The following is a 55,887-nucleotide window of genomic DNA, read 5'->3' on the forward strand; positions in this document are numbered from 1 at the left end:
AACGACAGAAGACTGTAGGAGCAGGGCTTGCCCGCGAAGAGGCCCGTGAGCCTTGCATCGCCTGATCGGGCCTCATCGCTGGCAAGCCAGGCTCCTACAAGAGGCGGGCAGCCCGGCATCAATTGGGGACCAATGGGTAATAAAATAGAATATACAAATAGTTTTTTATTATTTTATAGAATATTAAGCGCTCGCTATAGTCGCGGCGCAGGCGATTTGGCGCGAGACGCCGGCGCCGCTTTAAGGCAGGATTGACGCTGCTCTTCAGAGCGTCAGTTTCGCGTTCCTTCCCATAAGAAAACACACGGGGCTCGTCATGAATATTTCCGCATTTCGCAAGCGTCTGCTGGTCGGCAGCCTGGGGTTGGTACTCGGTGCCGGACTGCTCGGCCAGGCCTTTGCCGGTGAGCAACTGGACAAAATCAAGAAAGACGGCGTTATCAACGTCGGCCTGGAAGGCACCTACCCGCCGTTCAGCTTTATCGGTGCCGACGGCAAGCTGGCCGGTTTCGAGGTCGAGTTCTCCGAAGCCCTGGCGAAAAAACTGGGTGTGAAGGTCAAGCTGCAACCGACCAAGTGGGACGGGATTCTCGCCGCCCTGGAGTCCAAGCGCCTGGACGCGGTGATCAACCAGGTGACCATCTCCGAAGAGCGCAAGAAGAAGTATGACTTCTCCGAGCCTTATACCGTTTCCGGTATCCAGGCCCTGGTGCAGAAGAAGGACGCCGACAAGTTCAAGACCGCCCAGGATCTGGCGGGCCACAAGGTCGGTGTCGGCCTGGGCACCAACTATGAACAGTGGCTCAAGGACAATGTGCCGAAAGCCGTCATCAAGACCTACGACGATGATCCGACCAAGTACCAGGACCTGCGCGTAGGCCGTATCGACGCGATTCTGGTGGACCGTCTGGCAGCCTTTGAACTGATCAATAAAACCAACGGCACCCTGGCCGTTTCCGGTGAGCCGTTCTCCCGTCAGGAAGCCGGTATCGCCCTGCGTAAAGGCGAACCCGAGTTGCTGGCCGCGGTAAACAAGGCCATCGACGAACTGCGCGCTGATGGCACCTTGAAAAAGCTGTCGGAAAAATACTTCAACGCTGACGTCACTCAATAATGGAAGCAGCTTTTCAGCTTGCGTTGGACTCCGCGCCCTTTCTGCTCCAGGGCGCGTACTACACGGTCATCCTCAGCCTGGGTGGAATGTTCTTCGGTTTGCTGCTGGGTTTCGGCCTGGCCTTGATGCGTCTGTCGCGCTTCAAGACGGTGAGCTGGATCGCCAGGGTCTATGTGTCGTTCTTTCGCGGCACCCCCCTGCTGGTCCAGCTGTTCGTGATCTATTACGGACTGCCGCAGATGGGCATCGAGCTGGATCCGCTGCCCGCCGCGTTGATCGGCTTCTCGCTGAACATGGCGGCCTACGCCTGTGAAATCCTGCGGGCCGCCATCAGCTCCATCGAGCGCGGCCAGTGGGAAGCGGCGGCGAGCATCGGCATGTCGCGGGCGCAGACCCTGCGCCGGGCGATCCTGCCGCAAGCCGCGCGCACGGCTTTGCCGCCGTTGGGCAACAGTTTCATTTCCCTGGTCAAGGACACGGCATTGGCCGCGACCATCCAGGTGCCGGAACTGTTCCGCCAGGCCCAGCTGATTACCGCCCGGACCTTTGAAATTTTCACCATGTATCTTGCCGCCGCCCTGATCTACTGGGTCCTTGCCAGCCTGCTCGCGCACTTGCAGAACCGTCTGGAAGAGCGGGTCAATCGGCATGACCAGGAGTCTTGACAGCATGATTGTGGTTGAAAAACTGACCAAGCAATTCAAAGGGCAGACCGTGCTCAACGGTATCGACCTGACGGTCGAGGCCGGCGAGGTGATCGCGATCATCGGTCCCAGCGGTTCCGGCAAGACCACCTTCCTGCGTTGCCTGAACTTTCTCGAGGAACCCACCAGCGGCCGGATCAAGGTCGGCGACATCGAAATCGATGGCAGCCGCCCGCTGAACCAGCAATTGGGCCTGGTGCGCAAGCTGCGCCAGCAGGTCGGTTTCGTGTTCCAGAACTTCAACCTGTTTCCCCACCGCACGGCACTGGAGAACGTTATCGAAGGCCCGCTGGTGGTCAAGAAGACCCCGCGTGACCAGGCCTTGGCCCTGGGCCGCAAGCTATTGGCCAAGGTTGGCCTGGCAGGCAAGGAAGACGCCTATCCGCGCAGGCTTTCCGGTGGTCAGCAACAACGGGTGGCCATTGCCCGGGCGCTGGCGATGGAGCCGCAGGTGATCCTGTTCGACGAGCCGACTTCGGCCCTTGATCCGGAACTGGTGGGTGAAGTGCTGGCAACCATTCGTGGCCTGGCCGAAGAAAAACGCACCATGGTCATCGTCACCCACGAAATGAGCTTTGCCCGGGATGTGGCCAATCGGGTGATCTTTTTCGACAAGGGCGTGATCGTCGAACAGGGTGAAGCCAAGGCGCTGTTTGCCAATCCCAAGGAAGAACGCACCCGGCAGTTTCTCAGCAAGTTTCTCGGTAATACGTAGGACACTTCTTGACTCAATAAGGCGTACTCAGGGAATGAGTACGACGGTTTCGAAAAGTTGCTTTCCCGGCTATCCGACAATAATTGTTTACTACCGCCTTTCCCCGGCTTCTTCTTTCACACGAACGACTGCGAAAGTAGGAAGTGTCCGAATTCCCGGGCGATCCCCGCCCTGACGGCTTAATGGCTTGACACCTTCCCGGCAAAACTCTTAGCTGCACTTCACAACCTGCACGACGTTATCAGGACTGTATGCACCTTTCGGCCAACTGTTCGCCGGACTGCGCGTGCGCCTTCCAGAATGTTCGACGGTAAGGACGCCTATTAAGGTTCAAGGACAACGGTTGTTTATGCGGCCCAGGCCTGCGCCTGCACGTTGGACTTTTCGTTACCCTACAAAAAGGATTTTTGCATGACTCATTTTCAGGAAACCCTGCGGCTGGCTCCGCCTGTCGTCCCCCAGGCCCATGGGCGTGGTATTGGCCTGTTGGCCGCCGCGCAGTTGTCGATTGTCATCCGGCCCTATGTCGGCATGGATGAGGGCGACCTGATCGAGTTGTTCTGGGACGATTGTTATGTGACGGCGCGGCAGGTGTCGGCCGATGATGTGGGCCAGTCGCTGAGTTTGCGGGTGCCGGAAAGCTTCGTCCTGGACGGGCTGGCGCGGGTTCACTATCGGGTGCTGCGGGTGGGCAGCGCCGGCGCCTGTTCGCGTCGGCTCGAGGTGCCGGTCAAGCTTGCCTGTCCGGGTGGCCAGCCCTTCGGTGAGGAAAACCAGGGCTTGGCGCCGCTGATCATTCCCGCGCCGATCCAGCGCTACGGGGTCAACCCCAGCCAGATGCGCCGAGGCGTGCCGCTGACCCTGGCGCCGTATCTGAACATGGCCGCCGAGGACGAAATCACCCTGCTCTGGGGCGATGTGCGCCTCGACCTGCCCAAGCTCGCCGGCGAGGACGTCGGCAAGCCGGTCAGGGTCTTCGTGCCGCCGGCGGTGATCCAGGAAGCCGGTGAAGACAGTGGCCTGGACCTCACCTACTGCGTGATCGACCGGGTCGGCAACAACTCCCGTTGGGCGCCGGCGCGGCGGCTCCGGGTGGGCAGCGCCCGGCATTACATCAGGGCCCCGCGCCCGGTTTTCCCCAAACTCGCCCAACCCTGCCGAGGCTGAGAAGCTGACCTTCTATGTATATTCCCAAAAGTTAGTTTATTTAATTTTTATACGCGCTTAGGGTATATGCACCGGACCACCGGACTTGTTTGATTTCGCTGGCGTCGCGCTTTCGCGACGCCTCCAAAGAGAGATGAGGACGGTATGGTCAGGAACACAATCACCCTTGTGCGGATCGCCAGGGCATTGCGCACGCCACGGAGTGGCGTTGATGTCTAACTTGCATGAAGCACAGGTCCGGAGCGACCTGGATATTGCCCCGTTGTTGCTCCCGGCCCGGGTGCTGCGCAACGACGCCGAAGCCCTGCAGGCCGCCCGTGAGCTGGCCGAGGCTGCCCGTTTGCAGGCCGCGCGCCGCGACCGTCAGCGCAAGCTGCCCTGGGCCGAGATCGAGCAGTTCACCCGCAGCGGCCTGGGCAGCATCACCATTCCCCGCGAGTACGGCGGCCCGCAGGTTTCATTCGTGACCGTGGCCGAGGTCTTCGCGATCATTTCCGCCGCCGACCCGGCGCTCGGGCAGATCCCGCAAAACCAGTTCGGCATTCTCCAGTTACTGCAGGGCACCGCCACCGAGCGCCAGAAAAAGCAGCTGTTCCTGAGCGTGCTGGAAGGCTGGCGCATCGGCAATGCCGGGCCTGAACGCGGCACGAAAAACACCCTGGAACTCAAGACCCGGATCACCGCCGACGGTGACGGTTTTGTCATCAGCGGCCAGAAGTTCTATTCCACCGGCGCCCTGTTTGCCCACTGGGTGGCGGTCAAGGCGATCAACGACGAAGGGCGGCAGGTCATGGCCTTCGTGCGGCGCGGCACGCCGGGCCTGCGCATCGTCGACGACTGGTCGGGCTTCGGCCAGCGCACCACCGCCAGCGGCACCGTGTTGCTGAATCAGGTGCGGGTGGAAGCGGAAGACGTCGTCGACAACTGGCGCCAGGGCGAGGTGCCGAATATCCAGGGCGCCTACTCGCAACTGATCCAGGCCGCCATCGACGCGGGCATCGCCCGTGGGGCCATCGATGACAGCATCGCCTTTGTCCGCGAGCGTTCGCGGCCGTGGGTCGATGCCAAGGTCGAGCGCGCCAGTGACGACCTCTACGTGATTGCCGATATCGGCAAATTGAAAATCGAACTGCACGCCGCCGAGGCGCTGTTGCGCAAGGCCGGGCAGGTGCTCGATCAGGTCGGCGCCAAGCCGGTGGATGCGGCCTCTGCCGCGCGTGCCTCGATTGCGGTGGCCGAGGCCAAGGTCCTCACCACCGAAATCGCCCTGCTGGCCAGCGAGAAACTGTTCGAGCTGGCCGGCAGCCGCGCCACCCTGGCCGAATTCAACCTCGACCGACACTGGCGCAACGCCCGGGTGCACACCCTGCACGACCCGGTGCGCTGGAAATACCACGCCGTGGGCGCCTATCACCTGAACGGCAGTTTGCCGGCCCGGCATTCCTGGATTTGACGACCAGACCTCTGGAGAAGCACATGACTTTTTCCCAACACGTCGCGGTCATCAGCAGCGACGAGCAAGCCCTGATCGTGGCCAGCGACCTGGCCGAAGACTTCAAGCGCGACAGCATCCTGCGCGACCGTGAACGGCGCCTGCCGCTGGCCGAGCTGGAGGTGTTTTCCCGCTCCGGCCTCTGGGGCATCAGCGTGCCGAAAGCCTACGGCGGTGCCGGCGTGTCCAACGTGACCCTGGCCAAGGTCACGCAACTGATCGCCGAGGCCGATGCCTCTCTGGGACAGATTCCACAGAACCATTTCTATGCCCTGGAAGTGCTGCGGGTCAACGGCAGCGAGGCACAGAAACAGCGCCTGTATGCCGAGGTGCTCGCGGGGCGGCGCTGTGGCAATGCCCTGGCCGAACTGGGCACCAAGACCGCCCATGACCGTGTCACCAGCCTGCGCCGGGACGGCGACGGTTACCGCATCAACGGTCGCAAGTTCTACGCCACGGGGGCCTTGTATGCCCAGCGCATTCCGACTTCGGTGGTGGATGAACAGGGTGTCCAGCAACTGGCCTTTGTGCCCCGTGACAGCGCCGGCCTGAACGTGATCGATGACTGGAGCGGCTTTGGCCAGCGCACCACGGGCAGCGGTTCAGTGGTGTTCGAGGACGTGTATGTCGCCGCCGAAGATGTGATCCCTTTTCAGACGGCATTCGAACGTCCGACCCCGGTCGGCCCGCTGGCGCAGATTCTCCATGCGGCCATCGACACCGGTATTGCCCGCGCGGCCTATGAAGACACCTTGCACTTTGTCCGCACCCGCACGCGGCCCTGGATCGATGCCGGCAGCGACAAGGCCACTGAAGATCCCTTGACCCTCAAGAGCATCGGCCACCTGAGCATTCGCCTGCACGCCGCCGAGGCCTTGCTGGAGCGGGCCGGTGAATACCTCGACCGGGCCCAGGCCGAGACCAACGCCGAAACCGTGGCGGCGGCTTCGATTGCCGTTGCCGAAGCGCGGGCCATCAGCACCGAAATCTCCCTGGCGGCCGGCAGCAGCCTGTTCGAACTGGCCGGCAGCCAGGCGACCCTGGCCGAACACGGGCTGGATCGCCACTGGCGCAATGCGCGGGTGCACACCCTGCACGACCCGGTGCGCTGGAAGTACCACGCGGTGGGCAACTACTACCTCAATGCGCAAAACCCACCGCTGCGGGGGACGATCTGATGGCGAAGAAAAAGATCCTGCTCAACGCCTTCAACATGAATTGCATCGGGCATATCAACCACGGTTTGTGGACCCATCCGCGGGACAACTCGACCCAGTACAAGACGTTGGAGTACTGGACCGAGCTGGCGCAGCTGCTGGAGCGTGGTTTGTTCGACGGTCTGTTTATCGCCGATATCGTCGGGGTCTACGACGTCTACCAGGGATCGGTGGAGGTGCCGCTGCGGGAGTCGATCCAGTTGCCGGTCAACGATCCGCTGCTGCTGGTTTCGGCCATGGCGGCGGTGACGAAAAACCTGGGTTTCGGCCTGACCGCGAACCTCACCTACGAGGCGCCGTACCTGTTCGCCCGACGTATGTCGACGCTCGATCATCTGAGCCGTGGGCGGGTCGGCTGGAATATCGTCACCGGTTATCTCGATAGCGCCGCCCGGGCCATGGGCCTCAAGGAGCAGGTCGAGCATGACCGACGCTACGACCAGGCCGACGAGTACCTGGAGGTGCTCTACAAACTCTGGGAAGGCAGCTGGGAAAACGACGCGGTGCTCAATGATCCGACCCGGCGGATCTACGCCCAGCCGGAGAAAGTGCACAAGGTGCAACACGCCGGCGAGTTCTATCAGGTGGAGGGCTATCACCTTTGTGAGCCGTCACCGCAGCGTACGCCGGTGCTGTTCCAGGCCGGCAGTTCGGAGCGTGGCCTGGAGTTCGCCGGGCGACATGCCGAGTGCGTGTTTATCAGCGGGCAGAACAAGGCCGCGACCAAGGTCCAGGTGGACAAGGTGCGGGCCAGTGCGGTGGCGGCGGGGCGTGATCCCGATGGCATCAAGGTGTTCATGGGCTTGAACGTGATCGTCGGCGAGACCGAGGAAGCGGCCTGGGCCAAGCATGCCGAGTATCTGGGGTATGCCAGCGCGGAGGCTGGGGTGGCGCATTTTTCCGCGTCCACCGCGATCGATTTTGCCGAGTACGAACTGGATGAGCCGATCCAGTATGTGAAGAGCAACGCGATCCAGTCGGCGACCAGGAACTTGCAGAACAACGACTGGACCCGGCGCAAATTGCTTGAGCAGCACGCGTTGGGTGGGCGCTATTTCACTGTGGTCGGCTCGCCCGGGCAGGTGGCTGATGAGCTGGAATCGTGGATCGCCGAAACCGGGCTGGATGGTTTCAACCTGACCCGCATTGTCACTCCGGAAAGCTATGTGGATTTTATCGAGCTGGTGATTCCGGAGTTGCAGCGGCGCGGCTCGTACAAGACCGCTTATGACAGTGGGACATTGCGCGAAAAGCTGTTTCACGGTGAGGCGCATTTGCCGCAGCAACATGCTGGGGCGGGTTATCGCCGGTCCTGAGAGCCTGAGTCACCCTTTGATGTTGCTGTGCCTGTTCCGCCGTCTTCGCGGGCAAGCCCTGCTCCTACAGTTTCGAGTCGTACCCGAATCTTGTGTACGACCACAAAACTGTAGGAGCAGGGCTTGCCCGCGAATAGGCCCGCCCAGACACCCCAAACCTATGACTGGAAACCCATCATGAAAACAACACGCCTCTCTCAACCAGTCAAAGCACTGGCCCTGGCCCTCGGCCTCTTCAGCGCTATCGCTCACGCCGCCGACGCCCCACTCAAGGTCGGCACCACCGCCGCCTTCGCCATCCCCCTGGAAGCCGCTGTCGAAGAAGCCGGCAAACAGGGCCTGAAAGTCGAGCTGGTGGAATTCACCGACTGGATCGCGCCCAATGTCAGCCTCGCGGCCGGCGATATCGACGTGAACTACTTCCAGCACATTCCCTTCCTGGAAAACGCCAAGGCCGCCGCCGGTTTCGACCTGGTGCCCTTTGCCCCGGGGATCATCAACAACGTCGGCCTCTACTCGAAGAAATACAAAAGCTTCGACGAGCTGCCGCAAGGCGCCACCGTGGCCATCGCCAACGACCCGATCAACAGCGGTCGTGGCCTGCAACTGCTGGCCAAGGCCGGCTTGATCACCCTGAAACCCGGCGTCGGCTACAAGGCCACCGAAGACGACATCATCGGCAATCCGAAAAAAATCAAGATCCTCCAGGTTGAAGCCGTGCAACTGGTGCGGGCCTACGATGACGCCGATCTGGTCCAGGGCTACCCGGCCTATATCCGCCTGGCGAAGACCTTCGATGCCGGCTCCGCGCTGCTGTTCGACGGTCTCGATCACAAGGAATACGTGATCCAGTTCGTGATCCAGCCGAAAGAAAAGACCGACCCGCGGCTGATCAAGTTCGTCGATATCTACCAGCATTCGCCGGTGGTCCGCGCCGCCCTGGATAAAGCCCACGGCAAGCTGTACCAGGCCGGTTGGGAAGGCTGACATGAGTGTCGTCAACCTCCAGCGCCCGCGTGAGGAAACGCCGCGCAGTGCCGAGCAATCCGAACTGCACCCCGAACTCAATCGTGCCCATGTGCGTTTTATTGGCCTGGGCAAGACCTACGAAGGCCGCCAGGGCCCGGTGCATGCCTTGCAAGGCATCGACCTGGCGATCCAGCGTGGCGAGGTGTTCGGCATCATCGGCCGCAGCGGCGCCGGCAAGTCGTCGTTGATCCGTACCATCAATCGCCTGGAACAACCCAGCGCGGGGCGGGTGCTGATCGACCAGGTCGATATCGGTGAGTTCGACGAAAACCGCCTGGTGGAACTGCGTCGGCGCATCGGCATGATTTTCCAGCACTTCAACCTGATGTCGGCCAAGACGGTCTGGCAGAACGTCGAACTGCCGCTGAAGGTGGCCGGGGTGCCGAAGCTGCAACGGGAGCAGAAGGTTCGCGAGCTGCTGGATCTGGTCGGCCTGCGGGACAAATACAAGGCTTACCCGGCGCAGTTGTCCGGCGGGCAGAAACAGCGGGTGGGGATTGCCCGTGCGCTGGTCCATGACCCGGCGATCCTGCTGTGTGACGAGGCCACCTCGGCGCTGGATCCGGAAACCACCCAGTCGATCCTTGGCTTGCTGCGCGAGATCAATCAGCGCCTGGGCCTGACCATTGTCCTGATCACCCACGAGATGGCGGTGATCCGCGAAATCTGTGATCGGGTGGTGGTGCTGGAGCATGGTCGGGTGGTGGAACAGGGGCCGGTCTGGCAGGTGTTCGGTGATCCGCAACATGAGGTCAGCCGGACCTTGTTGGCGCCGTTGCAACACGCCTTGCCGGCGGAGCTGCAAGAGCGTTTGCAGGCGCGGCCCGAGTCAGCGGCATCGGCGGTGGTGTTGCGTCTGCAATTGACCGGCAGCGCTGCCGACGAACCGGACCTGGCGGCGTTGTTCAGCGCCCTAGGTGGGCGGGTGCGCTTGCTACAGGGCGGTGTCGAACGAATCCAGGGGCATGCGCTGGGGCAGTTGCTGCTGTCGGTGAGCGGCTCGTCCCTGGGGGCCGAGGAACTGCGTCAACGGGCCGGGCGTTGGGCGCAACAGGTGGAGGTGCTGGGTTATGTGGCTTGATCGATTATGGCAGGGAGTGATCGACACCTTCCTGATGGTTGGCGTGTCGTCGCTGATCGCCTTGCTGCTGGGCATTCCGCTGGCGGTGATCCTGGTCACCAGCGACAAGGGCGGGATCTATGAAGCGCCGATGGTGAACCGGGTACTGGGGGCGTTCGTGAACCTGTTCCGTTCGATCCCGTTCCTGATCCTGATGGTGGCGTTGATTCCCTTTACCCGGCTGATCGTCGGCACCACCTATGGGGTGTGGGCCGCCGTGGTACCGCTGACCATCGCGGCCACGCCATTCTTTGCGCGGATTGCCGAGGTGAGCCTGCGGGAGGTCGATCATGGGTTGATCGAAGCGGCTCAAGCCATGGGCTGCCGGCGCTGGCATATCGTCTGGCATGTGCTGTTGCCTGAGTCGTTGCCGGGGATTGTCGGCGGTTTCACCATCACCTTGGTGACTATGATCAACTCCTCGGCCATGGCCGGCGCCATTGGCGCGGGCGGGTTGGGGGATATCGCCTATCGGTATGGCTACCAGCGTTTCGACAGCCAGGTGATGCTGACGGTGATCGTGTTGCTGGTGATCCTGGTGGCGGTGATCCAGTTGGGTGGGGATCGGTTGGCGAAGGTGCTCAACAAACGCTGAGCATTAAGTTATTCTCCGCGCCGATTGATCTGCGGCAGTCGGTGCGGATTCACAGGGAATCAAGGAATTAGCCAGTTGGCATGGAGCTTTATTATTCAGATTCTCTGTAATGGATGAAGAGAGAGGCCCATCGCTGGCACACGCCTTTGCCGAAGCCGTTCGTGGGCTGAGAGTACTCGGTCGCAAATCCTTGCTGGCGCTGTTTGGGATTGCCGTAGGCTGTGCCGCTATCATCGCCCTGGTCAACATCGGGCATAACGCGGAAATTGAAGCGATCAGTGCATTCCAGAACATGGGCATTGATACCTTGGTTGCTTCATTTCCGGGTTCCACTTCGCAACAAAGTATCGCTCCCGAAGCGCTTGATTTCGCCAGGCTTCGCCAGAAGCTACCGAATATATCCTACGCCGCCCCCATGGCGATTTATGCGACAGACATCCGCTACAACGGTCGCTCCACCGGTGCCACTGTCGTCGGCAGCACAAGTGATTTGTCGGTGGCGCTGAAGTTCAATGTCTTCAGTGGGAGGGTCTTGTCGGATTTCGACCGACATGCCACCTATGCCGTCGTCGGCAGCCAAGTGGCGCGCGCGCTCAGCCAGCCTTCCGACGAACTGTTGATTGGGCGTCAGTTGCAAATTGAAGGTTATATCTTTCAAGTGGTGGGTGTGCTTGAGGATCAGTTCGATAATCCGCTGATTCCGATACAAATAAATAATTCGATATTTGTTCCGATCGAAGGAATGAAAAGGCTGACCTCCAGCCCGCAGGTCAGTGCGATTGTTATCAAGGAACGGGATGCCGCGGATATGGAGCGCCATGCCAAGTCGCTGCGGGAGTACCTGGTCGGTGTCCTGGGGGAGCGTAATATCCTGATTCAAATACCTCAGCAACTGCTGGACAGTATCAAACAGCAGACGAGGACTTTTTCCAATCTGCTGGCAGGGCTGGGTGCGATTTCGCTGCTGGTGGGCGGTGCGGGCGTGATGAACGTGATGCTTTCAAATGTTACGGAACGCCGTAGAGAGATTGGCATTCGGATGGCCTTGGGCGCGCGCCGTCGAGACATTCTTAATTTATTCTTGATGGAAGCCGTTTGTCTTTCTATCAGCGGTGCGTTGATAGGCGCCGTGCTCGGTCTGGTCGGCACGCTGATTTTTGTATCTTTGTCTGGCTGGACCTTTGCCCTGTCTATTGTTTCTGTGCCGATGGGCATTGGCAGTTCAGTGTTGATCGGCCTTTTCTTTGGCATTTACCCAGCTGTTTCGGCGGCTAGATTGGAGCCGATAAAAGCCTTGCGCGATGATTGAGCGCACAGGCGAGTGGGCAACATAAGCGTGGCCGGCTTGCTTTGGCAGCGTCGGCCTCTTGCTTCCCCATGATTTGGGCTCGCTGCTTTTCGGGTGCCAAGCGTATAGTCGCTGCATCTCAGTCTTGCATGCCGCTGCCATGAAACTTGCTCCCGACGCTCTCGTTACCATCACCGCCACCACGCTCGGCCACTACAACCGCACGGCCGAAGGTTTTCGTGAAGGCACCCGCGATCACGATGTGAGCCAGAACATCGATGCGTTGTTGCGGCATATCCAGGGTGAGGAGCCGTTTACCGTGCTGGATTTCGGTTGCGGACCGGGTCGTGATCTCAAGACCTTCACCCGCATGGGCCATATCGCGGTCGGTCTCGACGGCTCCGAACGTTTTGCGCAGATGGCTCGCGAGGACAGTGGTTGCGAGGTGCTGCAGCAGAACTTCCTCGAACTCGAGTTGCCGTCTGGGCGCTTCGACGGAATCTTCGCCAATGCCGTGTTGTTCCATATTCCGCGCCAGGAATTGCCGCGAGTGCTGGGGCAATTGCACGGTGCCTTGAAACCCGATGGCGTGTTGTTCAGTTCCAATCCGCGTGGGGAAAACCAGGAGGGTTGGAATGGCGAGCGTTATGGCTCGTACCACGACCTGGAGGCCTGGCGGGAGTTGCTGACGGCGGCGGGTTTTGTCGAGCTGGAACACTATTACCGCCCCACCGGACTGCCGCGAGAGCAACAGCCATGGTTGGCGAGCGTCTGGCGCAAGGTCTGACGCCAGATACCGCCCCCTGTAGGCGCCGGCTTGCTGGCGATGGCGTCTGCATAGGCGGCGCAAGGCTCCGGGGCCTCTTCGCGGGCAAGCCCTGCTCCTACAGTTTTGTGCCCTACACAAAATCGGTGAACGACGGAAGACTGTAGGAGCAGGGCTTGCCCGCGAAGCTTTTGGCGGCCCTCAGGCCTCCAGAAAGGGACCTGTACAGCGCCTCAGTGTTGTTGTGCGAGCAAGTCATCCACCTGGCTCTGCGCCAGCTCGATCAGATGCACCGAGGCCATCGCCAGTTGGCGAGGCGTGCCGCTCAGATGATCGGCGGACTCATACGCCGTCGCGGCGGCCGAACGCAGGATCGAATCGAGATTGTTCAGGGTGTCTTCGGTGTTCGGGAGGGGCGATTTGCGCACAGGCTGATCTGGCAATCCATAGTGAGCGAAGGCACGTTCGGCGGCCTCGGCATCTACAAAAGATGCATTCTGTACGGGCGGATCAGGAACGATTGTTTTCATGGCAACTCCTTGATTGATGGAGCCGACACTGATCGCTACCAAACGATATGGGTGGCGGCTATACGCAGGTTGGTAGACCGGGAATCAAGGAACCCAGCGCACTCGAAAGTGCCCTGCGCAGAGCCGCCATAGACGAAAACCGCGGGCAATAAAAAACGCCAACAGAGAATCGACTTGGTGGCGCTATGCGCCTTGATTGACCTCGGGCTACCAAACCCGATCACTGTGTTTTTGCAGTGACAGGTCCAAGCCTAGGTCCCGAGAATCGCAGGCGCAAGCCGAAAGGATTTTCTAGGAAAGTTCACGCAAGGGAAAGGGAATAGTCCTCGGTCTGTGCCCAGAACACCTCCCTGTAGGAGCATGGCTTGCCAGCGAAGGGGCCGGTGAGACCGCCAAAAGCTTTGCGGGCAAGCCCTGCTCCTACAAGGTTACGCAGTGTTTTCAATACCCCACAAAGAGCATGACTGGCGCTTCAGTGCTGTTGCGCGAGCAAGTCATCCACCTGGCTCTGCGCCAGCTCGATCAGATGCACCGAGGCCATCGCCAGTTGGCGAGGTGTGCCGCTCAGATGATCGGCGGATTCATACGCCGTCGCGGCCGCTGAACGCAGGATCGAGTCGAGGTTGTTCAGGGTGTCTTCGGGGTTCGGAAGGGGCGATTTGCGCACTGGATGACGTGGCAATTCATAGTGAGCGAAAGCGCGTTCGGCCGCCGCCGTGAAAGCCGGATCGTTCTTTTCCAGCGATTGAACAGGCGGGTTGGGCGTGACTTTGAACATGGTGATTCTCCTGACATATTGAGAACCCATCACTTTCGTGGCCAAACGAAAGGTGGCGGGCGGTACGCAGGTTGGCCAACCGGGATGTCAGGCACCCGGCGCACCCGAAGGTGCCCCGCGCACAGCCCACCATAAAGCGACAGACACAAAAAAGCGCCTGAGACCGTAGTGGCGCTGGTGCGCCTGACATTGGGCGGGTGACCAAACCCGATCACTGTGTTTTGCAGTGACAGGTCCAAGCCTAGGTCCCGAGAATCGCAGGCGCAAGCCGAAAGGATTTTCTAGGAAAGTTCATTCAAGGGAAAGGGAATAGTCCTCGGACGGTGCGTGGAACACCCTCTTTGTGGCGAGCGGGCAAGTGTGTATTCAGCCGTCGCGGTATGTTGACATCAATCTCGTCTGTGGCACCCTTGGCGGACCACTCAACCCCGTACGCAGCGATTCAGTTCACTGGCCGTTGGGGTAAAAAAAAACCGGCCCTGCGCCGGTTTTTTCGATCAAGGGACGGCATCTGTCCCTCTCGCCAAAAAAGAAAATCCCGAAGGGCCAAGCCCTTCGGGGCTATAGGTATCCATCGCTTACAGCTTGGCGATGGACACCTCGGTGGATTTCACAAACGCGATCACTTCACTGCCGATCTGCAGTTCCAGCTCTTTCACCGAACGGGTGGTGATCACCGAGGTGACGATCCCCGAAGCGGTCTGTACGTCGATTTCCGAGAGCACGTCGCCGGTGACGATTTCCTTGATGGTGCCCTTGAACTGGTTGCGAACGTTGATGGCTTTGATGGTCATGGCATTGATTCCTGTCGTGGATTGAGTAGGCAAGGCATGGGTTACAGCGCCCAACGCAACTGCGTGGGCAAGGGCGATACAGGTTCCGGCTCGGGCGGTACGCCCGGCAGCGACAACACCCGGTTCAACACTTCGGTCTCCAGCGCCGCCAGGCGATGGGAGCCACGCGCCCGTGGACGCGGCAGTTCGACGTGCAAGTCCAGGCCGACCTGGCCGTCTTCGATCAGGATCACCCGATCGGCGATGGCCACGGCTTCACTGACGTCGTGGGTCACCAGCAACACGGTAAAACCATGCTGCTGCCAGAGACGTTCGATCAACTGCTGCATTTCGATCCGGGTCAGGGCATCCAGGGCCCCCAGCGGCTCGTCCAGCAACAGCAGGCGCGGTTTGTGGATCAGGGCGCGGGCCAGGGCCACGCGTTGCTTCTGGCCACCGGACAGGGCCGCCGGCCATTCATGGGCGCGGTCCGCCAGGCCGACCGCTTCCAGCGCTTCCAGCGCCTGCGGTCGCCAGTTGCCCTTGAGACCCAGGCCGACGTTGTCGATCACCTTTTTCCAGGGCAGCAAACGCGCTTCCTGGAACATCAGCCGGGTGTCTTCGCGGGCCTCGCTCAGCGCGGCGGAACCGGCCAGCAATTCACCACCGCTAGGTTGGTCGAGACCGGCCAGCAGGCGCAGCAGGGTGCTTTTACCGCACCCGCTACGGCCGACCACCGCGACGAATTGCCCGGCCGGGATATGCAGGTCGATCTCCCGCAGCACCTGGCGTTGGCCGAAAGTCTTTTGCAGGTTGCGCACCGCCAGCGGAATACCCCGCAGCAGGCGTGGAGGTTGTTGAGCCGTCATTGCACACCGCCCTTGCTCACTTGATAGGCCGGATGCCAGCGCAGCCAGACCCGCTCCAGGCCGCGGGCCGCGAGGTCCGCCAGTTTGCCGAGGACGGCGTAGAGAACGATGGCCAGCACCACCACGTCGGTCTGCAGGAACTCCCGGGCATTCATCGCCAGGTAGCCGATGCCGGAACTGGCGGAAATGGTTTCCGCGACGATCAGCGTCAGCCACATGAATCCGAGGGCAAAGCGCACCCCCACCAGGATCGAGGGCAGGGCGCCTGGCAGGATCACCTGGCGAAACAGGCTGAAACCGGACAGGCCGTAGCTGCGAGCCATTTCCACCAGCGCCGGGTCGACGTTGCGGATGCCGTGATAAGTGTTGAGGTAGATCGGGAACAGGGTGCCCAGGGCCACCAGGAAAATCTTCGCCGACTCGTCGATGCCGAACCACAGGATCACCAGCGGGATCAGCGCCAGGTGTGGCACGTTGCGGATCATCTGCACCGAGCTGTCGAGCAGGCGTTCACCCCATTTCGACAGGCCGGTGATAAAGCCTAGGGCCAGGCCGATGCCGCCGCCGATGGCAAAGCCGATACCGGCGCGCCAGCCACTGATGGCCAGGTGTTTCCAGAGATCGCCGCTCTTCACCAGGGCGATGCCGGCTTCGACCACGGCGCTCGGCGCGGGCAGGATCCGGGTCGACAGCCAACCGGCCGACACCGACAGTTGCCACACCGCCAGCAACAGCACCGGCAGGGCCCAGGGCGCGAGTTTGTGGGTAAGTCTGCTCAAGGTCGTCATGGCCGGCCTCAGCTCTGGGACAAGGCTTTGGGCAGGATGTCGTTGGCGACCATCTCACCAAAGGGGCTGACGTAACCGGCGCTTTTCGGCAGTTCCGGACGTTCGATATCCAGGTGCGGGAACAGCAGTTCGGCGACTCGGTATGACTCTTCCAGGTGGGGGTAACCGGAGAAGATAAAGGTGTCGATACCCAGATCGGCGTATTCCTTGACCCGCGCGGCCACGGTCGGGCCGTCGCCCACTAGCGCCGTGCCGGCACCGCCGCGGACCAGGCCGACGCCGGCCCAGAGGTTGGGGCTGACTTCCAGGTTGTCGCGGCTGCCGCCGTGCAGGGCGGCCATGCGTTGCTGGCCGACGGAGTCGAAACGCGCCAGGGATTTCTGCGCGCGGGCGATGGTCTCGTCGTCCAGATGGGAGATGAGTTTGTCCGCCGCTTGCCAGGCTTCGGCATTGGTTTCACGGACAATCACATGCAGGCGAATGCCGAAGCGCACGGTGCGCCCGAGCTTGGCGGCCTTGGCCCGCACCTGCTCGATTTTCTCGGCAACGGCGGCAGGCGGTTCGCCCCAGGTCAGGACCATTTCCACCTGTTCGGCGGCGAGGTCCTGGGCGGCTTCCGACGAGCCGCCGAAGTACAGCGGCGGACGCGGTTGCTGGATCGGCGGATAGAGCAGCTTGGCGCCTTTGACGCTGATGTGCTGGCCGTCATAGTCGACGGTTTCGCCTTCCAGCACACGACGCCAGATACGGGTGAATTCCACCGAGGCCTGGTAGCGCTCTTCGTGGCTGAGGAACAGGCCGTCGCCGGCCAGTTCGTCCGGGTCGCCGCCGGTCACCAGGTTGAACAGCGCCCGCCCGCCGGACAGCCGGTCGAGGGTTGCGGCCTGGCGCGCCGCCACTGTCGGGGAGATGATTCCGGGGCGCAGGGCGACCAGGAATTTCAGGCGCTGGGTCACCGGGATCAACGAAGCGGCCACCAGCCAGGAGTCCTCGCAGGAACGTCCGGTGGGGATCAGCACGCCACCGAAACCGAGACGGTCGGCAGCCTGGGCCACCTGCTGCAGGTAACCGTGGTCAACGGCGCGAGCGCCTTCGGCGGTGCCAAGGTAATGGCCGTCGCCGTGGGTAGGCAGGAACCAGAAAATATTGAGGCTCATGGAGTGGTCTCCTAAGGAATACGGTTCAAAGTGCTTTGGCAACGGCCGCCGGCGGGGTCCAGATCACGTCCTTGATGCTCAGCGGTTTGGGAATCAATTTGAGCTGGTAGAAGCTGTCGGCGATTTTCTGTTGCGCCGCGATCACTTCCGGGGTGAGGAACTGCGCGCCATAGCCCTGGCGGTTCACCGAGATCCGGGTGATGTCGGCGGGCAAGCCGAGCAGCGGTGCCACCTGGGTGGTGACTTCCTCGGGATTGGCCTTGGACCAGTCGCCTACTGCGCGGACTTCTTCCACCAGGGCCTTGATCACCTCGGGATGTTTTTCGGCATAGGGGCGGGTTGCGAGGTAGAACTGGTTGTTGTCCACCAGGCCGGTACCGTCACGCAGGGTGCGGGCCTTGAGCTGTTGCTCGGCGGCGGCCTGGTAGGGGTCCCAGATGACCCAGGCGTCGACGCTGCCACGCTCGAAGGCGGCGCGGGCATCGGCCGGCGCGAGGAATACGGTCTGGATATCGCTGTATTTCAGGCCGGCGTCTTCGAGGGCGCGGACCAGCAGGTAATGGACGTTGGAGCCTTTGTTGAGGACGACCTTCTTGCCCTTGAGCTCTTGCACCGATTTGATCGGCGAGTCCTTGGGCACCAGGATTGCTTCACTGGTGGGCGCCGGTGGTTCGGAAGCGACGTAGAGCAGGTCGGCACCGGCGGCCTGGGCGAAGACCGGCGGTGTTTCGCCGGTCACGCCGAAGTCGATGGAACCGACGTTCAGTCCTTCGAGCAGTTGCGGGCCGCCGGGGAACTCGGTCCATTGCACTTGCACGCCCTGGGCCGCGAGGCGTTTTTCCAGGGTGCCCTTGGCCTTGAGCAGCACCAGGGTGCCGTATTTCTGATAACCGATCCGAAGTGTCTCGGCTTGAGCTTGAGTAATGGCGCCGAAGGTGACAGCCGCAGCAAACAGAGCGACCAGACCGCGACGCAAAATGACAGTGCGCATGGCGCTCTCCTTTTTGCGGTGAGGGTTTTGGCTGCACCTGCTGGCCCGTTGGCGGGCGAGTAAGGCCAGTACATCGATGTCGGGTAAAGCGGCTCAGATGCTCCAGCGAGCCGTGAGCAGGCGGTCGTTGAGCAGTGTCGGGTCCAGGGGCTTGGGACGTCGTGCCAGGGCGCAGTGGAACTGTTCCAGGGCCTCATTCAGGCGTTGTTCCAGGGCCGGGGCCAGCTGCGCCTGGGCGCTGCCTTCGCCATAGGCGATCTGGTTGTCTTCGGCGAAGATGCCGTGGAGCATTTCCTGGGCCTTGAGCGCCGACAGCACCGGCTTGAGGGCGTAATCCACCGCGAGCATATGGGCGATGCTGCCGCCGGTGGCCATGGGCAGCACCACCTTGTGGCTCAGGGCACGTTCGGGCAGCAGGTCGAGCACGGTTTTCAGGGCGCCGGAGAATGAGGCCTTGTACACCGGCGTGGCGATGACCAGGCCGTCGGCCTGGTCGATCTGTTGCAGCAGGTCGATGATCTGCGGGCTGCCGAAGCGTGCGTGCAGCAGGTCTTCGGCCGGGAAGTCGCGGACCTGGTAACTCACCACTTCCACGCCTTGTTCGATCAACCAGCGCCTGGCCTGGTCCAGCAGTACCCCGGAGCGTGATCGCTGGCTGGGGCTTCCTCCAAGTGTGACGACCAGCATGTGGCTAATTCCTTAAGCGTTTGTCGGCGATTCGCGGGCTGCGATCTCACCGTGATGGACAGACCATATCAGCTGATTTATATATCTATAAATCTTATTTTTTCATTTGTTTATTCTTTAAATGAATATGCGGATGGCTTTCTTCCAGGCAAAAAAACAGGCCGTCGAAACGGCCTGAAACCCCTGCATCGTGAGTCGGTAAAAATCGGTTTCAGCGGTTGGGCTGTGGTGTCAGGCGCAGGTACGGCTTCACCGCGCGGTAGCCTTTGGGGAAGCGTTTCTTGATTTCGTCTTCGTCCTTGAGCGATGGCACGATCACCACCTCGTCACCGTCCTGCCAGTTGGCCGGGGTGGCCACCTTGTAGTTATCGGTGAGCTGCAAGGAGTCGATCACCCGCAGGATCTCGTGGAAATTGCGCCCGGTGCTGGCCGGGTAGGTGATGGTCAGCCGCACCTTCTTGTTCGGATCGATCACGAACAGCGAGCGTACGGTGAGGGTGTCGTTGGCATTCGGGTGGATCAGGTCGTAGAGATCGGACACCTTGCGGTCGGCATCGGCCAGGATCGGGAAGTTGACCACGGTGTGCTGGGTCTCGTTGATGTCCTCGATCCACTTGTGATGCGAGTCCACCGGGTCCACCGACAGGGCGATGGCCTTGACGCCGCGCCGGGCGAATTCGTCCTTGAGCTTGGCGGTAAAGCCAAGTTCGGTGGTGCACACCGGGGTGAAGTCCGCCGGGTGGGAGAACAGCACGCCCCAGCTGTCGCCGAGCCACTCGTGGAAACGAATCGTGCCGGCGCTGGAATCCTGTTCGAAGTCGGGGGCGATATCGCCGAGTCTTAGGCTCATGGTGCTGCTCCTGGTGAGTGCGTGATGAGCCTACTGTGCCTGCTGCAGGGTTTATTTAAAAAGAATAAATATCGATTTATCTAGATCGAAATTGAATATTAAAAACTTCTTCATTGGACGCCGGACGGGCGCAGGAGCAACCTTGTCCACAGCTTGTGAGAGGGCTAAGGGGATGTAACTCAGTGGGGTGCCGGGCGCCGTGATGTCGAAGGTTGGCGTTCGAGTCGAAGCTGAGAGGTAGTGTTAAGCGGTACGTGAAGCACTCAGCCCGGCATTGCGCCGGGCTGAGTGTGGATCTCGACTTTAAACGATCACGCTTCTTACAGCAGCGGGATTGTGTAGCTGACGATCAGACGGTTTTCGTCTTGTTCGCGCTGGCCGACGATATCGTTACGCCACATAGCATTTTTCCAGGCCACACCGACGTTTTTGAAGGTGCCTTCCGGTACCACGTAAGCGACGGTGATGTCGCGTTCCCACTCGGAACGGCCAGTGCCCAGGGCGGGTGCTGCTTGGGCGGTATATTCTTTGGCCGCGGTGTCTACGTTATTGCCGCGCAGGTAGATAACACCTGCGGTCAGGCCGGGCACGCCGACCTGAGCGAAGTCATAGGCGTAGCGAGCTTGCCAGGTACGCTCGCCGGCGTGGGCGAACTTCTGGATCTGCATATCGGTGATGGTGCTGTTGGACGAGCCGTCACCCTGGTTCAACCATGGGAAGTCGCTTTCGCCGTTGCTGTACTGATAGCCAGCACCGAAGGTGTGACCGGCAACCGAGTACAGGGCCAAGTAGCTGTACAGGTTGTTGTCGACCTTGCCCTTGCCCTGAGTGGCCAGGGTGGAGTTGTCAGGGTAGTAGCCGGTGGTGAAGTAACCGCTGGTATTGCCGTTGGCACCATTGTCGCGGCTACGGTAGTAACGCAGGTCGCTTTTCAGCACGCCTGGACCGATCGCCCAGTTGTGCACCAGACCCAGGAAGTTCTGCGAGTAGAAATCTTTCAGCTCGCCGAAGTAGTACGAAGCGACCAAGTCCTTGGTGACCTTGTAGTCGGCGCCAGCGTACTGGAACTTGTTGCTGAACCGGCCTGTAGTACCCTGAGAGTAGTTCGAGCTGCCGTTTGCGCCATTGATCGACAAATCTTCGTCGTTGCTCGAGTTACGGCCCTTGGCCTTCTCGACCTGGCCGAGGGTCAGGGTCAGGTCCTTGATCTCGTTCGAAGTGATCTGGCCGCCGGTGAAGGTTTGTGGCAGCAGGCGACCGTCGTTGTACTTGATCACCGGGTTGTTCGGCATCAAGGTACCGATCTTCAGTTCTGTCTGCGAAACACGGACTTTGCCGGTCAGGCCCAGGCTGCTGAAATCATTGACCGCCTTGGCGTTCTTGCCACCAGTGGCTTCAGTCGGGAATACCGTACCACCAGCGCTGGTTGGGGTTGCGCCGTTGGAGCCACCACCGCTGTCCAGTTTGATAGCGGTCAGGGCGATTACATCCAGGCCGAAACCTACGGTGCCTTGGGTGTAGCCGGAGTTGAAGCGCAGATCGAAGCCTTGGCCCCATTCCGAGTTCAGGCTCTGGCCCGCTTTGGCGGCGTCACGGTCACGGTTATCGGTGTTGATGTAGTAGTTACGCAGACCCAGGGTCGACGTAGCGCCTTCGATAAAACCTTTGGCATCCGCTTGCCCATCGGCATATGCGTGTTGCGCCAAAACGCCTACGGCCACTGCTAGGGCCAAGGTGGACTTCTTCATGGTACAGCTCCTCTCATTTCTAATTTTTGTGTGTCCTGGCCGGGGATCTAGCGTCCCTTTGTAGCCACAGATGCGCGATTAGCACCAGATCGTGACTGGTAAGTCAATCGTAACAAACCATGTCTAGACTTTGGTCTAACTCGCTGTGAATTTGGTCCCTGCAGGGTAATGAAACTTTTCATAAACCCAAAAAGAACTATTTCGTCCTTTTTAATACGATTCAGGAATAAATCGCCTGGGAATTCACCCTGGTCTGAAGCTTTTGTCGGCCTCCAGACTTATTTCTGAAAAGTATTTGTAGCAGCTTTTTTCGAGCAATCCGTATTTGAGAGCCGTTCTCATAGACAGGAAAGTTCACAAAAGCGACGCAATCATGGCTAAACGCTGCCACTCCCGTCAATTTATTACAGCATTTGGCTGATTAAGCCGGACCGCTGACATGTTGCTGTGCCAAGAACCATAGAAGAAAAAACGCGGAACGTGCCTTCATTCGTCGGGTTTAGTTATTTTGCGGATTTTCCGCTGAGCGTCTGATGGTACGGCGTCCCGCAGACACGAGCTGGCGCTGCAAGCGCTGGCCGCCGGCTGTCGCATGTCATATTTTGACTCATAAGCTAATGCAAATAAGTTATTTATTTTAAGATTCTTAGATCATTTAGTCTCTCTACATGCCGATTCCCGGTCGCCTGTCGAGGAACTTGTCCCATGAAACTCCCTGCTCCGCTCCGCCTTCTGGCGGCCTTGTCCCTGGCCGGGGCCAGTTGGTTTGCCCAGGCTGCCGATGTGACCGTGGCCTACCAGACCACCGTCGATCCGGCGAAAGTCGCCCAGGCCGACGGCGCTTATGAAAAAGCCACACAGGCGAAGATCGACTGGCGCAAGTTCGATAACGGCGCCGATATCATTGCCGCCATCGCTTCGGGTGATGTGCAGATCGGTTACCTCGGTTCCAGCCCGCTGACGGCGGCCATCACCCGCAAGGTGCCGGTGGAAACCTTCCTGATCGCCACCCAGATCGGCGGTGCCGAAGCCCTGGTGGCCCGTGACGGCTCCGGGATCAAATCGCCCCAGGACCTGATCGGCAAGAAAGTCGCCGTGCCTTTTGTCTCCACCGGGCACTACAGCCTGCTGGCCGCCCTGAAGCACTGGAATATCGATCCTTCGAAAGTACAGATTCTCAACCTCGCGCCGCCGGCCATTATTGCCGCCTGGAAACGCGGTGATATCGACGCCACCTACGTCTGGGACCCGGCCCTGGGCGTGGCCAAGGAAAACGGCAAGGTGCTGATCACGTCCGGCGAGCTGGCCAAGTTCGGTGCGCCGACCTTCGATGCCTGGATCGTGCGCAAGGACTTCGCCGAGAAGCACCCGGAAATCGTCAAGGCCTTCGCCAAGGTCACCCTGGATGCCTACGCCCAGTACCGCAAGGACCCGCAAGCCTGGCTGGCGACCCAGGGCAATGTCGACAAGCTGGTGAAGCTCTCTGGCGCCAAGGCGTCTGATATTCCCCTGCTGCTGCAAGGCAACGTCTATCCGCTGGCGGCTGACCAGGTCACCGTTCTCGGCAAGCCGACCGCCCAGGCCATCACCGACACCGCCGCGTTCCTGAAAGAGCAGGGCAAGGTCGATGCCGTGCTGCCGGACTACGCCCCTTATGTCAGCGCCAAGTTCATCACCAACTGATTCAGCCGAGGAGCCGCCGTCATGGCCTTGTTACAGCTGGAGCGCATCAGCGCACAGTACCCCGGCGCGGCCGAGCCGGTGCTGGCGGACATCTCCCTCAGCCTCGGCCCCCGGCAACTGCTGGTGGCCCTCGGGCCTTCGGGGAGTGGCAAGACCTCGCTGTTGAACCTGATCGCCGGCTTCGTCGAGCCGAGCGCCGGGCGCATCACCCTCGACGGCGTGCCCGTCAAAGGCCCGAGTGCCGAGCGTGGCGTGGTGTTCCAGGATGACGCGCTATTGCCCTGGCAGGATGTACTGGCCAATGTCGGCTTCGGTCTGGAGCTGGCGGGTGTGCCCCGGCCGCAACGTGAAAGCCGCGCCCGGGAGATGCTCGCCCTGGTGGACCTGGCCGGTTTCGACAAGCGTCGGATCTGGCAATTGTCCGGTGGTCAGAAACAGCGTGTCGGCCTGGCCCGTGCCCTGGCGGCGGACCCTCGGGTGTTGCTGATGGACGAGCCCTTCGGCGCCCTCGATGCCTTTACCCGCGAACAGATGCAGGAGCTGTTGCTGCAAGTCTGGCGCCGCACCGCCAAGCCGGTGTTCCTGATTACCCACGATATAGAAGAGGCGGTTTTTCTCGCCACTGACCTGATTCTGCTGGCGCCGAATCCGGGGCAGATCGTCGAACGCCTGAGCCTGGATTTCGGCCAGCGCTACAGCGCCGGTGAATCGGCCCGGGCGATCAAGTCCGACCCGCGTTTTATCGAAACCCGCGAGCACGTGCTGGCTCGTGTGTTCTCCCAACGCAGCGCCGCCCAGCGGCAGGAGTTCGTATGAGCAGCTATGAATTGCCGGTGACGCTGGCGGGCAAACCGAAAGTCATACCGGTTCGCCGCAGCCTGAGTACGCGCTGGATCAGTGTGCTGACCCTGTTGACCTTGGTCCTGCTCTGGTGGGCGGTGACCGCTGCGGGCCTTATCGAACCATTGTTTCTACCGCCACCTGGAGCGGTGCTGGAAAAAGGCTGGTTGCTGGCAACCAAGGGCTACATGGACTCGACCCTCTGGCAGCACCTGGGCGCGAGTCTTGGGCGTATCGGCCTGGGCCTCGGCTTTGCGGTGCTGACCGCGATTCCCGTGGGTATCGCCATCGGCCACAACCGCATCGCCCGGGGTATTTTCGACCCGCTGATCGAGTTCTACCGGCCCATTCCACCGCTGGCCTATCTGCCCCTGATCGTGATCTGGTGCGGGATCGGTGAGCTGTCGAAAGTGCTGCTGATCTACCTGGCGATTTTCGCCCCGATCGCCATCTCCACGGCCACCGGCGTGCGCACTGTCGATCCGGCCAAGCTGCGGGCCGCGCAATCCCTGGGGGCCACCCGTGCCCAGCTGATTCGCCATGTGATCCTGCCCAGCGCCTTGCCGGACATTCTCACCGGTGTGCGTATCGGCCTCGGTGTCGGTTGGTCGACCCTGGTGGCCGCCGAACTGATCGCCGCCACCAGTGGCCTGGGCTTTATGGTGCAGTCGGCGGCACAGTTCCTGGTGACCGATGTGGTGGTGCTGGGGATCCTGGTGATCGCCTTTATCGCCTTTGCCATGGAGATGGGCCTGCGCGCCCTGCAGCGCAAGCTGGTGCCGTGGCACGGCCAGGCTCACTGACAGACCGCAAGGTATTGACCACGCCGACAGCCCGGCGCGTATTTGAAGAGATCGATCATGAGCCTGACCATTACTCCCCTGAGCGCCGCCCTGGGCGCGCAGATCGACGGCGTTACCTTGAACCGGCCGTTGACCGTCGAACATCGCGACGCCATCCAGCAGGCACTGCTCAAGTATCAGGTGCTGTTCTTCCGTAACCAGCCGTTGAACCCGGTGCAGCAGGCGACCTTTGCGGCGTATTTCGGCGACCTGCATATTCATCCGATCTACCCGAACGTGCCGGAGCAGCCCGAAGTGCTGATCCTCGACACGGCGGTGACTGACGTGCGCGACAACGCGGTCTGGCACACCGACGTGACCTTCCTGCCGACCCCGGCGTTGGGCGCGGTGCTCAGCGCCAAGCAGCTGCCAGCGTTTGGTGGCGACACCCTGTGGGCCAGTGGCATCGCGGCGTTTGAAGCCTTGTCGGCGCCGTTGCGGCAGTTGCTGGACGGGCTGACGGCGACGCACAACTTCATCAAGTCGTTTCCTGTCGAGCGTTTCGGCAATACGCCCGAGGACCTGGCGCGCTGGGAGGAGACCCGCAGGAAGAACCCGCCGCTGTCGCATCCGGTAATCCGCACGCACCCGGTGAGCGGACGCAAGGCGTTGTTCGTCAACGAGGGTTTCACCACCCGGATCAACGAGCTGGAGGAGGCCGAGAGCGACGCGATTCTCAAGTTGCTGTTCGCCCATGCGACGCGTCCGGAGTTCACCATTCGCTGGCGCTGGCAGGAGAATGACGTGGCATTCTGGGACAACCGCGTGACCCAGCATTACGCGGTAGACGATTACCGGCCGAACCGCCGGGTGATGCACCGGGCGACCATTCTCGGTGATGCGCCGTTCTGACCCTGTGGCTCAGAGCGGGTGTTCGCGCCTCGGCAGATACGGCGGCAAATACAGCCCCAGGTACGCATCGAACACCCGCATCCCTTCTTCGGCCATGCGCGGCGTGATCTGGTCGTGCAACTGCACCGAGCGCGCATAGACCCGATCCCCCAGCTCCATCGCCAGGGCGAACACATCGACTTCCTTGGGCAGTGTCGGCAATTCGAAATGCCGGATAAACAGCTTGTGCATCAGGTCGCCGAGTTCGATGTCGTGCTGGCGGTCAGCCTGGGTCACTTCGGTCAGGCCGTGCTGCGCAAGGATCAACTGACGCGCCGCGGCATCCTCCTCGTAGATATTCAGCATCCGCTGCTCCACCAGCCGTGACAGGTCGCGCCAGCTGGTGAGGGCCTGGTGGTCGATGGGCGCCTGCAGGGTGGCGCGGAACGCCGCGTGGACATCGTTGGTCAGGGCTTCGAGCAGGGCCGGGACGCTGGCGAAGAAGTGATAGACCGAGGACGGCGGGATCTCGGCCCGTTCCGCCACGCTGTAGATCGACAGACTGGCCACGCCTTCGGCGGCAAGCAAGGTGCGCGCGGCGTCGAGGATCGAGTCGATCCGGGCCTGGCTGCGTGCGCGGGGTTTGCGAGCGGTGGCGGGGCGGGTCATGGGGTTCTCCGGCAAGGGCAGCGGGCATTGTACGCGAGGACGCTGGTGTGGTGTCTGTGAGTCCGCATCGCTGGCAGGCGGGCATAAAAAAACGCCGCAGGCCCAAGGCCGGCGGCGTTCTTTTTATTGCTTCAAGCGCTTACACGGTATGCAGGTACCAGTTGTACTCGAGGTCGGAGATGGAGTGTTCGAACTCCTCCAGCTCGCTCTCTTTACAGGCGACGAAGATATCGATGTATTTCGGATCGATATATTTGGCCATGATCTCGCTGTCATCCAACTCACGCAGGGCATCACGCAGGTTGTTCGGCAGGCTCTGCTCGTTCTGCTCGTAGCTGTTGCCTTCCACCGGAGCGCCCGGCTCGATCTTGTTGGTCAGGCCGTGGTGCACGCCTGCCAGGACCGAAGCCATCAGCAGATACGGGTTGGCATCGGCACCGGCGACGCGGTGTTCGATACGTACCGCGTCGGACGAGCCGGTCGGTACGCGAATCGCCACCGTCCGGTTGTCCAGGCCCCAGCACGGCGAGTTCGGCACGTAGAACTGTGCGCCGAAACGACGGTAGGAGTTGACGTTCGGGCAGAGGAAGGCCATCTGTGCCGGTAGGGTCTCGAGCACACCGCCGATCGCGTGACGCAGCGCGGCGTTCTGCTCGGGATCCTCACTGGCAAAGATGTTCTTGCCTTCCTTGTCGAGAATCGAGATATGGACGTGCAGTCCGTTGCCCGCCTGGCCCGGGTAAGGCTTGGCCATGAAGGTGGTGTCCATCTCATGGTCGTAGGCGATGTTCTTGATCAGGCGCTTGAGCAATACCGCGTAGTCGCAGGCCTTGATCGGATCGGCCACGTGGTGCAGGTTCACTTCGAACTGCGCCGGGGCACTTTCCTTGACGATGGCGTCGGCCGGGATGCCTTGCTCTTTCGCACCTTCCAGGATGTCCTGGAGGCAGTCGACGTATTCGTCGAGGTCGTCGATCAGGTAGACCTGTGTCGAGTGCGGGCGTTTGCCGGAGATCGGCGAGCGGGGCGGTTGTGGGCGACCGTTCACGTTCTCCTGGTCGATCAGGTAGAACTCCAGCTCGAACGCGGCGCAGATGGTCAGGCCGAGTTCGTCGAACTTGCTCACGACTTGCCGCAGGACTTCGCGAGGGTCGGCGAAGAAAGGTTCACCTTCGAGTTCGTGCATGGTCATCAGCAGCTGCGCGGTCGGGCGCTTTTGCCAAGGTTCATTGCACAGGGTGTCGGGGATCGGATAACAGATTCGGTCAGCATCACCGATATCCAGACCCAGGCCGGTGCTTTCCACCGTCGAGCCGTTGATATCCAGGGCAAATAGAGAGGCAGGCAGGTTGATGCCTTTCTCGTAAACCTTGTGGAGGCTGGTGCGTTCGATGCGCTTGCCGCGCACCACACCATTCATATCCGCAATTAGAAGGTCTACGTACAGAACCTCAGGATGATCCTTAAGGAACGCGTTCGCTTCGTTAAGCTGAACGGCACGCGGGGGTACCGACATGATGCAACACCTTTGTTGTTAAAAATATCAATCATTGATCTTTTCTGGTTTCAGTCAACCCGAACGGCATGCCGAAGTCAAGCGAGGCCTTTTTTGCCCTGAAAAAGCGCTCAGGGGGCTTTTTTGCGGCCTTTTGGGGCAATTTTTTGCACCGGACGCTCTCCGGCACCGCGGGCTTGAGCGGGCCGTGTTGTATTTTTTACGGGGGTGTTGTGTAAAAAAATGAACAAGGCTAAGCTCGATTGAAACCCATAACAGCAATAATACCGGGGTGCTACATGTCTCGCCTGCCGTTGATCGGCGTTACCGCATGCTCCAAACAGATCGGTTTGCATGCTTATCACATCAGTGGCGACAAGTATGTCCGTGCTGTCGCCGTCGCAGCCAAAGGGCTGCCGCTGATTCTTCCGGCCCTGGCCGAGCTGTTCGAGCCGTCCGATATTCTCGACGGCCTGGATGGAATCCTGTTTACCGGCTCTCCGTCCAACGTCGAACCGCATTTGTACGGCGGTCCGGCCAGCGCGCCGGGCACTGCTCATGATTCTGCACGCGACCGCACCACCCTCCCGTTGATCCGTGCCGCCGTCGCCGCGGGCATTCCGGTGCTCGGTATTTGCCGGGGCTTCCAGGAAATGAACGTGGCCTTCGGCGGCAGCCTGCATCAAAAGGTTCATGAGGTTGGAACCTTCATGGATCATCGTGAAGACGAGTCCCAGCCACTGGACGTACAGTACGGTCCGGCCCATGCCATGCAGGTTCAACCCGGCGGCGTACTGGCGGGGCTCGGGCTGCCGACGCCATTCCAGGTCAACTCGATTCACAGCCAGGGCGTGGACCGCCTGGCACCGGGGTTGCGCGTCGAAGCCACGGCGCCGGACGGCCTGATCGAGGCGGTCTCGGTGGTCGAAGGCAAGGCTTTTGCTTTAGGGGTGCAATGGCACCCGGAATGGCAGGTCACGAGCAACCCGGTCTACCTGGCGATCTTCCAGGCTTTCGGCGATGCCTGTCGAAAGCGGGTTTTACAGCGCGAAGTCGATACGTCCAGGAACGCCTGACCGATAATAGACGTCAGGAACCCCAACCCAGAGGCACTTATGAGTAACAACCTCGACCAGCTCACCGATTGGTTGAAAGACCACAAGATCACAGAAGTCGAATGCATGATTGCCGACCTCACCGGCATCACCCGGGGCAAGATCTCGCCGACCAACAAGTTCATCGCCGAAAAAGGCATGCGTCTGCCTGAGAGTGTGCTGTTGCAGACGGTGACCGGCGACTACGTCGATGACGACATCTATTACGAACTGCTCGACCCGGCCGACATCGACATGATCTGCCGCCCCGACAGCAATGCGGTGTATGTGGTGCCCTGGGCCATTGAGCCCACCGCCCAGGTGATCCACGACACCTACGACAAGCAGGGCAACCCCATCGAGCTGTCGCCGCGCAACGTGCTCAAGAAGGTCCTGGCACTCTATGCCGAAAAGGGCTGGCAGCCGATCGTGGCGCCGGAAATGGAGTTCTACCTGACCAAGCGCAGCGACGACCCGGACTATCCGTTGCAGCCGCCGGTCGGCCGTTCCGGCCGCCCGGAAACCGGTCGCCAGTCCTTCTCCATTGAAGCGGCCAACGAATTCGACCCGTTGTTCGAAGACGTCTACGACTGGTGCGAACTGCAGGAGCTGGACCTCGATACGCTGATCCACGAGGACGGCACGGCGCAGATGGAGATCAACTTCCGGCATGGCGACGCGTTGTCCCTGGCGGACCAGATCCTGGTGTTCAAGCGCACCATGCGCGAAGCGGCGCTCAAGCACGACGTGGCGGCGACCTTCATGGCCAAACCCATGACCGGCGAGCCGGGCAGTGCCATGCACCTGCACCAGAGCATCATCGACATCGCCACCGGCAAGAACGTCTTCTCCAATGAAGACGGGAGCATGAGCGAGCTGTTCCTGCATCACATCGGCGGCCTGCAGAAGCTGATTCCCGAGCTGTTGCCGCTGTTCGCGCCGAACGTCAACTCGTTCCGCCGCTTCCTGCCGGACACCTCGGCCCCGGTGAACGTCGAATGGGGCGAAGAGAACCGCACCGTCGGCCTGCGGGTCCCGGATGCCGGCCCGCAGAACCGCCGTGTGGAAAACCGCCTGCCGGGCGCCGACGCCAACCCTTACCTGGCGATTGCGGCAAGCCTGCTGTGTGGCTACATCGGTATGGTCGAAGGCCTCAACCCGAGCGCGCCGGTGGTCGGTCGTGGTTATGAACGCCGCAACCTGCGCCTGCCGCTGACCATCGAAGACGCCCTGGAGCGGATGGAAAACAGCAAGACCATCGAGAAATACCTGGGCAAGAAATTCATCACAGGCTACGTCGCGGTCAAGCGGGCCGAGCATGAAAACTTCAAGCGCGTCATCAGTTCGTGGGAGCGGGAATTCCTGCTCTTCGCCGTCTGATGCGCCGGGCGCGGTAGATAAAGACCGCGCCCTTACTGGAACTAGGAGATCCGTATGACCAGCAACAACCCGCAAACCCGTGAGTGGCAAGCCCTCAGCAGTGATCACCACCTGGCCCCTTTCAGCGACTTCAAGCAGCTGAAAGAGAAAGGCCCGCGTATCATCACCCACGCCAAGGGCGTCTACCTCTGGGACAGCGAGGGCCACCAGATCCTCGACGGCATGGCCGGCCTCTGGTGCGTGGCCATCGGCTACGGTCGCGATGAGCTGGCCGACGCCGCCAGCAAACAGATGCGCGAGCTGCCTTATTACAACCTGTTCTTCCAGACCGCCCACCCACCGGTGCTGGAACTGGCCAAGGCCATTTCCGAGATCGCGCCGGAAGGCATGAACCACGTGTTCTTCACCGGTTCCGGCTCCGAAGGCAACGACACCATGCTGCGCATGGTCCGCCACTACTGGGCGATCAAGGGCCAGCCGAACAAGAAGGTCATCATCAGCCGCAAGAACGGTTATCACGGTTCCACCGTGGCCGGTGCGAGCCTGGGCGGCATGACCTATATGCACGAGCAGGGCGACTTGCCGATCCCGGGCATCGTCCATATCCCGCAGCCTTACTGGTTCGCCGAAGGCGGCGACATGAGCCCTGAAGAGTTCGGGGTCTGGGCCGCGAATCAACTGGAAGAGAAGATCCTCGAGCTGGGCGTGGATAATGTCGGCGCCTTTATCGCCGAGCCGATCCAGGGCGCGGGCGGTGTGATCGTGCCGCCGGACAGCTACTGGCCGCGCATCAAGGAAATCCTCGCCAAGTACGACATCCTCTTCGTCGCCGACGAAGTGATCTGTGGTTTCGGTCGCACCGGTGAGTGGTTCGGCAGCGATTTCTACGGCCTCAAGCCCGACATGATGACCATCGCCAAGGGCCTGACCTCCGGCTATATCCCCATGGGTGGCCTGATCGTGCGGGACGAAGTGGTCGCAGTGCTCAACGAAGGCGGCGATTTCAACCACGGTTTCACCTATTCCGGCCATCCGGTGGCCGCGGCCGTTGCCCTGGAAAACATCCGTATCCTGCGCGAAGAAAAAATTATCGAGCGCGTCCAGAGTGAAACGGCACCCTATTTGCAGAAACGTCTGCGGGAACTGAACGATCATCCGTTGGTGGGTGAAGTTCGCGGTGTGGGCCTGTTGGGCGCCATCGAACTGGTCAAGGACAAGGCCACCCGTGCGCGGTATGAAGGTAAGGGCGTCGGCATGATCTGCCGGCAGTTCTGCTTCGATAATGGACTGATCATGCGTGCCGTTGGCGACACCATGATCATTGCGCCGCCACTGGTGATCAGCAAAACCGAGATCGACGAGTTGGTGGCCAAGGCACGCAAGTGCCTGGATCTGACCCTGAGTGCGTTGCAGGGCTAAGTGCTAGGCTCTGAGCCGGAAGTACGGTGTAGGTGCTTTCGCTCAGAGCAATCAGAAAGGGTGGTCTTTCCTTGAAAGGCTACCTTGGATCTTGCCAGACTACCCCCACTGTTTCGAGTTGCCCGGGAATCGGCCGCCGAACAGCGGGTTAAAAAGAATAAATTGGAGCATGACGCATGAAGGCATTAGGTAAGAACGTAGCCGGCAAGACTCTCCTCGCCCTGTCCCTGGCAGGTGCATTGGCCGGTGCCGCTCACGCGGACGACAAGGTGCTGCACGTTTACAACTGGTCCGACTACATCGCGCCGGACACCGTTGCCAACTTTGAAAAAGAGTCTGGCATCAAGGTGGTTTACGACGTCTTCGACAGTAACGAAACCCTGGAAGCCAAGTTGCTGGCCGGTAAGTCCGGTTACGATATTGTTGTGCCATCCAACAACTTCCTGGCCAAGCAGATCAAGGCCGGTGTCTACCAGGAACTGGACAAGTCGAAACTGTCCAACTACGGCAACCTGAACCAGTCGCTGCTCAAGGCTGTCTCGGTCAGCGACCCGGGCAACAAGCACGCCTTCCCGTACATGTGGGGTTCGATCGGCATCGGCTACAACCCGGAGAAGGTCAAGGCCGCGCTGGGCGTGGACAAGATCGATTCCTGGGACGCGGTGCTCAAGCCCGAGAACCTCGCCAAGCTCAAGAGCTGCGGCGTGAGCTTCCTCGATTCGCCGACCGAAATGCTGCCGGTGGCCCTGCACTACCTGGGTCTGCCGACCGACACCCAGAAGAAGGAAGATCTGAAGAAAGCCGAAGACCTGTTCCTCAAACTGCGTCCTTCGATTTCCTACTTCCACTCGTCCAAGTACATCTCTGACCTGGCCAACGGCAACATCTGTGTCGCCATCGGTTACTCGGGTGATGTCCAGCAGGCCAAGTCCCGTGCCGCCGAAGCCGGTGACAAGGTCAAAGTCGCCTACAGCATTCCTAAAGAAGGGGCTGGCAGCTTCTACGACATGGTGTCTATCCCTAAAGATGCGGAAAACACCGAAGCGGCCTACAAGTTCATGAACTACCTGCTCAAGCCGGAAGTCATGGCGGCGATCACCGACAGCGTGCGTTTCCCTAACGGTAACGACAAGGCGACCGCACTGGTTGACAAGAGCATCACCAGCGACCCGGGCATCTACCCGCCAGCGGATGTGCAGGCCAAGCTGTATGCCATCGCCGACTTGCCGGCGGCGACCCAGCGCGAAATGACCCGCAGCTGGACCAAGATCAAATCGGGTAAATAAGCCGATTTGAGACAACCTGCGGGAGTTGCGCAGCCTTTGGCAGCTCCCGCGGATTTCCAGAGGACCTCCACTTGTCTATTTCTTTCTTTCGCAAAGCCATGCTGGCGGGCGCGTGCCTGACCTTGGCGGTCAGTGTGCAAGCAGCACCGACCGTGCATGTTTATAACTGGTCGGATTATATCGGGCAGACCACCCTGGCGGACTTCCAGAAAGCCACCGGTATTGTGCCGGTCTATGACGTCTTCGATTCCAATGAAACCCTGGAAGGCAAGTTGCTGGCCGGCCATACCGGTTATGACGTGGTGGTGCCGTCCAACCATTTCCTCGGCAAGCAGATCAAGGCGGGCGCGTTCCGGAAGCTCGACAAGGCGCAGTTGCCCAACTACGCGAACCTCGACCCGGCGTTGATGAAGCGCCTGGAAAAGAACGACCCGGGCAACCAGTACGCCGTGCCTTATCTGTGGGGCACCAACGGCATCGGCTACAACGTCGAGAAGGTCAAGGCGGCGCTGGGCGTCGACAAGATCGACTCCTGGGCGGTGCTGTTCGAGCCGGAGAACCTGAAGAAACTCTCCAGCTGCGGCGTGGCGTTCCTCGACTCCGCCGATGAAATGCTTCCGGCGGTGCTCAACTACATGGGCCTGAGCCCCAACAGCACCAATGAAAAAGACTACAAGCTGGCCGAAGAGAAGCTGCTGAAGGTCCGTCCTTACGTCACCTACTTCAACTCGTCCAAGTACATTTCCGATCTGGCCAATGGCGAGATCTGCGTGGCGGCCGGGTTCTCCGGCGATATCTTCCAAGCGAAGAAACGCGCCGAAGAAGCCAAGAAAGGCGTGAACATCGCCTATGTGATTCCCAAGGAAGGCGGCAACCTCTGGTTCGACATGCTGGCGATCCCCAGGGACGCCGGCAACGTCAAGGAAGCGCACGCCTTTATCAATTATCTGCTGCAGCCTGAAGCGATTGCCCAGGTCAGCGATTATGTCGGTTATGCCAACCCGAACCCAAAGGCTGGCGCTCTGATGGATCAGTCCGTGCGTACCGATGAAGCGGTTTACCCACCGCAGGCAGTCTTGGACAAGTTGTATGTCAATTCTGAACTACCCCCGAAAATCCAACGTTTGATGACCCGCAGCTGGACCAAGGTCAAGTCGGGCAAATAGTGCCCGTGGGTCGAACCATCCAAAGCCGGGTCACCCAGGCCCGGCGGCTAAATCTTGTTGGGAGTTTTACAAATGGCAGTTGCCTCCGGCGCCTATAAGAAAGCCCTCGAGGGCGACCAGACACCTAAACAGGTGCTGGTCAAAATCGACAGGGTCACCAAGAAGTTCGATGAGACGATTGCCGTGGACGATGTGTCCCTGGAAATCAAGAAGGGCGAGATCTTCGCCCTGCTCGGCGGATCGGGTTCGGGTAAATCCACCTTGCTGCGCATGCTTGCCGGCTTCGAGCGCCCGACCGAAGGTCGGATTTACCTCGACGGTGTCGATATCACCGACCTGCCGCCCTATGAGCGGCCGATCAACATGATGTTCCAGTCCTACGCCTTGTTCCCGCACATGACCGTGGCGCAGAACATTGCTTTCGGCCTGCAACAGGACAAGATCCCCAAGGCCGAGATCGACGCCCGGGTGGCCGAGATGCTCAAGCTGGTGCAGATGAGCCAGTACGCCAAGCGCAAGCCGCACCAGCTCTCCGGCGGTCAGCGCCAGCGCGTGGCCCTGGCCCGTTCCCTGGCCAAGCGGCCGAAGCTGTTGTTGCTCGACGAGCCCATGGGTGCTCTGGACAAGAAGCTGCGCTCGCAAATGCAGCTTGAGCTTGTCGAGATCATCGAGCGCGTCGGCGTGACCTGCGTCATGGTGACCCACGACCAGGAAGAGGCCATGACCATGGCCGAACGGATCGCCATCATGCACCTGGGCTGGATCGCCCAGATCGGCAGCCCGATCGATATCTATGAAACCCCGACCAGCCGCCTGGTCTGCGAGTTCATCGGCAACGTCAATATCTTCGAAGGTGAAGTGGTGGACGACGCCGAAGGTTACGCGCGGATCGCCAGCCCGGAACTGGAGCGCGATATCTACGTGGGCCACGGCGTCACCACCTCGGTCCAGGACAAGCGTGTCACCTACGCGATTCGCCCGGAAAAACTGTTGGTGACCCCGGTGCCGCCGACCTGCGAATACAACTGGTCGCGGGGCAAGGTCCACGACATCGCCTATCTGGGCGGCCACTCGGTGTTCTACGTCGAGCTGCCGTGCGGCAAGCTGGTGCAGTCGTTTGTCGCCAACGCCGAGCGCCAGGGCCAGCGTCCGACCTGGGGCGATGAAGTCTACGTCTGGTGGGAAGACGACAGCGGCGTGGTACTGCGCTCATGAACCTCAAATCCCTGGTGCGGCGAATAACCCCCAGTGGCCGCCATGCGGTCATCGGGATTCCTTTCCTCTGGCTGTTCCTGTTCTTCATGCTGCCGTTCTTCATCGTCCTGAAGATCAGCTTTGCCGAAGCGGACGTGGCGATTCCGCCATACACCCAGATCTACACCTTCGTTGAACAGAAGCTGCAGATCATCCTCAACCTCGGCAACTACACGATGCTGGGGGACGACGACCTGTACCTGGCGGCCTACCTCGGCTCGCTGAAGATGGCGTTCTTCAGCACGCTGCTGTGCCTGTTGATCGGCTACCCGATGGCCTATGCCATTGCCAGCGCGCGCAAGGAATTGCAGACCGTGCTGGTGCTGTTGATCATGATGCCGACCTGGACCGCGATCCTGATCCGCGTCTACGCCTGGATGGGGATCCTCAGCAACAACGGGTTGTTGAATGGGTTCCTGCTGTGGACCGGACTGATCAGCGAGCCGTTGCAGATCCTCAATACCAACCTCGCGGTGTATATCGGGGTGGTCTATTCGTATCTGCCGTTCATGATCCTGCCGCTCTACGCCAACCTGGTGAAGCACGACCAGAGCCTGCTGGAAGCCGCCTCGGACCTGGGTTCGAGCACCTTCAACAGCTTCTGGAAGATCACCGTGCCGCTGTCGAAGAACGGCATCATTGCCGGCTGCATGCTGGTGTTTATCCCGGTGGTGGGCGAGTTCGTGATCCCCGAGCTGCTCGGTGGTCCGGAAACCCTGATGATCGGTAAAGTGCTGTGGCAAGAGTTCTTCAACAACCGTGACTGGCCGGTGGCGTCCGCGCTGGCGGTGGTGATGCTGGCGATCCTGATTGTGCCGATCATTCTGTTCAACCGTAGTCAGGCCAAAGAAATGGAGGGCAAGGAATGAAGCGCTTCAGTTTTTCCAACCTGATGCTGGTGCTGGGTCTGCTGTTCATCTACCTGCCGATGCTGATCCTGGTGATCTACTCGTTCAACGCCTCCAAGCTGGTGACGGTGTGGGGCGGCTGGTCGGTGAAGTGGTACGTGGGTTTGCTGGACAACACCCAACTGATGGGCTCGGTGGCCCGCTCGCTGGAAATCGCCTGCTACACCGCGGTGGCCGCAGTGGCGCTGGGGACCCTGGCGGCGTTTGTCCTGACCCGCGTCACCCGTTTCAAGGGCCGCACGCTGTTCGGCGGCCTGGTGACAGCGCCGTTGGTGATGCCGGAAGTGATCACCGGCCTGTCACTGTTGCTGCTGTTCGTGGCCATGGCGCAGTTGATCGGCTGGCCCCAGGAGCGTGGCATCGTCACCATCTGGATCGCCCACACGACGTTCTGCGCGGCCTATGTGGCGGTGGTGGTGTCGGCGCGCCTGCGTGAGCTGGACCTGTCCATCGAAGAGGCGGCCATGGACCTGGGCGCCAAGCCGTGGAAGGTGTTCTTCCTGATCACCATCCCGATGATCGCGCCATCGCTGGCGGCGGGGGGCATGATGTCCTTCGCGTTGTCCCTGGATGACCTGGTATTGGCCAGCTTCGTGTCGGGGCCGGGTTCGACCACCTTGCCGATGGAAGTGTTCTCGGCGGTGCGCCTGGGCGTGAAGCCGGAGATCAACGCGGTGGCGAGCCTGATCCTGCTGGCGGTGTCGTTGGTGACCTTCCTGGTCTGGTACTTCAGCCGCCAGGCCGAAGAGCGCCGCAAGAAAGCCATCCAGTTGGCCATCGATGAAAGCGCGGCGGACTCCTGGAAACAGCCGGATGTGCGTCGGGCGAAGGTGGCGGAGACCGCGTAGGTCTCAAAAAGCTTCGCGGGCAAGCCCTGCTCCTACAGGTACGGCGTCGTTCACAAATTTTGTGTACGACCCAAACCTGTAGGAGCAGGGCTTGCCCGCGAAGAGTCCCTCACGACCGCCGACTACTCCGTGCGCTAGCCACGATGTTCCCGGGGTTTATTCAGCCCAAGGCGAACGCCGAATCACCTCGACAAAATTCATCGGCTTGAACGTTGCATCCTTGTCCTTCAGCACATCGGTCTTCACGTTGCCGAAAGTGGTCAACGGACGATGGCGCAGCCCCTCGGCGAACGCGCAGATGATGCACTCCTTGAACCCTTCCCCCCGTGGATGCGCATGCACCACCGCTTCGCGCTGGGCGCTCGGAAACGCCGCGTAGTCCATCCCCAGCACATCCATTTCCACCCCGGCCGTGACCAATGCCACCGTCGGCCGCAGATGTTGCGGCACCCCCGGTGTGGTATGCAGGGCAATCGACAGCCAGACCTGCTCGATATCGTCATCCGACAGCCCGTAAGGCTTCATGAATACCTTGGCCGCATTGGCGCCGTCGACTTCGAAACGTTCGTCATCGCTGCGGTGGCCTTCCACCAGGCCGAGGTCGTGGAACATCGCGCCGACGTACAGCAACTCCGGATCATAGGCCAGTTGCTTGCGTTCGCCGCTCAGGGCGCCGAACAGGAAGACCCGGCGCGAGTGGTGGTAGAGCAGATCGCTTTCCACGTCGCGAATGTATTCGGTGGTGGCCTTGGCCAGGGCGCTGTCGGGGATCTTGATGCCGGCAATGGTGTTGCTCATGTCGAGACTTCCTCTGGGGGAGCGCCCGGTTGGCGCCGATGGGTTCAGTCTGGCGCCGGGGCGAGATGGCAACAATCGACACAAGGTGGTGAATCCAGCCATTCGGGGCGGGTTCCGTGCCAGCGTGTGCGCGTGATAGAAGCGGCTGTCGCATCGGCCGGAGGCATGCGTTACCGTAACGCTGACTTGCATCGAGACCCGCCCATGACTCGAACCCTTGCCATTGTGGTGTTCCCCGGCGTCCAGTCCCTGGACGTTACCGGGCCCATGGATGTCTTTGCCGAAGCCAACAGCTTTCTGCCCCCCGAGACCCAGTACCGGCTGGAAGTGATCGGTGTCGAGCGCGGTTGGCTGGCCTGTTCCAACGGCCTGGCGATCCAGGCGCATCGGCATTTCAGCGAGGCGCTGGAGCGTTATGACCTGTTGCTGTGCGCTGGCGGGCCGAGCTTGCCGGGGCTGGATTTCGGTGAGGCCTTCCATGCCTGGTTGCACGGGGCCAGCGCCCGTGCCGGGCGCTTCGGTTCGATCTGCAACGGCGCCTTCATGCTGGCCCGGGCCGGATTGCTCGACGGGCGCACGGTGACCACCCACTGGAGTGATTCGTCGGCATTGGCGGCGTTGTGCCCGGCCGCGCGGGTCGAGGCCGATCGTTTGTATGTGCAGGACGATCGGCTGTTCACCTCGGCGGGGGTGACGGCGGGGATCGATTTGTCGTTGTACCTGCTGTCACAGGATCACGGTGCGCAGGTGGCGCTGAAGGTCGCCAAGCGGCTGGTGGTGTTCACCCAGCGTTCGGGCGGGCAGTCACAGTTCAGCCCGTACCTGGCGCCCCACGCCGAGGCCTCGTCGCCGGTGGCCCAGGTGCAGCAGTATGTGCTGGCGCACCTGACCGGGGACTTGAGTATTGCCGAGTTGGCGCGGGCGGCGAACATGAGTGTGCGGAATTTTTCCCGGGTGTTTGCCCGCGAGACCCAGGTGACCCCGGCGGAGTTTGTCGAACGGGCCAGGGTGGATGCGGCGCGGGTGATGCTGGAAAGCGCCGGGGCGCCATTGAAGACCGTGGCGTATGAGTGCGGTTTTCGTGATGCGCATCATATGCGCAGTGTGTTCCAGCGACGGTTGGGGGTGACGCCGCAGCAGTTTCGGCGGCATTTTGCGGGGTTGCTTTGAAGCTGGTGTTGTCTGGGAGTACGCATTCGCGGCGGTGCGGCGATCCGGCAAGCCCTGCTCCTACAAGTTCAGGTCGTACGCAAAATCTGTATACGACACTGCACTGTAGGAGCAGGGCTTGTCGGATCGCCGCACCGCCGCGAAGAGGCCAGTCGCCTTTGCGCAAATCGAAAGCCTCAGGACTTCAGGCTGTCGTAAGCCTCCAGCGCATGCAGCGAGTAGATGTACGCCGCACCGGCATTCAACGAAATCGCGGTAGCCAGGGCCGCAGCCACTTCTTCGCGAGTCGCCCCGGCCTTGATCGCCGCATCGGTATGGGCGCCGATGCAACCGTCGCAACGGGTGGAAATCGCCACGGCGATGGAAATCAGCTCGCGGGTCTTGGCATCCAGCACATTGTTTTCCGCGGCGGCCTCGCCCAATTTCATATAGGCCTGGACCATCTTCGGATTGGATTTGCCCAGGGCACCAAAGGCATTCTTGATGGTTGGCAGCAGTTCGGACCAATTGAGAAACATAGTAGTAACTCCTGAAAGGGTAAGCGTAGAGTGGCTTGGCAACGAGCTCAGTCTCCTTTGTCCGGTGTCATCACTCTTGTTCGATTCACTCAAGGTTTTGTCCGAAACGCGCAAATGAATTCGATCGATAAACTCATCACCCTTGCCGGCGTCCGCGGCTGTCTCGACCTGCGTTGCCAGTTGCAGGGCGACTGGGCCATGGATCACGGGCAGGAAAGCGTCGGGGTCGCGCCTTATCATCTGGTGCTGTCCGGCGATTGCCTGGCCGAGTTGCCGGACGGTCGCTCCTTGCGCCTGCACGCCGGCGATATCCTGGTGCTGCCCGGTGGCGGCGGTCATCTGTTGCGCAGCCCGGGGCAACGGGTGGCGCCGACGGCGGCGCGGATCAGTCATGGCGGTCTGTTGCCGGTGCACCGGTTCGGCGTTGAAACGGCGGGCCTGGACCTTCTCTGTGGCCGCTTCCACTACCAGCGCGAGTCGATGCTGTTCGCCGCGTTGCCCGGGTATTTGCTGATTTCCGGTCGCGAGCTGCAAGCCAACGGCCAATTGGCGGCGCTGGTGAGCTTGCTACGGGTGGAGGCTGACGGTGACCAGGTCGGGGCGCGGTTTCTGGTGGATGCGCTGTCGTCGGCGTTGTTCACCTTGATCCTGCGGGCCTATCTGCAACAGCAGACGCCCGCCAGCGGGACCCTGGCGTTACTGGCCGACAAGCGCCTGAGCCGGGCCTGGCAGGCGATGCTCGAGGAGCCGGCCCATGAGTGGACCATCGAGGCCCTGGCGGCGTTGGCGAATATGTCGCGGGCGACCTTTATGCGCGTGTTCGCCGCAGTGGCCGGAGCGTCGCCCTGGGTGTTGCTGACGCAGGTGCGGATGGAGCTGGCGTACAGCTTGCTGAGCCATTCGCACCTGGGCTTGAGCGATATCGCCGTCCAGGTCGGGTACCAATCCCAGGCGGCGTTCAGCAAGAAATTCAAGGAAATCTATGGCGAGGCGCCAGGGCGCCTCCGCCGGGCTGCACGTTGATCGATCACTTCCCCGGCAACAGCTTCAGGACACTGCGGGTATTGGCCGACACCTCCACCTCATCCAGGCGCACCTGCTCATAGCCGCCTTCGATATAGGTCTCGGCCTGGTCGTCGTAATACTTGTCGAACAACACGCCGCTTTGTCCCACCGGGTTGATGGTCAGGCTGTGCTCCGGATCGGCGAAGTCGATAAGACGGCGGGTCGAAGGCCCGTTGCTCACCGCCCAGGGCGCCGGGCCGATCTTCGCCGACAGGTTGTTCGGTACTTCATGGCTGCCCGGCGCATCGAACGGCCCGACATTGAACAACCGGTCCAGCGGCTTCTGCCGGCCCAGCGGATGCTCGTGGGTCAGGGTATGGGCCTTGCCCCAGACCCAACTGGCCGGGTCGTCGCCATAGAGCCCCTTGAGGTGGGCGATGCTCGCTTGCCAGGCGGTTTTCACCGTCTCGGCGCGGCCCTTGCCCCACCACGGCGAGTGCTCGTCGGCGGCCAGGCGTGGCAGGGCGGCGTCGACCACGCGAGTGCTCAGCAGCGCCTTGAAATAGTCGTCGCCCAGCTTGTCGTGCATCGCGGTATAGGTCAGGTCATAGAGGAACTGGTTGAACAGCGTGGCGCTGGTGGAACTCATCGGGTAGTCACCCTTCCACTGTGCCAACTGCTCCACCAGCTTCAGTTCCAACGGGTCTTTCACCACTTCGCGCAACACCGGCAGCAGCGGCTTGAGCAGGCGCGGGCCGTAATCGGTGGTGGTGCCCAGTTGCAGCTTCTGGCTGTTTTCCAGGCTCCAGCGCACGCTGCTGTCGCTCAGTTGCCGACTCAACTGCTGGCCGCGATCGGGCAGGTTGTAGTAACCGGGAATCTCCATCCCGGTGGGTGACACCGGCTGGGCGTTGGCCGAGACGATATAGCCGCGTGCCGGGTTCTCTTCCTGGGGGTTGGCGCTGAACGGGTAGAAGCCGTCCTTGTCGGCATCGCCGGTGCTGCCGTCGAGGATAAAGCCCGGGTTGACCCCGGCCTGGCGCTTGGGCAGCAGCGCCGCCGCCCACCAGCCGATATCGCCCTTGGCATTGGCCCAGACCACGTTGAGGCCCGGGGCCTGGATTTTCGACGAGGCCGTGCGAGCCTTCTCCAGGGTGTCGGCGCGGTTGAGCTCGTAGAAGGCGTCGAGGATCGGGTCCGGGGTCTCGAGAAAGGCCCACCACATGGCGATCGGCTTGGTTCCACCGTTGGCGCCGAGGGCGTCATTGACGATCGGACCGTGGGGCGAGCGACGCAGGGTGACGGTGACCGGCGCCTCGCCCTTGACGGCGATCTGCTGCTGGGTGCTGGTCATCTCGACCCATTGGCCGTGGTACCAGACCTGGTTGGGGTTGTCCGGGTTGACCTTCTCGGCGACCAGATCGAGGTCGTCGTTCTGGAACATGGTCAGGCTCCAGCCGAACGCCTGGTTATTGCCCAGGAAGGCGAAGGGCACCAGCGCCTGGTGATAGCCGTACAGTTCGAAGTTCGGCGCCGAGAGGTGCGCCTCGTACCAGACCGAGGGCGTCGAAAAGTGGATATGCGGGTCGCCCGCCAGCAGCGGTTTGCCGCTCTTGGTCCGGCTGCCGGACACCACCCAGGCATTACTGCCTTCGAACTGCGGCAGGCCGGCGTGTTCCAGGGCCTGGTCGCTCAGTTGGGCGAGGGCGCCGAGGCTCTTCCAGTCGGCATCCGCCAAGGGCGCCGGGGTGCCGAATGCGCCCTGGGGGCGCCATTGCAGGTCGAAGACCTTCAGGTAATCGGCGCCGAGTTTGTCGCGCACGTAGGTCAGCAGCGGCTCGGTGCGAAAGGCGGCGGCGAAGCTGTAGGCCAGGTAGCCGGCGATGCTGATGGTGTCTTCGGCGGTGAACGGCCGCTTGTCGATGCCCAGCAGGTCGAACTCCACGGGTCTGGCGTGGCTCGCCTGATACTGGTTGATGCCGTCCAGATAGGCTTGCAGGGCCTTCCAGCTGGGGGACTGCTTGTCGAGCTGGGCGACGTACTGGTCGGCCCGTTCGCGGATGCGCAGGCCTCGGAACAGCTTGTCGGTGTCCACCAGCTTGGGCCCGAGCACCTCGGCCAGTTCGCCGCGGGCCAGGCGGCGCATGATTTCCATCTGGAACAGCCGGTCCTGGGCTTGCACGTAACCCAGGGCGCGATAGAGATCGGCGTCGTTTTCGGCACGGATATGCGGCACGCCACGGTCGTCGTAGCGCACCGTGACCGGCCCTTGCAGGTTCTGCAGCGTGACCTGGCCCTGACGCATCGGCTGCTTGCTCTGGACGTACCACAGGCCACCCCCGGCAATGGCGGCGATCAGGACGGCGAGAACGGTCAGGCTGCGTTTCATGCATGAATCCTTGTGGCTACCGGGACTGGGCCGGGAAGGTTTAGCACAGGAGAGTATGGGGATGCATCGGCCGAATGGGCGATTACTGTAAAAAGTCCGGTTCGCCCTACGGGGACGACAGCCACGGGCAATAGCAGCCCACCGCCATGTTGTGGGTGGCATTCACCGCGCGTCCTTCGCTCAGCGCCTGGAGGATCGGCTCGATAAAGCTGTTGCTGGAATTACAAGTGGCGCCCTGGCTGTAGGGGCCAAAGTAAGCCAGCTTGCCGTCGCGGTCCCAGATCGCCACCGCCGGGCTGACCGTCAGGTGCTCGGCCCCCGGCAAGCCGGGCAGCGCCTTGATCGCACTCAAGGTGGCCGGCAACTGACCGTGGGTCCCAGGCTTCCGTACCGAGTAGAACTCAACGCCCAGCGGCGCGAACCGCTCGATCAGCTCCCCCAGGTGCTGTTGGTTGCCGACATTGCACGGGCAGGCCGGGTCCCAGAAGTGCACCAGGCGGATCGGCCCCGGCCCGGCCAGCTCAGTCGGCAGGCTCAGGCTGTCGCCGGCGAACAGTGCCGTCTGTTCGCTGAAGGCGCGGATATAACGACCCTGGAACCAGTCATAGGCGAACCACAGCCCCATCGCGCAGATCAAGGCGAGCAACCCGGCGAGTAATGTCTTGTGACGCATCTGGGGCATGACGATTGTGTCCTCGAAGGTCGCGTAGCTTGCCATGCCTGCCCTGACAGATGAATATCGCAGGTCTGTAAAACGCCCTTGGCGTTGCCGTGCCTTTACCTGGAAAGCCTATGTCCGCCACCTTTGCCGCCGATTCCCTGCGTTCCAGCCTGCGACCCTTGGCCGCGGCGCAGCCGTTGTCGGAGGAGGCACGAGCCTACCAGCGTTTCTATGGCCTCGACTTGCCCCAGCGCAAGTCGCCTGTCGTGCGTCGCCTGGGCCGCTTCAGCAGCGGCACTTTCGAGCTGGCGAGCCAGCTCTGGCTGCCACCCGATCCGCTGGCCACGCTATTCCTGTTCCACGGCTTCTACGATCATATGGGCCTGTTCCGCCATGTCGTGGACTGGGCGCTGGACCAGGGCTTCGCGGTGATTGCCTGCGACCTGCCGGGGCACGGCCTGTCCAGCGGCGAGCGGGCCAGCATCGATGACTTCGGTCAGTACCAGCAGGCGTTGCAAGGCCTGTTCAACGAGGCCCGCATCCTCGGCCTGCCGCAACCCTGGCACCTGTTCGGCCAGAGCACCGGCGGCGCGATTATCATCGACCACCTGCTCAAACACGGCAGCGACAGCCCGGCCCAGGGCCAGACGGTCCTGCTTTCGCCGCTGGTGCGGCCACGGGCCTGGGGCTGGTCGAAGTTCAGTTATTACCTGCTCAAGCCTTTCGTCAAAGGCATCGCCCGGCGTTTCAGCGAGAACACCAATGACCCGGCGTTCATGCCGTTCCTCCAGGCCGACCCCTTGCAGCCGCAGCGCCTGCCGACCGCCTGGGTCGGTGCCCTGGCCCGCTGGATCCCCGGTATCGAATCCGCGGTGAAAAGCCCGCGCCGACCCCTGATCGTACAAGGCGAGGCCGACATGACCGTCGACTGGACGCATAACCTCGACGTGCTGCGCAGCAAGTTCGACCATCCCGAAGTGCTGATGCTGCCCGGCGCCCGGCACCACCTGGCCAATGAAATCCCGGCCTATCGCGAACGCTATTTCCGCTTTATCAGCGAGCACCTGCAGCCATGACCCAGGAGTCCGCCATGACCGACCGCCTGCCGCAACGCGCCGACTACCGCCACTTCCAGCCGATCGTCACGCGCTGGCACGACAACGATGTCTACGGCCACGTGAACAACGTCACCTACTACAGCTTTTTCGACACGGCGGTGAACACCTACCTGATCGAAGAGGGTGGCCTGGATATCCATGACGGCGAAGTCGTCGGTTTCGTGGTCAGTTCGGCCTGCGATTATTTCGCCTCGATCGCCTTCCCTGAACGCATCGAGATCGGCCTGCGGGTCGGCAAGCTGGGCAACAGCTCGGTGCAATACGAACTGGCGGTGTTCAAGGCCGGTGAAGACGATGCCTGCGCGGCCGGGCGCTTTGTCCATGTGTTCGTCGATCGCGCCTCGAACCAGCCGGTGAGCATCCCTGCTGTCTTGCGCGAGGCCCTTCAGTCGTTGAGCTGAATGATCCCTTCACGCACCGCGAACAGCACCAGTCCGGCAATATCGTGAATCCGCAGCCGGTGCATGATCTGCGAGCGGTGCGCCTCCACGGTCTTGACGCTCAGGCCAAGCCCCACCGCGATGGAGCGGGTGGTCTCGCCCCGGGCGATCAGCCTGAGGATTTCCAGTTGCCGCGCCGTCAGCGCGACCTGGCTGGCCTTGATCGGCTGGCTGTGGGTCTGGCGCACCGCCTGGTCGACCACCAGTGGCACCACCGCCGAGGACAGGTACTGGCCGCCGTGGCGCAAGGCCTTGAGCGCCAGCTCCAGTTCCAGCACCGTGGCGTTTTTCAGCAGGTAGCCGTGGGCGCCGAGTTGCAGGCACTTCATCACGAAGTGGCTGTCGGTGTGCATCGACAGCATCAGCACCTTGCTGCGCGGCGCGCGCAACGACAGCTCCTTGAGCGCCGCCACGCTGTTCATCCGCTCCATGGACATGTCCAACAACACGATATCCGGCTTGAGCCGTGAGGCCAGCTCGATCGCCGCCTGGCCATCGCCTGCTTCGCCGACGATTTCGTACTCTTGTTGTTTTTCCAGCAGTGCCTTCATACCCGCGCGAAACAGCGGGTAGTCGTCGGCAAGCAGTATTCGACAAAGCATAAGCTCAAGCCCAATGACGCAAAAGGAAGGGCGCAGTCGCCGCGGCGGGCTGCGGTGTTTATGTCGGGTTCAAGGGCCGGATACCTTGTTCTGTTCAGTCGTGGCGGGCGCTGTCACCGAACTGCTGGATCATTTTCGGCAGCTTCGCCAGGGGCTCGACCCACTGTGCCGCACCCAGGCGGATGGCCTCTTTCGGCATCCCGAAAACCACGCAACTGGCTTCGTCCTGGGCCACCGTACAGGCGCCGTTTTCACGCATGGCCAACAGCCCGCGCGCGCCGTCGTCGCCCATGCCGGTCATGATAATGCCCAAGGTGTTGGCGCCCGCCTGTCTGGCCACTGAACGAAACAATACATCCACCGACGGCTTGTGCCGGTTGACCGGCGGCCCGTCGAGTACCTCGACCTGATAGTGCGCGCCGCTGCGTTTGAGCTGCATGTGCAGGCCGCCCGGTGCCAGCAACGCCAGCCCGCTGTGGACGCGGTCCAGGTGCCTGGCCTCGCGTACTTCTATCTGGCAGAGCTTGTCCAGGCGCCTGGCAAAATCGGCGGTGAACTTCTCCGGCATGTGTTGAACGATGACAATCCCCGGGCAGTCACGTGGCAATTGCCGCAGGATGAATTCCAGGGCCTGGGTGCCGCCGGTGGAACAGCCCAGGGCGACCACCCGGTCGGTGGTCCTGAGCGAGCTGATCGTGGCTGTGACGACGGATTCTGCGGCAGGCACGCTGTGGCGAAGGGCCACTGGTCGCGTCCGGGCGCTTTCCTCGACCTTGCGGATCAGCTCTCCGGACAGTTGCTCCAGGCTTTGCTTGAGCCCCAGCCGGGCCTTGGTGAACACCCCGACCGCGCCGGCGGCCAGGGCTTCGACACCGACCGCCGAACCTTGCTCGGTGAGGGTCGAGCAGATCAGGGTCGGCGTCGGTCGTTCGGCCATGATCTGGCGCAGGAAGGTCAGGCCGTCCATGCGCGGCATTTCGATGTCGAGGATCAGCACGTCCGGCCAGTCGCGGCGCATCTTGTCGATGGCATACAGTGGGTCGGCGGCCTGGCCGATCACCTGGATATTCGGGTGGCTGTCCAGGCACTGGGTAAGGACCTGGCGTACCAGGGCCGAGTCGTCGACGATAAAGACCCGGATCATCGTGGACGCATCCCCAGGCGCATGGGTTGCACGCTGTTGCGCTGGAGCTCGATTCGACCGCTGGTGCCGTCGATGCGCAGGCGCCGGTAGTGCTGGCCGTTGAGGTCGCAGTGGTCCACGGGCCAGTTGCGCAGGCTGAACTGTTCCCGGGCGAAGGCGCTGTTGTTGTGCCCGACCCGCTGCGCCGGCGGGCCGTCGGCGCGGACCAGGCTGCCGCCGCCGAAAATGCTTTTGCGGTATTCGTGGGGATGGGTGCCGTGGCGGCGCATGTCGGCCAGCATGCGCTGGAACACCCCTTCGCCATAGCGGGTGTCGAGGGCGTTGCGTGCGCTCGGATCGTTGGGCAGCAGATAGTGCGACACCGCCAGCAGTTGCCAGCGGGGATGCCAGAGCACGATCGACACGCAACTGCCGAGCAGGGTGGTGACACTGCCTTGATGGCGACCGAAGAAATAGTCGCCAGGGCGCAGGAACAGCGGCGGATTCATAAGCGTTCGTAGACCGAGGGATTGAGCAGTCGCACCGGCACGTCGAAGCCGTGGATGCTTTCCGCATGACCGATGAACAGCAGCCCGCCCGAACGCAACTGGCTGACCAGGCGTTGCACGATGCGCTGTTTCTCGTCGTTGTTGAAATAGATCAGGACATTGCGCAGGAAAATCACATCGAATCGCCCCAGGCCATCGGGCAGCGGCTGGACGATATTGATCTCGCGCAGGCTGACCCGCTCGCGCAGCGCGGCCTGGACCCGGAAGCGTCCGCTCATCTCGCCGATGCCGCTGAGGCAGTGGCGATGCAGCCAGCCCTGGGGGAAGTTCTTCGCCTGGGCCATGTCGTAGATGCCGTCTCTGGCCTTCTCGAGCATGCTCTGGCTCAGGTCGCTGGCGAGGATCGACCAGTCACCGCCGCGCAGATGCTCCTGGACGACCATGGCCAGGCTATAGGGTTCTTCGCCGGACGAGCAGGCCGCGCTCCAGAGCTTCAGCGGGCCGCGCTGACGACCGAGCCACTGGCCGAGGTAGTCGAAGTGCGCCGGCTCACGGAAGAAGTAGGTTTCGTTGGTGGTCAGCAGATCCACCACCAGCCGCCGTTCCTTGAGATGTGTCTGCTGTTCGAGCAGGCGCAGGTAGTCGCTGTAGCTGTCGAGCCGGTAATGGCGCAGGCGCTTCATCAAGCGCCCGGCCACCAGCGGCCGTTTGTTCGGCGCGAGGATGATCCCCGAGGCCTCGGCCATGAGCTTTTGCAGGCTACGGAATTCGCTGTCGCCGAGGCTGGGCAGCATGGGCTGGCTCGACATCAGTTGCCCTGGGCCACGGCCAGGCTGAGCTGGCGGATATCGTCCAGGGACAGGACCTGGGGAATATTCAGGATGATGGTGAAGCCCTGTTCGTGGCGAGCCATGCCGGCGATAAAGTCGGTGCGGATCCCGGAACCGAATGGCGGCGCCTGGACCACCTGATGTGGGTCGATATCCAGCACCGCGTCCACCGCATCCACCACCAGGCCGATGCGCTGGGCGCTGCCGTCGAGCTGCGGCTCGATGATCACGATGCAGGTGCGTTTGCCGGCGGCGGTCAGCTCGAAGCCGAAGCGCGCCGCCAGGTCGAGCACCGGCACTACGTTGCCGCGCAGGTTGATCACTCCGTGGATAAACGCCGGCATCATCGGCACGGCGGTGACGTCGCCGTACTCGATGATCTCGCGCACGCCGTCGATCGGCACCGCATAGGCGGCCTGGCGTACCCGGAACGACAGGTGCTGGATGCTCGGTGCCGGCGGCACTTCGTGCAGGGCCTGGAGCCCGTGGCGCAGATTGGCAGTCATGATCCGGCCCTCAAGTGAAACTGACAAACTGGCCTTCATCCACCGGCGCGCGGCCTTTGAAGCCGTCCTGGGGCCCGCTGGTGTAGCTGTCGAAGCTGCGGGGTTGTGGTTTGTACGCGGGCGCCGCTTCGCCGTCGAAACGGAAGAAGCCGATCAGCTCCTGCAACTGCCCGGCCTGGGCATTCATTTCTTCGGCTGTGGCCGCCAGTTCTTCGGAGGCCGAGGCGTTCTGCTGGGTGATCTGGTTCATCTGGCCCATGGCGATATTGATCTGCCCGGCGGCGCCACTCTGTTCCAGGGAGGCGGCGGTGATTTCCTGGACCAGATCCGAGGTCTTCTGGATATTCGGCACGATTTCATTGAGCAACTGACCGGCCTGTTCGGCCAGGCGCACGCTGCTGGAGGCCACCTGACCGATTTCCTGGGCCGCGACCTGGCTGCGTTCGGCCAGCTTGCGCACTTCGGCGGCGACCACCGCGAAGCCCTTGCCATGGTCGCCGGCGCGGGCGGCCTCGATGGCGGCGTTGAGGGCCAGCAGGTTGGTCTGATAGGCGATGTCGTCGATGATGCTGATCTTGTCGGCGATCTGTTTCATCGCCAGCACCGTGTCGCTCACCGCGCCGCCACCCTGCACGGCGTCATTGGCGGCCTTGCCGGCAATGCCGTCGGTGATCTTCGCGCTTTCGGTGTTCTGGGCGATGGAGGCGGACATCTGCTCCACCGAGGCGCTGGTCTGTTCGACGCTGGCGGCCTGTTCGTTGGCTGCCTGGCTCAACGACTGCGAGGTCGAGCTGACCTGTTCGGAAGCCGAGGACAGTGAGTCGGCGGCGCTGCGCACGTCACCGAGGATGCTGCGCAGGCGCAAGGTCATGTTCTGCATGGCGGTCAGCAGCTGGCCGGTCTCATCCTTGCCGGAGGTCGGCAAGTCCTGGCCCAGGTCGCCGGCGGCCATGCGGTTGGCGGCTTCCACGGCACCGTTGAGCGGACGGGTGATGCTGCGGGTCACCAGCACGCCGACCAGAATGCCGAGCAGGGTGGCGGCGATGATCAGGGCGATCATCTGGGTCTGGGAGCGGGTGGCGATATCGTTGATCTGCTGGTTGGCCTCGGCGGCGCGGTCCTGTTTGCCGCGGGTGACCTGGCCCATCAGTTTGTCCACCACGTCGCCGCTGACCACGGCCTTGGGCAGCAATTCGGTGACGTCGCTGGTTTCCTGCAACAGCCCGGACTGCTGGTGGGTGGCGAGCACCTGCTGGACCAGGTTCTCGTAGTCCTTGAGCGGCGCGTCCAGTTGATCGAGCTGGGCCAGGCCGTCCTTGGTGATAAAGGATTTACGCGCCTCGGCGATCAGCTTGCGGGTCTGCTCCATGGCGGCGCGCGCCTGGCCAGCGGATTGTTCGCGCCCGGCCTGGCTGGTGGCGAGCAGGGTGTGACGCATCGAGCGGCCGACGACGATCAGCTGGATATTGGCTTCCTGCATCAGGCTCATGCCGGTGACGTCGAGGTCGTACATGCGGTCCGAGAGGCTGTTGACCTGGGACAGGTTGCGGATGCCGATCACGCCGATGCTCGCGGTCAGTAGCACCACCAGCAGGAACCCCGCGGTCAGGCGGATGCCTATCTTCATGTTCCTGATGAATTGCATGATCAATCTCCTGAAAGGCTGGACAAGGGGGTGTGGAGCGAAGCCGGCGACGCGGGCTCGGCGGCACTCTGCAAATGGCGGAACAGGCTGGCGATATCGAGGATCAGCGCGACCTGGCCGGAGCCGAGGATGGTCGAGCCGCTGATGCCGCGCAGGTGCTGGAACATCTGGCCGAGGGGCTTGATCACGGTCTGCAGTTCGCCGAGCAAATGATCGACGATCAGGCCGGCCTGCTGGCGGCCCTGGCTGACCACGACTATGTTGCGCCGGCGCGCGCGGCTCGGGCTCAGGCCGAAATGGCTGTCCAGTGCGATGCACGGCAGTGGCTTGCCGCGCAGGTTGAGGTAGCCCTGGCCAAGTTGCTCGGGGCTGGCCTCCATGCATTCGGTGACCATGTCCAGGGGGATGACAAAACTGTCCTGGCCGACACTGACCTGGAAACCGTCGATGATCGCCAGGGTCAGTGGCAGGCGGATACGGAAGGTGCAGCCCTGGCCGGCCAGGGAGTCGATCTCGATGACCCCGCGCAACTGGTCGATGGCACTACGCACCACATCCATGCCGACGCCGCGTCCGGAGAGGTTGGAAACCTGCTCGGCGGTGGAAAACCCGGCCTCGAAGATCAGCCCGTGGATGTCCGCATCGGCCAGTTGCGCATCCGGATCCACCAGGCCCTTGTCGATGGCTTTTTCGAGAATGCGCGCGGTGTTCAGGCCACGGCCGTCGTCCTGTACTTCCAGCACGATCATGCCGGAGTCGTGGTAGGCGTTGAGGCTCAGGTTGCCCCCGGCGGGCTTGCCCACGGCCAGGCGCTCGGCGGCGGACTCAATGCCGTGGTCGATGGCATTGCGCACCAGGTGGGTCAGCGGGTCGGCGATCTTGTCGATCACCGATTTATCCAGTTCGGTTTCGCCACCGCGCAGGCTCAGCTGGATCTGCTTGCCCAGCTCCTGGCTGACATCGCGGACCACCCGGTGGAAACGGTTGAAGGTTTCGCCGACTTCCACCATGCGCAGTTTCAAGGCGGTTTCGCGGATCTGTTCGACGTGCTGGTGCACCGCCTGGATGCTTTCCAGGCAGCCGCTGTCGCCGTTGCGCCGGGCGTGCATCTGGGCCCCGGCGGTGCTGATCACCAACTCGCCGACCAGGTTGATCAACTCGTCGAGCTTGTGCGCGGCAACCTTGACCAGGCTGGTGTCCTGCGGCCGGCGGTCGCGGCTGACCGGGGTTCTTTCCGGCGCCGGCTCGAGCATTGCCTGGGCCCCCAGCAGCGCTTCCGCCGCCGGTACCGGCAGACGATCTTCCGGGACCAGGCGCAAGGTGCAGAAGTCCTGGATAAACTCGAACACATCCTCGATCTCGCCCTGGCTGGCGGCGCTGCGCAGGTTGAACTCAAAGCCCAGGTGGCAGGTTTCCGGGTTGAGCTGTGCCAGTGCCGGCAGGGCCTTGCTGACGGTCTGCAACTGGCTGATGTCGCCCAGGCGCTTGAGGTAGCGCAGGAACGCCGCCGGGTCGAAGCCGTTGCGAAACAGCTCTTCGGAAAAACGAATCGAGACCTGCCAATTGATGAGCGTTGCCTTGGCGGCTGGCGCGGTAGCGGTCTCAGGTTCCGGCGCCTGTTCAGCGACATGGCCCTGGGCTTCGAACAGCGCGGCGAGCAAGGGCCCCTGGCGGGCTTCGTCGGCGTCCAGCAGGCCGCTGTCGGGGTCGACCCGTTCGATCATCGCGCTCAGTTCGTCCATGCAGTTGAGCATCAATGAGGTCAGCGCCGGGGTGAGCAGGCGCTGACCGTCGCGCACCGACATCAGCAGGCTTTCCAGATGGTGGGTGAGGTTGACCAGCGGCGTCAGCGAGAAGATCCCGGCGGAGCCCTTGAGGGTATGCACGGCGCGGAACAACTGGTTGACCGCGTCCTGGTCGGCGGGGCTGGCTTCCAGGCGCAGCAGGCTGTCCTCGGCCTCCTTGAGCAGGTCGCGGCCTTCACTGAGAAAGCCCAGCAGGAGTTGGTTCCATTGTTCGCCACTGAGCATCGGTCAATCCTCGTTCGGGGCGGCGGGGTACAGCGATTCCAGGTTCAGCAGGGTCAGCAGTTCATGCACCGGCGGCGAGACCCGCGACACGGTGGTCGGTTGGTCGATGGACGACAGCGCCCGCTGGATCGCCAGGAGCAATTGCGCGCCGGCGCTGTCGAGTTCGTTCAGGCCACCCAGGTCCAGTTGCCAGGGCCCCGCCGGCAGCGGCAGCAGGCCGAGCAACTGGTCGCGAGCCATGCTGACCTCGTACAGGGTCAGGTCGCCCTTCAGGTGCAGTTGTGCGGGGGTGTCATCCCTGGCGGGGGTCAGTGAAAACATGGCGTGGTCATCCCAGCAATTTTTCCACGGCCGCCAGCAATTGCTGGGGCTGGAACGGTTTGACGATCCAGGCCCTGGCACCGGCGGCCTGGCCTTCGGCTTTCTTCGATTGCTCGCTTTCGGTGGTGAGCATGATGATCGGCGTGAAGCGGTATTCGTTGCGCGCCTTGACCTCTTTCACCAGGCCGATGCCATCGAGGTTGGGCATGTTCACGTCGCTGATGATCAGGTTGATTTTCTGGCCGTTGAGCTTGGTCAAGGCATCGCGGCCGTCGCAGGCCTCGATGACCTGGTGACCGGCAGCGGTCAGGCTCATCTTCACCAGTTGGCGCATGGACAGGGAGTCGTCGACGATCAGGATGGTCTTGGCCATGTTCATCACTCTTGCAAAGGGGAAAGCGGGAAAACTAGAAAAAGGTCACTTCGCTGGCGGCGCTCATGTGCGTCTGGCCTTGGCGTTCTTCATCGGTGGTGAAGCGTTGGCGCTGGCGTTCGAGCCAGGCCGCCGGATCCTTGAGGCTGCTGTCCTGGCGGGCAATCGCGTCGATCAGGTTCGCGAGATCGATCTGCACGTGATCGAGCATCTGGTCGGTGCGGTCCTGGAACTGCAGGTTGACCATGATTGCCTGGATGTCGGCCTGGGTCGCGCGGGCATCCTGTTGCAGGGCGCGGGAGGCGCCGGTCAGTTCGTCGAGGTTGTCCCCCAGGCGGGTCATGACCTGGGTCACCGAGCGGTTGAGGAAGTCCAGGTTGGCCTGTTCGCTGGTGCCCAGCTCCGCGGCTTCGGCGATGGTGGTCTCGATCGCCAGATTGATTTCGCCAACCTTGGCGTCCATGCCCTGGCCGGTTTCGGCGGACAGGGTGGAGAGTTTGCGCACTTCGTCGGCGACCACCGAAAAGCCCCGGCCGTATTCGCCGGCGCGGGCCGCTTCGATGGCGGCGTTGAGGGCGAGCAGGTTGGTCTGGCTGGCGATTTCCTGGACCCGTTTGGCCATGTGCTGCAACTGGCTGGCGTAGCCGCCCAGGTGGCTGATGGTGTCCAGCAGATCGTGCTGGCGCTGGCTGCTGGCTTCGAAGGATTGCGTCACTTCATGCAGGCGCTGGTTGGCGTCGCGCAGGCTTTCGCCGACGCCACCGCTGCCGAGGATGCTTTCGGAGTTATGCAGGCCGCCTTCGAGGCGGGTGGCGATGCTGGCAAAGCGCTGGAACAGCTCGCTGATATTGGCTTGCAACAGGTCGCGGCTCTGGCCGATGCCGGCGCTCCAGCTCGGGGCGACTACCGGCAGGAGTTTATGCAGGTCGAGATCGGTTTCGTCGGTATCGGGTACTGGCGTAAGGGCGGGGAGGGCTGCGGTTGTCGAAAGCTGTGTGGCACGCAGGGTGATGGACGCCACCGCGACGATGACCAGGCCAGCGCCGATGAGCAGGGACTGATTGAAGAACAACCCGATGGTACTGAGCCCGATGCCTAGCCAGACTCCAAAATAGATCCGCATCTCCTGCTTCCATTGCATAGCTCAAGGACGGCGGATCATATCGGTAGCATATTGATATCAATATCGGGATAACCCTTAATCCGAACAGACGAAAGGCCCGGTTTTCGGGGACGCGGCCGGGGTTTTAAACGGTCTGCCCGGATAAGTATTTGAACCATCATTCAACAACGACGCTGGCTGCTGAGGGAATGGTGCAAAGGCTCTAACCGGCGGCTTCTAGGAATTAGGCTTAAGGTTTGGTAACAGAAAAGATGTAATGGAATGTAACGTCTTGGTTCGCCACGAACCTTGTAGGAGCCGGCTTGCCGGCGATGGTGGCCGAAAGGGCGATGCAAGGCTCAAGGGCCTCATCGCCAGCAAGCCGGCTCCTACAGGATTGCGTGTTGTCAGGCGGCTTAGGTGGCCGCCTTACTAACGCGTGTCGTCAGTGCACAAACAACGCAATCAGGATGATGACCGGGATTGGCACGCCTAGAAAAAACAGCAGTAGTGAGCGCATTTTTGTTCTCCTTGGATTAACTCAGCGTTGTCGCGTGGGTCGGGTAGTCGGTGCTTTCGACAAAGTGCACGCCATCGCGCTGGCGTCCGCCGAAGGTGGCGGCCAGGCTGGCGAAGAAGGCGCCGATCAGCAGGGCGATAAAGAGCCACAGGGTCGACCAGGCGGCCACTTTCGCGGCGCTGTCGGCCGCCTGCTTGGCCTTGTTGGTGGCGGCGTCGACGTCCTGGCGGGCTTCGCCGTAGACCTGGTCGACCCGCTGTTCCGCCTGGGTGCGCGAGAGGTCGGTGCGCTGGCTCACCAGTTGCGCCAGGTAGGTATGGTCTTCGACGCTCAATGGGCCAACACTCAGGTTGCGGGCAAGGATGCGTGTGGCCACGCCATGGGCGGCGTCTTCACTGACGGCCACGGGGCGATCATCACGAAACAGCTTGTCGATGTAGTAGTCGCCGCTGTCCGTCACCGTGTTCAGCAGGACGTTGCTGCCGGCCGTTGCCGCCCCGGCCTTGATCCCGCCGCCCATCAGGCCGCTGACGGAGCCGGCGACCAGGGTGACCGTCACCAGGGTCGCGACGGCCCAGGCGAGCAGGCCATGGGCGGTATCGCGGAAGTAGACTTCGTCGTCATGCAGGTTGACCCATTTCACCCGCAGTCGACCGGCCAGGTAGCCGCCCATGCCGGAGGCGAGGATCTGGGTCACGGCCAGCCAGATAATCGCCGACACGCCGAGGCCCTTGGCGCCGAGGCCTTCGCCGGCCCAGGGGGACATCGTCGAGAAGCCCAGCCCGGCACCGAGCATGAGTAGCAACAGGGACAGTGCC

The 55,887-nt window shown here is 61.9% G+C and carries 55 protein-coding genes (1 of these 55 only partly in view); 28 read left to right on the forward strand and 27 right to left on the reverse strand.

Annotation, left to right across the window (positions count from 1 at the left end; genetic code table 11):
- The first annotated feature begins 316 nt into the window (after positions 1–316).
- From tcyJ to M5C01_RS28650, 12 genes are all read left to right on the forward strand, one after another.
- Entirely contained in the window at positions 317–1,114 is a 798-nt protein-coding gene (gene tcyJ / locus M5C01_RS28595; protein WP_103498503.1) for a cystine ABC transporter substrate-binding protein, read from the forward strand.
- A complete protein-coding gene (gene tcyL, locus M5C01_RS28600; RefSeq protein WP_103498504.1) occupies positions 1,114–1,779 on the forward strand; it encodes a cystine ABC transporter permease in 666 nt (221 codons plus the stop codon). Before tcyJ ends, tcyL begins: the two co-directional genes overlap by 1 nt.
- A gap of 4 nt (positions 1,780–1,783) precedes the next feature.
- The gene (tcyN, locus tag M5C01_RS28605; RefSeq protein WP_152741694.1) at positions 1,784–2,533 is read left to right on the forward strand and encodes an L-cystine ABC transporter ATP-binding protein TcyN; all 750 of its coding nucleotides are present in this window, start codon (positions 1,784–1,786) and stop codon (positions 2,531–2,533) included.
- Between the two features lie 411 nt (positions 2,534–2,944).
- Positions 2,945–3,700, forward strand: a complete 756-nt coding sequence (locus tag M5C01_RS28610) for a hypothetical protein (RefSeq protein ID WP_103498506.1) — start codon at positions 2,945–2,947, stop codon at positions 3,698–3,700.
- A 211-nt stretch (positions 3,701–3,911) separates the two neighbouring features.
- Positions 3,912–5,153: an SfnB family sulfur acquisition oxidoreductase gene (locus M5C01_RS28615; protein ID WP_152741693.1), complete on the forward strand. Its 1,242-nt coding sequence runs from the start codon at positions 3,912–3,914 to the stop codon at positions 5,151–5,153.
- A gap of 23 nt (positions 5,154–5,176) precedes the next feature.
- A complete protein-coding gene (locus M5C01_RS28620; RefSeq protein WP_152741692.1) occupies positions 5,177–6,370 on the forward strand; it encodes an SfnB family sulfur acquisition oxidoreductase in 1,194 nt (397 codons plus the stop codon).
- Positions 6,370–7,725 (forward strand): LLM class flavin-dependent oxidoreductase, encoded by a 1,356-nt coding sequence (locus tag M5C01_RS28625; protein ID WP_152741691.1) that lies wholly within the window; start codon positions 6,370–6,372, stop codon positions 7,723–7,725. The genes M5C01_RS28620 and M5C01_RS28625 overlap by 1 nt, the downstream gene beginning before the upstream one ends.
- 177 nt (positions 7,726–7,902) lie before the next feature.
- Positions 7,903–8,712, forward strand: coding sequence for a MetQ/NlpA family ABC transporter substrate-binding protein (locus M5C01_RS28630; protein ID WP_152741690.1), 810 nt, complete (start codon positions 7,903–7,905; stop codon positions 8,710–8,712).
- A 1-nt stretch (position 8,713) separates the two neighbouring features.
- A complete protein-coding gene (locus M5C01_RS28635) occupies positions 8,714–9,835 on the forward strand; it encodes an ATP-binding cassette domain-containing protein (protein ID WP_152741689.1) in 1,122 nt (373 codons plus the stop codon).
- Positions 9,825–10,469: a methionine ABC transporter permease gene (locus M5C01_RS28640; RefSeq protein ID WP_152741688.1), complete on the forward strand. Its 645-nt coding sequence runs from the start codon at positions 9,825–9,827 to the stop codon at positions 10,467–10,469. Before M5C01_RS28635 ends, M5C01_RS28640 begins: the two co-directional genes overlap by 11 nt.
- Positions 10,470–10,578: 109 nt before the next feature.
- Positions 10,579–11,778 carry an ABC transporter permease gene (locus tag M5C01_RS28645; protein WP_152741687.1) on the forward strand — a complete coding sequence of 400 codons (1,200 nt, stop codon included), beginning with the start codon at positions 10,579–10,581 and terminating at the stop codon, positions 11,776–11,778.
- Between the two features lie 139 nt (positions 11,779–11,917).
- Positions 11,918–12,544, forward strand: a complete 627-nt coding sequence (locus M5C01_RS28650; protein ID WP_152741686.1) for a class I SAM-dependent methyltransferase — start codon at positions 11,918–11,920, stop codon at positions 12,542–12,544.
- A 212-nt stretch (positions 12,545–12,756) separates the two neighbouring features.
- On the opposite strand, the gene M5C01_RS28655 is transcribed toward M5C01_RS28650, so the two are convergent.
- From M5C01_RS28655 to M5C01_RS28700, 10 genes are all read right to left on the reverse strand, one after another.
- Entirely contained in the window at positions 12,757–13,053 is a 297-nt protein-coding gene (locus M5C01_RS28655; RefSeq protein WP_152741685.1) for a hypothetical protein, read from the reverse strand.
- Between the two features lie 472 nt (positions 13,054–13,525).
- Positions 13,526–13,831, reverse strand: coding sequence for a hypothetical protein (locus tag M5C01_RS28660; protein WP_152741684.1), 306 nt, complete (start codon positions 13,829–13,831; stop codon positions 13,526–13,528).
- 578 nt (positions 13,832–14,409) lie between these two features.
- Positions 14,410–14,625, reverse strand: coding sequence for a TOBE domain-containing protein (locus M5C01_RS28665; RefSeq protein ID WP_017125347.1), 216 nt, complete (start codon positions 14,623–14,625; stop codon positions 14,410–14,412).
- A 41-nt stretch (positions 14,626–14,666) separates the two neighbouring features.
- Complete coding sequence (ssuB, locus tag M5C01_RS28670; protein ID WP_100942595.1) at positions 14,667–15,473, reverse strand: aliphatic sulfonates ABC transporter ATP-binding protein; 807 nt, start codon at positions 15,471–15,473, stop codon at positions 14,667–14,669.
- Positions 15,470–16,261, reverse strand: a complete 792-nt coding sequence (gene ssuC, locus M5C01_RS28675) for an aliphatic sulfonate ABC transporter permease SsuC (RefSeq protein ID WP_152741683.1) — start codon at positions 16,259–16,261, stop codon at positions 15,470–15,472. Before ssuC ends, ssuB begins: the two co-directional genes overlap by 4 nt.
- An 8-nt stretch (positions 16,262–16,269) precedes the next feature.
- Complete coding sequence (gene ssuD / locus M5C01_RS28680; protein ID WP_152741682.1) at positions 16,270–17,418, reverse strand: FMNH2-dependent alkanesulfonate monooxygenase; 1,149 nt, start codon at positions 17,416–17,418, stop codon at positions 16,270–16,272.
- Positions 17,419–17,443: 25 nt separating this feature from the next.
- Complete coding sequence (locus M5C01_RS28685; RefSeq protein ID WP_152741681.1) at positions 17,444–18,409, reverse strand: sulfonate ABC transporter substrate-binding protein; 966 nt, start codon at positions 18,407–18,409, stop codon at positions 17,444–17,446.
- Between the two features lie 93 nt (positions 18,410–18,502).
- The gene (gene ssuE / locus M5C01_RS28690) at positions 18,503–19,096 is read right to left on the reverse strand and encodes an NADPH-dependent FMN reductase (protein WP_152741680.1); all 594 of its coding nucleotides are present in this window, start codon (positions 19,094–19,096) and stop codon (positions 18,503–18,505) included.
- Positions 19,097–19,307: 211 nt separating this feature from the next.
- The gene (locus M5C01_RS28695; RefSeq protein WP_103498913.1) at positions 19,308–19,946 is read right to left on the reverse strand and encodes a peroxiredoxin; all 639 of its coding nucleotides are present in this window, start codon (positions 19,944–19,946) and stop codon (positions 19,308–19,310) included.
- Positions 19,947–20,266: 320 nt separating this feature from the next.
- On the reverse strand, positions 20,267–21,694 hold the full coding sequence (locus tag M5C01_RS28700) for an OprD family porin (protein ID WP_152741679.1): 1,428 nt from the start codon (positions 21,692–21,694) through the stop codon (positions 20,267–20,269).
- A gap of 705 nt (positions 21,695–22,399) precedes the next feature.
- Here M5C01_RS28700 and tauA point away from each other — a divergent pair.
- From tauA to tauD, 4 genes are read left to right on the forward strand one after another with little or no spacing between them, the layout of a single operon-like run.
- Positions 22,400–23,377, forward strand: a complete 978-nt coding sequence (tauA, locus tag M5C01_RS28705) for a taurine ABC transporter substrate-binding protein (RefSeq protein WP_152741678.1) — start codon at positions 22,400–22,402, stop codon at positions 23,375–23,377.
- Between the two features lie 21 nt (positions 23,378–23,398).
- Positions 23,399–24,193 (forward strand): taurine ABC transporter ATP-binding subunit, encoded by a 795-nt coding sequence (gene tauB, locus M5C01_RS28710; protein ID WP_152741677.1) that lies wholly within the window; start codon positions 23,399–23,401, stop codon positions 24,191–24,193.
- Complete coding sequence (gene tauC, locus M5C01_RS28715; RefSeq protein ID WP_152741676.1) at positions 24,190–25,020, forward strand: taurine ABC transporter permease TauC; 831 nt, start codon at positions 24,190–24,192, stop codon at positions 25,018–25,020. The genes tauB and tauC overlap by 4 nt, the downstream gene beginning before the upstream one ends.
- Before the next feature lie 57 nt (positions 25,021–25,077).
- Positions 25,078–25,911, forward strand: coding sequence for a taurine dioxygenase (gene tauD / locus M5C01_RS28720; RefSeq protein ID WP_152741675.1), 834 nt, complete (start codon positions 25,078–25,080; stop codon positions 25,909–25,911).
- A 9-nt stretch (positions 25,912–25,920) separates the two neighbouring features.
- Here tauD and M5C01_RS28725 read toward each other — a convergent pair whose 3' ends face one another.
- Positions 25,921–26,559 carry a TetR/AcrR family transcriptional regulator gene (locus tag M5C01_RS28725; RefSeq protein WP_152741674.1) on the reverse strand — a complete coding sequence of 213 codons (639 nt, stop codon included), beginning with the start codon at positions 26,557–26,559 and terminating at the stop codon, positions 25,921–25,923.
- Positions 26,560–26,698: 139 nt separating this feature from the next.
- Positions 26,699–28,075, reverse strand: coding sequence for a glutamine synthetase family protein (locus M5C01_RS28730; protein WP_103495447.1), 1,377 nt, complete (start codon positions 28,073–28,075; stop codon positions 26,699–26,701).
- Between the two features lie 278 nt (positions 28,076–28,353).
- Here M5C01_RS28730 and M5C01_RS28735 point away from each other — a divergent pair, with 278 nt between their 5' ends.
- From M5C01_RS28735 to M5C01_RS28770, 8 genes are all read left to right on the forward strand, one after another.
- Positions 28,354–29,130 (forward strand): gamma-glutamyl-gamma-aminobutyrate hydrolase family protein, encoded by a 777-nt coding sequence (locus M5C01_RS28735; RefSeq protein ID WP_152741673.1) that lies wholly within the window; start codon positions 28,354–28,356, stop codon positions 29,128–29,130.
- 39 nt (positions 29,131–29,169) lie between these two features.
- On the forward strand, positions 29,170–30,528 hold the full coding sequence (locus M5C01_RS28740) for a glutamine synthetase family protein (protein WP_152741672.1): 1,359 nt from the start codon (positions 29,170–29,172) through the stop codon (positions 30,526–30,528).
- A 54-nt stretch (positions 30,529–30,582) separates the two neighbouring features.
- A complete protein-coding gene (locus M5C01_RS28745; protein WP_103495444.1) occupies positions 30,583–31,947 on the forward strand; it encodes an aspartate aminotransferase family protein in 1,365 nt (454 codons plus the stop codon).
- A gap of 176 nt (positions 31,948–32,123) precedes the next feature.
- On the forward strand, positions 32,124–33,233 hold the full coding sequence (locus tag M5C01_RS28750; protein ID WP_152741671.1) for a polyamine ABC transporter substrate-binding protein: 1,110 nt from the start codon (positions 32,124–32,126) through the stop codon (positions 33,231–33,233).
- A gap of 71 nt (positions 33,234–33,304) precedes the next feature.
- Positions 33,305–34,399, forward strand: a complete 1,095-nt coding sequence (locus M5C01_RS28755) for a polyamine ABC transporter substrate-binding protein (RefSeq protein WP_152741670.1) — start codon at positions 33,305–33,307, stop codon at positions 34,397–34,399.
- A 72-nt stretch (positions 34,400–34,471) separates the two neighbouring features.
- Positions 34,472–35,614: a polyamine ABC transporter ATP-binding protein gene (gene potA / locus M5C01_RS28760; protein WP_103495441.1), complete on the forward strand. Its 1,143-nt coding sequence runs from the start codon at positions 34,472–34,474 to the stop codon at positions 35,612–35,614.
- Positions 35,611–36,522, forward strand: a complete 912-nt coding sequence (locus M5C01_RS28765) for an ABC transporter permease subunit (protein WP_103495440.1) — start codon at positions 35,611–35,613, stop codon at positions 36,520–36,522. The genes potA and M5C01_RS28765 overlap by 4 nt, the downstream gene beginning before the upstream one ends.
- A complete protein-coding gene (locus M5C01_RS28770) occupies positions 36,519–37,409 on the forward strand; it encodes an ABC transporter permease subunit (RefSeq protein ID WP_103495439.1) in 891 nt (296 codons plus the stop codon). The genes M5C01_RS28765 and M5C01_RS28770 overlap by 4 nt, the downstream gene beginning before the upstream one ends.
- 156 nt (positions 37,410–37,565) lie before the next feature.
- Here the strand turns inward: M5C01_RS28770 and M5C01_RS28775 are convergent, their stop codons facing one another.
- Entirely contained in the window at positions 37,566–38,207 is a 642-nt protein-coding gene (locus tag M5C01_RS28775) for an HD domain-containing protein (protein ID WP_152741669.1), read from the reverse strand.
- A gap of 204 nt (positions 38,208–38,411) precedes the next feature.
- Between M5C01_RS28775 and M5C01_RS28780 the strand changes: the two genes are divergently transcribed.
- Positions 38,412–39,377 (forward strand): helix-turn-helix domain-containing protein, encoded by a 966-nt coding sequence (locus M5C01_RS28780; RefSeq protein WP_152741668.1) that lies wholly within the window; start codon positions 38,412–38,414, stop codon positions 39,375–39,377.
- A 176-nt stretch (positions 39,378–39,553) separates the two neighbouring features.
- Here the strand turns inward: M5C01_RS28780 and M5C01_RS28785 are convergent, their stop codons facing one another.
- A complete protein-coding gene (locus M5C01_RS28785) occupies positions 39,554–39,895 on the reverse strand; it encodes a carboxymuconolactone decarboxylase family protein (protein ID WP_100944057.1) in 342 nt (113 codons plus the stop codon).
- Between the two features lie 114 nt (positions 39,896–40,009).
- On the opposite strand from M5C01_RS28785, the gene M5C01_RS28790 reads away from it, so the two are divergent.
- Positions 40,010–40,918, forward strand: coding sequence for an AraC family transcriptional regulator (locus tag M5C01_RS28790; protein WP_152741667.1), 909 nt, complete (start codon positions 40,010–40,012; stop codon positions 40,916–40,918).
- Between the two features lie 4 nt (positions 40,919–40,922).
- Here M5C01_RS28790 and M5C01_RS28795 read toward each other — a convergent pair whose 3' ends face one another.
- Entirely contained in the window at positions 40,923–43,289 is a 2,367-nt protein-coding gene (locus M5C01_RS28795) for a penicillin acylase family protein (protein WP_152741666.1), read from the reverse strand.
- Positions 43,290–43,395: 106 nt separating this feature from the next.
- Positions 43,396–43,971, reverse strand: a complete 576-nt coding sequence (locus M5C01_RS28800; protein WP_248764423.1) for a DUF6436 domain-containing protein — start codon at positions 43,969–43,971, stop codon at positions 43,396–43,398.
- Positions 43,972–44,081: 110 nt separating this feature from the next.
- On the opposite strand from M5C01_RS28800, the gene M5C01_RS28805 reads away from it, so the two are divergent.
- Complete coding sequence (locus tag M5C01_RS28805) at positions 44,082–45,026, forward strand: alpha/beta hydrolase (protein WP_152741664.1); 945 nt, start codon at positions 44,082–44,084, stop codon at positions 45,024–45,026.
- A gap of 14 nt (positions 45,027–45,040) precedes the next feature.
- Entirely contained in the window at positions 45,041–45,469 is a 429-nt protein-coding gene (locus M5C01_RS28810) for a thioesterase family protein (protein WP_152741663.1), read from the forward strand.
- Here M5C01_RS28810 and M5C01_RS28815 read toward each other — a convergent pair.
- The 11 genes from M5C01_RS28815 to M5C01_RS28865 form a co-directional block, all read right to left on the reverse strand.
- A complete protein-coding gene (locus tag M5C01_RS28815; RefSeq protein ID WP_152741662.1) occupies positions 45,454–46,110 on the reverse strand; it encodes a response regulator transcription factor in 657 nt (218 codons plus the stop codon). The genes M5C01_RS28810 and M5C01_RS28815 overlap by 16 nt on opposite strands.
- Before the next feature lie 94 nt (positions 46,111–46,204).
- Entirely contained in the window at positions 46,205–47,254 is a 1,050-nt protein-coding gene (locus M5C01_RS28820; protein ID WP_152741661.1) for a chemotaxis response regulator protein-glutamate methylesterase, read from the reverse strand.
- Positions 47,251–47,742: a chemotaxis protein CheD gene (locus M5C01_RS28825; RefSeq protein ID WP_152741660.1), complete on the reverse strand. Its 492-nt coding sequence runs from the start codon at positions 47,740–47,742 to the stop codon at positions 47,251–47,253. Before M5C01_RS28825 ends, M5C01_RS28820 begins: the two co-directional genes overlap by 4 nt.
- Complete coding sequence (locus M5C01_RS28830) at positions 47,739–48,551, reverse strand: CheR family methyltransferase (protein ID WP_152741659.1); 813 nt, start codon at positions 48,549–48,551, stop codon at positions 47,739–47,741. Before M5C01_RS28830 ends, M5C01_RS28825 begins: the two co-directional genes overlap by 4 nt.
- Positions 48,551–49,078: a chemotaxis protein CheW gene (locus M5C01_RS28835; RefSeq protein WP_152741658.1), complete on the reverse strand. Its 528-nt coding sequence runs from the start codon at positions 49,076–49,078 to the stop codon at positions 48,551–48,553. The genes M5C01_RS28830 and M5C01_RS28835 overlap by 1 nt, the downstream gene beginning before the upstream one ends.
- A gap of 10 nt (positions 49,079–49,088) precedes the next feature.
- On the reverse strand, positions 49,089–50,723 hold the full coding sequence (locus M5C01_RS28840; protein ID WP_152741657.1) for a methyl-accepting chemotaxis protein: 1,635 nt from the start codon (positions 50,721–50,723) through the stop codon (positions 49,089–49,091).
- 2 nt (positions 50,724–50,725) lie between these two features.
- Entirely contained in the window at positions 50,726–52,753 is a 2,028-nt protein-coding gene (locus M5C01_RS28845) for a chemotaxis protein CheA (RefSeq protein ID WP_152741656.1), read from the reverse strand.
- 3 nt (positions 52,754–52,756) lie between these two features.
- Positions 52,757–53,074 (reverse strand): STAS domain-containing protein, encoded by a 318-nt coding sequence (locus M5C01_RS28850; RefSeq protein WP_152741655.1) that lies wholly within the window; start codon positions 53,072–53,074, stop codon positions 52,757–52,759.
- A gap of 7 nt (positions 53,075–53,081) precedes the next feature.
- Positions 53,082–53,447: a response regulator gene (locus tag M5C01_RS28855; protein ID WP_100944043.1), complete on the reverse strand. Its 366-nt coding sequence runs from the start codon at positions 53,445–53,447 to the stop codon at positions 53,082–53,084.
- Between the two features lie 34 nt (positions 53,448–53,481).
- The gene (locus tag M5C01_RS28860; protein WP_152741654.1) at positions 53,482–54,570 is read right to left on the reverse strand and encodes a methyl-accepting chemotaxis protein; all 1,089 of its coding nucleotides are present in this window, start codon (positions 54,568–54,570) and stop codon (positions 53,482–53,484) included.
- A gap of 515 nt (positions 54,571–55,085) precedes the next feature.
- On the reverse strand, positions 55,086–55,887 hold the 3' portion of the coding sequence (locus M5C01_RS28865; protein ID WP_152741653.1) for a hypothetical protein. It continues 101 nt past the right edge of the window; only the last 802 of its 903 coding nucleotides appear in the window; the start codon falls outside the window, past its right edge — the gene reads right to left on this strand; its stop codon occupies positions 55,086–55,088.

Source organism: Pseudomonas sp. MWU12-2319 (assembly GCF_023242525.1).
Classification (GTDB): Bacteria; Pseudomonadota; Gammaproteobacteria; order Pseudomonadales; family Pseudomonadaceae; genus Aquipseudomonas; species Aquipseudomonas gingeri_D.

Excerpts from the sequence above, each read along its gene's own strand:
- tcyJ (WP_103498503.1), top strand. The coding sequence starts at position 317 with ATGAATATTTCCGCATTTCGCAAGCGTCTGCTGGTCGGCAGCCTGGGG.
- tcyL (WP_103498504.1), top strand. The coding sequence starts at position 1,114 with ATGGAAGCAGCTTTTCAGCTTGCGTTGGACTCCGCGCCCTTTCTGCTC.
- tcyN (WP_152741694.1), top strand. The coding sequence starts at position 1,784 with ATGATTGTGGTTGAAAAACTGACCAAGCAATTCAAAGGGCAGACCGTG.
- M5C01_RS28610 (WP_103498506.1), top strand. The coding sequence starts at position 2,945 with ATGACTCATTTTCAGGAAACCCTGCGGCTGGCTCCGCCTGTCGTCCCC.
- M5C01_RS28615 (WP_152741693.1), top strand. The coding sequence starts at position 3,912 with ATGTCTAACTTGCATGAAGCACAGGTCCGGAGCGACCTGGATATTGCC.
- M5C01_RS28620 (WP_152741692.1), top strand. The coding sequence starts at position 5,177 with ATGACTTTTTCCCAACACGTCGCGGTCATCAGCAGCGACGAGCAAGCC.
- M5C01_RS28625 (WP_152741691.1), top strand. The coding sequence starts at position 6,370 with ATGGCGAAGAAAAAGATCCTGCTCAACGCCTTCAACATGAATTGCATC.
- M5C01_RS28630 (WP_152741690.1), top strand. The coding sequence starts at position 7,903 with ATGAAAACAACACGCCTCTCTCAACCAGTCAAAGCACTGGCCCTGGCC.
- M5C01_RS28635 (WP_152741689.1), top strand. The coding sequence starts at position 8,714 with ATGAGTGTCGTCAACCTCCAGCGCCCGCGTGAGGAAACGCCGCGCAGT.
- M5C01_RS28640 (WP_152741688.1), top strand. The coding sequence starts at position 9,825 with ATGTGGCTTGATCGATTATGGCAGGGAGTGATCGACACCTTCCTGATG.
- M5C01_RS28645 (WP_152741687.1), top strand. The coding sequence starts at position 10,579 with ATGGATGAAGAGAGAGGCCCATCGCTGGCACACGCCTTTGCCGAAGCC.
- M5C01_RS28650 (WP_152741686.1), top strand. The coding sequence starts at position 11,918 with ATGAAACTTGCTCCCGACGCTCTCGTTACCATCACCGCCACCACGCTC.
- M5C01_RS28655 (WP_152741685.1), bottom strand. The coding sequence starts at position 13,053 with ATGAAAACAATCGTTCCTGATCCGCCCGTACAGAATGCATCTTTTGTA.
- M5C01_RS28660 (WP_152741684.1), bottom strand. The coding sequence starts at position 13,831 with ATGTTCAAAGTCACGCCCAACCCGCCTGTTCAATCGCTGGAAAAGAAC.
- M5C01_RS28665 (WP_017125347.1), bottom strand. The coding sequence starts at position 14,625 with ATGACCATCAAAGCCATCAACGTTCGCAACCAGTTCAAGGGCACCATC.
- ssuB (WP_100942595.1), bottom strand. The coding sequence starts at position 15,473 with ATGACGGCTCAACAACCTCCACGCCTGCTGCGGGGTATTCCGCTGGCG.
- ssuC (WP_152741683.1), bottom strand. The coding sequence starts at position 16,261 with ATGACGACCTTGAGCAGACTTACCCACAAACTCGCGCCCTGGGCCCTG.
- ssuD (WP_152741682.1), bottom strand. The coding sequence starts at position 17,418 with ATGAGCCTCAATATTTTCTGGTTCCTGCCTACCCACGGCGACGGCCAT.
- M5C01_RS28685 (WP_152741681.1), bottom strand. The coding sequence starts at position 18,409 with ATGCGCACTGTCATTTTGCGTCGCGGTCTGGTCGCTCTGTTTGCTGCG.
- ssuE (WP_152741680.1), bottom strand. The coding sequence starts at position 19,096 with ATGCTGGTCGTCACACTTGGAGGAAGCCCCAGCCAGCGATCACGCTCC.
- M5C01_RS28695 (WP_103498913.1), bottom strand. The coding sequence starts at position 19,946 with ATGAGCCTAAGACTCGGCGATATCGCCCCCGACTTCGAACAGGATTCC.
- M5C01_RS28700 (WP_152741679.1), bottom strand. The coding sequence starts at position 21,694 with ATGAAGAAGTCCACCTTGGCCCTAGCAGTGGCCGTAGGCGTTTTGGCG.
- tauA (WP_152741678.1), top strand. The coding sequence starts at position 22,400 with ATGAAACTCCCTGCTCCGCTCCGCCTTCTGGCGGCCTTGTCCCTGGCC.
- tauB (WP_152741677.1), top strand. The coding sequence starts at position 23,399 with ATGGCCTTGTTACAGCTGGAGCGCATCAGCGCACAGTACCCCGGCGCG.
- tauC (WP_152741676.1), top strand. The coding sequence starts at position 24,190 with ATGAGCAGCTATGAATTGCCGGTGACGCTGGCGGGCAAACCGAAAGTC.
- tauD (WP_152741675.1), top strand. The coding sequence starts at position 25,078 with ATGAGCCTGACCATTACTCCCCTGAGCGCCGCCCTGGGCGCGCAGATC.
- M5C01_RS28725 (WP_152741674.1), bottom strand. The coding sequence starts at position 26,559 with ATGACCCGCCCCGCCACCGCTCGCAAACCCCGCGCACGCAGCCAGGCC.
- M5C01_RS28730 (WP_103495447.1), bottom strand. The coding sequence starts at position 28,075 with ATGTCGGTACCCCCGCGTGCCGTTCAGCTTAACGAAGCGAACGCGTTC.
- M5C01_RS28735 (WP_152741673.1), top strand. The coding sequence starts at position 28,354 with ATGTCTCGCCTGCCGTTGATCGGCGTTACCGCATGCTCCAAACAGATC.
- M5C01_RS28740 (WP_152741672.1), top strand. The coding sequence starts at position 29,170 with ATGAGTAACAACCTCGACCAGCTCACCGATTGGTTGAAAGACCACAAG.
- M5C01_RS28745 (WP_103495444.1), top strand. The coding sequence starts at position 30,583 with ATGACCAGCAACAACCCGCAAACCCGTGAGTGGCAAGCCCTCAGCAGT.
- M5C01_RS28750 (WP_152741671.1), top strand. The coding sequence starts at position 32,124 with ATGAAGGCATTAGGTAAGAACGTAGCCGGCAAGACTCTCCTCGCCCTG.
- potA (WP_103495441.1), top strand. The coding sequence starts at position 34,472 with ATGGCAGTTGCCTCCGGCGCCTATAAGAAAGCCCTCGAGGGCGACCAG.
- M5C01_RS28765 (WP_103495440.1), top strand. The coding sequence starts at position 35,611 with ATGAACCTCAAATCCCTGGTGCGGCGAATAACCCCCAGTGGCCGCCAT.
- M5C01_RS28770 (WP_103495439.1), top strand. The coding sequence starts at position 36,519 with ATGAAGCGCTTCAGTTTTTCCAACCTGATGCTGGTGCTGGGTCTGCTG.
- M5C01_RS28775 (WP_152741669.1), bottom strand. The coding sequence starts at position 38,207 with ATGAGCAACACCATTGCCGGCATCAAGATCCCCGACAGCGCCCTGGCC.
- M5C01_RS28780 (WP_152741668.1), top strand. The coding sequence starts at position 38,412 with ATGACTCGAACCCTTGCCATTGTGGTGTTCCCCGGCGTCCAGTCCCTG.
- M5C01_RS28785 (WP_100944057.1), bottom strand. The coding sequence starts at position 39,895 with ATGTTTCTCAATTGGTCCGAACTGCTGCCAACCATCAAGAATGCCTTT.
- M5C01_RS28790 (WP_152741667.1), top strand. The coding sequence starts at position 40,010 with ATGAATTCGATCGATAAACTCATCACCCTTGCCGGCGTCCGCGGCTGT.
- M5C01_RS28795 (WP_152741666.1), bottom strand. The coding sequence starts at position 43,289 with ATGAAACGCAGCCTGACCGTTCTCGCCGTCCTGATCGCCGCCATTGCC.
- M5C01_RS28800 (WP_248764423.1), bottom strand. The coding sequence starts at position 43,971 with ATGCCCCAGATGCGTCACAAGACATTACTCGCCGGGTTGCTCGCCTTG.
- M5C01_RS28805 (WP_152741664.1), top strand. The coding sequence starts at position 44,082 with ATGTCCGCCACCTTTGCCGCCGATTCCCTGCGTTCCAGCCTGCGACCC.
- M5C01_RS28810 (WP_152741663.1), top strand. The coding sequence starts at position 45,041 with ATGACCGACCGCCTGCCGCAACGCGCCGACTACCGCCACTTCCAGCCG.
- M5C01_RS28815 (WP_152741662.1), bottom strand. The coding sequence starts at position 46,110 with ATGCTTTGTCGAATACTGCTTGCCGACGACTACCCGCTGTTTCGCGCG.
- M5C01_RS28820 (WP_152741661.1), bottom strand. The coding sequence starts at position 47,254 with ATGATCCGGGTCTTTATCGTCGACGACTCGGCCCTGGTACGCCAGGTC.
- M5C01_RS28825 (WP_152741660.1), bottom strand. The coding sequence starts at position 47,742 with ATGAATCCGCCGCTGTTCCTGCGCCCTGGCGACTATTTCTTCGGTCGC.
- M5C01_RS28830 (WP_152741659.1), bottom strand. The coding sequence starts at position 48,551 with ATGTCGAGCCAGCCCATGCTGCCCAGCCTCGGCGACAGCGAATTCCGT.
- M5C01_RS28835 (WP_152741658.1), bottom strand. The coding sequence starts at position 49,078 with ATGACTGCCAATCTGCGCCACGGGCTCCAGGCCCTGCACGAAGTGCCG.
- M5C01_RS28840 (WP_152741657.1), bottom strand. The coding sequence starts at position 50,723 with ATGCAATTCATCAGGAACATGAAGATAGGCATCCGCCTGACCGCGGGG.
- M5C01_RS28845 (WP_152741656.1), bottom strand. The coding sequence starts at position 52,753 with ATGCTCAGTGGCGAACAATGGAACCAACTCCTGCTGGGCTTTCTCAGT.
- M5C01_RS28850 (WP_152741655.1), bottom strand. The coding sequence starts at position 53,074 with ATGTTTTCACTGACCCCCGCCAGGGATGACACCCCCGCACAACTGCAC.
- M5C01_RS28855 (WP_100944043.1), bottom strand. The coding sequence starts at position 53,447 with ATGGCCAAGACCATCCTGATCGTCGACGACTCCCTGTCCATGCGCCAA.
- M5C01_RS28860 (WP_152741654.1), bottom strand. The coding sequence starts at position 54,570 with ATGCGGATCTATTTTGGAGTCTGGCTAGGCATCGGGCTCAGTACCATC.